32 protein-coding genes are annotated in these 42371 nt (G+C 66.3%); 12 read left to right on the top strand and 20 right to left on the bottom strand.

The annotated features are described in order from the left end of the window. The first annotated feature begins 100 nt into the window (after positions 1-100). Complete coding sequence (locus tag Q0743_RS02465; RefSeq protein ID WP_298240008.1) at positions 101-1069, top strand: NAD regulator; 969 nt, start codon at positions 101-103, stop codon at positions 1067-1069. A gap of 50 nt (positions 1070-1119) precedes the next feature. Next, the gene (locus tag Q0743_RS02460) at positions 1120-3849 is read left to right on the top strand and encodes a DUF2339 domain-containing protein (protein WP_298240007.1); all 2730 of its coding nucleotides are present in this window, start codon (positions 1120-1122) and stop codon (positions 3847-3849) included. A 3-nt stretch (positions 3850-3852) separates the two neighbouring features. Here the strand turns inward: Q0743_RS02460 and Q0743_RS02455 are convergent, their stop codons facing one another. The 7 genes from Q0743_RS02455 to Q0743_RS02425 all read right to left on the bottom strand — a co-directional run bounded on the left by Q0743_RS02455 (position 3853) and on the right by Q0743_RS02425 (position 13351). Further along, positions 3853-5541 carry a methyl-accepting chemotaxis protein gene (locus Q0743_RS02455; protein WP_298240006.1) on the bottom strand — a complete coding sequence of 563 codons (1689 nt, stop codon included), beginning with the start codon at positions 5539-5541 and terminating at the stop codon, positions 3853-3855. A 279-nt stretch (positions 5542-5820) separates the two neighbouring features. Beyond that, positions 5821-7791: a methyl-accepting chemotaxis protein gene (locus Q0743_RS02450; RefSeq protein WP_298240005.1), complete on the bottom strand. Its 1971-nt coding sequence runs from the start codon at positions 7789-7791 to the stop codon at positions 5821-5823. Between the two features lie 195 nt (positions 7792-7986). Then, entirely contained in the window at positions 7987-9729 is a 1743-nt protein-coding gene (locus Q0743_RS02445; protein WP_298240004.1) for a methyl-accepting chemotaxis protein, read from the bottom strand. Positions 9730-9959: 230 nt separating this feature from the next. Next, positions 9960-10193 carry a hypothetical protein gene (locus tag Q0743_RS02440; protein ID WP_298240003.1) on the bottom strand — a complete coding sequence of 78 codons (234 nt, stop codon included), beginning with the start codon at positions 10191-10193 and terminating at the stop codon, positions 9960-9962. A 163-nt stretch (positions 10194-10356) separates the two neighbouring features. Continuing rightward, entirely contained in the window at positions 10357-10956 is a 600-nt protein-coding gene (locus tag Q0743_RS02435; RefSeq protein WP_298240002.1) for a hypothetical protein, read from the bottom strand. Positions 10957-11069: 113 nt separating this feature from the next. Beyond that, complete coding sequence (locus Q0743_RS02430) at positions 11070-12056, bottom strand: MDR family oxidoreductase (RefSeq protein ID WP_298240001.1); 987 nt, start codon at positions 12054-12056, stop codon at positions 11070-11072. Positions 12057-12097: 41 nt separating this feature from the next. After that, positions 12098-13351, bottom strand: coding sequence for an MFS transporter (locus Q0743_RS02425; RefSeq protein ID WP_298240000.1), 1254 nt, complete (start codon positions 13349-13351; stop codon positions 12098-12100). 339 nt (positions 13352-13690) lie between these two features. Between Q0743_RS02425 and nadA the strand changes: the two genes are divergently transcribed. The 3 genes from nadA (at position 13691) to nadC (ending at position 17465) form a co-directional block, all read left to right on the top strand. Further along, positions 13691-14797, top strand: coding sequence for a quinolinate synthase NadA (gene nadA, locus Q0743_RS02420; RefSeq protein ID WP_298239999.1), 1107 nt, complete (start codon positions 13691-13693; stop codon positions 14795-14797). Between the two features lie 176 nt (positions 14798-14973). Then, positions 14974-16575 (top strand): L-aspartate oxidase, encoded by a 1602-nt coding sequence (locus Q0743_RS02415; RefSeq protein WP_298239998.1) that lies wholly within the window; start codon positions 14974-14976, stop codon positions 16573-16575. Positions 16576-16586: 11 nt separating this feature from the next. After that, positions 16587-17465 (top strand): carboxylating nicotinate-nucleotide diphosphorylase, encoded by an 879-nt coding sequence (nadC, locus tag Q0743_RS02410; protein WP_298239997.1) that lies wholly within the window; start codon positions 16587-16589, stop codon positions 17463-17465. Between the two features lie 162 nt (positions 17466-17627). On the opposite strand, the gene Q0743_RS02405 is transcribed toward nadC, so the two are convergent. The 3 genes from Q0743_RS02405 to Q0743_RS02395 all read right to left on the bottom strand — a co-directional run bounded on the left by Q0743_RS02405 (position 17628) and on the right by Q0743_RS02395 (position 22887). Continuing rightward, complete coding sequence (locus Q0743_RS02405; RefSeq protein WP_298239996.1) at positions 17628-19082, bottom strand: cell wall hydrolase; 1455 nt, start codon at positions 19080-19082, stop codon at positions 17628-17630. Between the two features lie 613 nt (positions 19083-19695). Beyond that, the gene (gene ppdK / locus Q0743_RS02400) at positions 19696-22635 is read right to left on the bottom strand and encodes a pyruvate, phosphate dikinase (protein ID WP_298239995.1); all 2940 of its coding nucleotides are present in this window, start codon (positions 22633-22635) and stop codon (positions 19696-19698) included. 96 nt (positions 22636-22731) lie between these two features. Next, positions 22732-22887 carry a DUF3096 domain-containing protein gene (locus Q0743_RS02395; protein WP_298239994.1) on the bottom strand — a complete coding sequence of 52 codons (156 nt, stop codon included), beginning with the start codon at positions 22885-22887 and terminating at the stop codon, positions 22732-22734. Positions 22888-23118: 231 nt separating this feature from the next. Here Q0743_RS02395 and Q0743_RS02390 point away from each other — a divergent pair, with 231 nt between their 5' ends. Beyond that, positions 23119-23472, top strand: a complete 354-nt coding sequence (locus Q0743_RS02390; RefSeq protein WP_298239993.1) for a DUF1236 domain-containing protein — start codon at positions 23119-23121, stop codon at positions 23470-23472. Between the two features lie 302 nt (positions 23473-23774). On the opposite strand, the gene glyS is transcribed toward Q0743_RS02390, so the two are convergent. The 6 genes from glyS to Q0743_RS02360 form a co-directional block, all read right to left on the bottom strand. Beyond that, a complete protein-coding gene (gene glyS / locus Q0743_RS02385) occupies positions 23775-25874 on the bottom strand; it encodes a glycine--tRNA ligase subunit beta (RefSeq protein ID WP_298239992.1) in 2100 nt (699 codons plus the stop codon). Further along, complete coding sequence (locus Q0743_RS02380) at positions 25874-26809, bottom strand: glycine--tRNA ligase subunit alpha (protein ID WP_298239991.1); 936 nt, start codon at positions 26807-26809, stop codon at positions 25874-25876. The genes glyS and Q0743_RS02380 overlap by 1 nt, the downstream gene beginning before the upstream one ends. A 234-nt stretch (positions 26810-27043) precedes the next feature. After that, the gene (locus Q0743_RS02375; RefSeq protein ID WP_298240009.1) at positions 27044-27235 is read right to left on the bottom strand and encodes a hypothetical protein; all 192 of its coding nucleotides are present in this window, start codon (positions 27233-27235) and stop codon (positions 27044-27046) included. A gap of 104 nt (positions 27236-27339) precedes the next feature. Further along, complete coding sequence (locus tag Q0743_RS02370) at positions 27340-28248, bottom strand: S49 family peptidase (protein WP_298239990.1); 909 nt, start codon at positions 28246-28248, stop codon at positions 27340-27342. A 214-nt stretch (positions 28249-28462) separates the two neighbouring features. Next, positions 28463-29227: a methyltransferase gene (locus Q0743_RS02365; protein WP_298239989.1), complete on the bottom strand. Its 765-nt coding sequence runs from the start codon at positions 29225-29227 to the stop codon at positions 28463-28465. Next, positions 29220-29447 carry a DUF2007 domain-containing protein gene (locus tag Q0743_RS02360; protein ID WP_298239988.1) on the bottom strand — a complete coding sequence of 76 codons (228 nt, stop codon included), beginning with the start codon at positions 29445-29447 and terminating at the stop codon, positions 29220-29222. The genes Q0743_RS02365 and Q0743_RS02360 overlap by 8 nt, the downstream gene beginning before the upstream one ends. A gap of 133 nt (positions 29448-29580) precedes the next feature. Between Q0743_RS02360 and Q0743_RS02355 the strand changes: the two genes are divergently transcribed. The 5 genes from Q0743_RS02355 to Q0743_RS02335 all read left to right on the top strand — a co-directional run bounded on the left by Q0743_RS02355 (position 29581) and on the right by Q0743_RS02335 (position 34587). Further along, on the top strand, positions 29581-30588 hold the full coding sequence (locus Q0743_RS02355) for a polyprenyl synthetase family protein (RefSeq protein WP_298239987.1): 1008 nt from the start codon (positions 29581-29583) through the stop codon (positions 30586-30588). Positions 30589-31216: 628 nt separating this feature from the next. Beyond that, positions 31217-31732: a helix-turn-helix domain-containing protein gene (locus tag Q0743_RS02350; RefSeq protein ID WP_298239986.1), complete on the top strand. Its 516-nt coding sequence runs from the start codon at positions 31217-31219 to the stop codon at positions 31730-31732. A 2-nt stretch (positions 31733-31734) separates the two neighbouring features. Next, positions 31735-32997 carry a beta-ketoacyl-ACP synthase II gene (gene fabF / locus Q0743_RS02345; RefSeq protein WP_298239985.1) on the top strand — a complete coding sequence of 421 codons (1263 nt, stop codon included), beginning with the start codon at positions 31735-31737 and terminating at the stop codon, positions 32995-32997. Positions 32998-33071: 74 nt separating this feature from the next. After that, positions 33072-33704, top strand: coding sequence for a LysE family translocator (locus tag Q0743_RS02340; protein ID WP_298239984.1), 633 nt, complete (start codon positions 33072-33074; stop codon positions 33702-33704). Positions 33705-33711: 7 nt separating this feature from the next. Beyond that, positions 33712-34587, top strand: a complete 876-nt coding sequence (locus Q0743_RS02335) for an alpha/beta hydrolase (RefSeq protein ID WP_298239983.1) — start codon at positions 33712-33714, stop codon at positions 34585-34587. Between the two features lie 123 nt (positions 34588-34710). Here the strand turns inward: Q0743_RS02335 and Q0743_RS02330 are convergent, their stop codons facing one another. The 3 genes from Q0743_RS02330 to Q0743_RS02320 form a co-directional block, all read right to left on the bottom strand. Further along, positions 34711-35595 carry a 4-(cytidine 5'-diphospho)-2-C-methyl-D-erythritol kinase gene (locus Q0743_RS02330; RefSeq protein ID WP_298239982.1) on the bottom strand — a complete coding sequence of 295 codons (885 nt, stop codon included), beginning with the start codon at positions 35593-35595 and terminating at the stop codon, positions 34711-34713. Between the two features lie 29 nt (positions 35596-35624). Further along, the gene (locus Q0743_RS02325; protein WP_298239981.1) at positions 35625-37421 is read right to left on the bottom strand and encodes a tetratricopeptide repeat protein; all 1797 of its coding nucleotides are present in this window, start codon (positions 37419-37421) and stop codon (positions 35625-35627) included. A gap of 310 nt (positions 37422-37731) precedes the next feature. Next, on the bottom strand, positions 37732-39393 hold the full coding sequence (locus Q0743_RS02320) for an electron transfer flavoprotein-ubiquinone oxidoreductase (protein ID WP_298239980.1): 1662 nt from the start codon (positions 39391-39393) through the stop codon (positions 37732-37734). A 135-nt stretch (positions 39394-39528) separates the two neighbouring features. Between Q0743_RS02320 and Q0743_RS02315 the strand changes: the two genes are divergently transcribed. Continuing rightward, positions 39529-40332 carry a uracil-DNA glycosylase gene (locus Q0743_RS02315; RefSeq protein ID WP_298239979.1) on the top strand — a complete coding sequence of 268 codons (804 nt, stop codon included), beginning with the start codon at positions 39529-39531 and terminating at the stop codon, positions 40330-40332. 324 nt (positions 40333-40656) lie between these two features. Here Q0743_RS02315 and Q0743_RS02310 read toward each other — a convergent pair whose 3' ends face one another. Continuing rightward, positions 40657-42165, bottom strand: coding sequence for a glycosyltransferase family 39 protein (locus Q0743_RS02310; RefSeq protein ID WP_298239978.1), 1509 nt, complete (start codon positions 42163-42165; stop codon positions 40657-40659). Positions 42166-42371 lie beyond the last annotated feature (206 nt).

Genomic DNA, 42371 nt, shown 5'->3' with positions numbered 1-42371 from the left:
GCGCTCTTCGAGCGCGTCGGCCTCCCCCGCAAGCGGGAGAGGTGCACCGAGCCCGCGGAGAAGTTTGCTCAATCAATTCTGCAACGGCGATCGTCATCGCATGAGCGAGACTCTGCTGACCCCGATCGAGATCGGCCTCACCGCGGCGATCGTTGCGATCGAGGGCCACGAGCCGCTGATCCTGACCGCGCGCGGCAGCGACGGGCTGGCCGGCCTGCCGTTCGGCCCGTTCGACGCGCTCGCGCACCGCACCTTCGAGATCGGCCTCCGCGCCTGGGTCGAGGAACAGGCCGGCTTGCGGCTCGGCTATGTCGAGCAGCTCTATACGTTCGGCGATCGCGGCCGTCATGCCGAGGCCGGCGACACCGGCGCGCATATGGTGTCGATCGGCTATCTCGCACTGACGCGCGCGGTGGACGGCGAGCTTGCGGCCAACGCGGCGAGCTTCGCGCCATGGTACCGCTTCCTGCCCTGGGAAGACTGGCGCGAGGAGCCGCCGGCGATCATCGCCCGCGACATCATTCCCGCGCTGGCCGAATGGGCCGCCGAGGAGACGCCGGAGACAACGCGCGCGCTGCCGCGCAAGGATCGCGTGCGGTTCTATTTCGGCCTCGACGGGGCGGCTTGGGACGAGGAGCGCGTGCTCGACCGCTACGAGCTCTTGTACGAGGCCGGCCTGGTCGAGGAAGCGCGGCGCGACGGCCGTCCTGCGGCATTAGCGCGCAAGACGCTGCCCCCGCTCGGGACCTCGATGCGGTTCGATCATCGCCGGATTCTCGCCACAGCGATCGCCCGGCTCCGGGCAAAACTGAAGTATCGTCCTGTGGTGTTTGAACTTTTGCCGCCCGAGTTCACACTCACAGAACTGCAGCATACGGTTGAGGCGATCTCCGGCCGGCATCTGCACAAGCAGAATTTCCGCCGCCTGGTTGAAATGGAAGCCCTGGTCGAACCGACCGGGGTGATGTCGACACAGACGGGCGGACGGCCGGCGGCGCTTTACCGCTTCCGCCGCGACGTGCTCCAGGAGCGGCCCGCACCGGGATTGCGCGTCCGCTCCCGGCGCTAACTCAAGATTTTCCGTGATCGGTCCCTGCCCGCCGGTCGCCTGGAGGCTTCATGTTCGACGGCCCGTTTGACGTCTTCGCGCTGATCATCGCGATCATCGCCATCCTGATCGCCATCAAGGCCTCCAGCCAGGCAGCCGACCTGCGGCGTCGATTCAACACGCTCGAAGAAATGTTCTACGCGCAACGGCGGCAGGTGCAGCTGCCGCCGCCGCTGCCCGTGCAGACGCAGGCCGAAGCGCCCGCGGCAGCTACAACCGCCGAGCCGCCGCCGCTTGCACCTGAGGTCGAAGCCGAAGCGGCCATGCCGCCGCCCGTCACCGAAGCGCTCTTGCCGCCCCCGCTCGCAAGCGGGCCGCAGGCCGATGCTCCGCCGCCATTGCCGGCGCGCGCACCCGATGTTCGAGAACCCGGCTTCGAGGAGCGGCTCGGCACGCGCTGGGTGGTGTGGATCGGTGGCCTTGCGCTCGCGCTCGGCGGCTTCTTCATGGTGCGCTATTCGATCGAGGCCGGCCTGCTCGGCCCCGGCGTGCGCGTGTTCCTCGGCGGCCTGTTCGCGACCGCGCTGCTGGCGGCCGGCGAATGGACACGGCGCAAGGAGAGCATCTCCAACATCGCCGCGCTGCCGATCGCCAACATCCCCGCGATTCTCACCGCGGCCGGAACGGCGGTGGCGTTCGCAACCATCTATGCCGCTTACGCGCTCTACGGCTTCCTGGTGCCCGCCACGGCCTTCGTGCTGCTCGGCATCGTGGCGATGTGCACGCTCGCCGCGGCGCTGCTGCACGGACCCGCGCTCGCGGGCCTCGGCGTGGTCGGCGCCTTCGTGACGCCGGTTCTGGTCTCCAGCGGCAAGCCGGACTATTGGGCGCTCTACATCTATCTTGCCGTGGTCACCGCCGCGAGCTTCGGCCTTGCCCGCATCCGGCTGTGGCGCTGGCTTGCGGTGACGACCATCGCGTTCGCGGTGCTCTGGCTGTTCCCGGGCCTCGACACCGAGCAGGTGCAGGTCGCGCCGCACGCTTTCCACGTCATCGCGGGCTTCGTGCTGGCCGCGCTCCTCGTCGTCTGCGGCTTCATGTTCGGGCCTGCCATCGAGGACGGCGAGATCGAGCCGATCTCCTCGGGCGCGCTCGGTGCCTATCTGTTCGGCGCGATGCTGATCGTGCTGTCGAGCGCACACGCCGATCTGGCGCTGATCGCGTTCGCGCTGCTCGTCGGCGGCACCCTGTTCGTCGCCTGGCGTTCGTCCGCTGCCACCGGCGCCATCGGCGCGGCCGCCGCGACGGTCTTCATCGTGTTCGCCGAATGGGCGGTGCGCGCCAATCCCGACATGCTGGTGCTGCCGGGCGGCCCGATTGCGGGCATCGGACCTGCCGCGACCGACAGCTCCGTCACGCTGCATCTGGTGACGGCCGCGATCTTCGCCGCAGGCTTCGGCATTGCCGGCTTCCTGGCGCAGGGCCGGTCGAACTCGGCGATCATTCCGGTGGTGTGGTCGGTGGCAGGCGTCGCGACGCCGATCGCGATCCTGGTTGCGCTCTACGCGCGGATCGCCCATCTCGACCGCTCGATCCCGTTCGCGATCCTCGCGGTGCTGCTCGCAGCAAGCTTTGGCGCCGCGACCGAGGCGCTGACGCGCCGCGAGACCCGGCCGGGCACCATGATCTCCGCCGCCTTGTTCGCCACCGGCACGCTCGGCGCGCTGGCGCTGGCGCTGACTTTCGCACTGGAGAAGGGCTGGCTGACGATCGCGCTGGCGCTGATGTCGCTCGGCACCGCCTGGATCTCGCTGCAGCGGCCGATCCCGTTCCTGCGCTGGCTCGCAGCGATCTTCGCCGCCCTCGTCACCGCGCGCATCGCCTACGATCCGCGCATCGTCGGCGATGCCGTCGGCACCACGCCGATCTTCAACTGGCTGCTCTGGGGCTACGGCCTGCCGGCGGCATCGTTCTGGACCGCGAGCCTGTTCCTGCGCCGCCGCGCCGACGACGCGCCGCTGCGCATGGTGGAGACCGCGGCGATCCTGTTCACCGCACTGCTTGCCTTCATGGAGATCCGGCACTTCGCGACCGGCGGCGACATGATCTCACCGCCGTCGCTGCTCGAATTCGCGCTGCAGGTTTGCGTCACGCTGGCGATGGCGATCGGGCTGGAGCGCTTGGCGCTGCGCAGCCACAGCGTCGTGCACGATGTCGGCGCCATCGTGCTCACGGCGATCGGCGGACTCATCAGCGTGGGCGGCCTCCTGATCCTGGAAAATCCGCTGATCTGGCGCATCGACGTCGGCGGCGCGGTGTTCAACCTGCTGCTGCTCGGCTATGCGCTGCCGGCCGTCCTGATGCTGCTGTTGTCCTATGCGGTGGCCGGCGCGCGCGGCAAGGCCTACGCCAACACCATCGCCGGCGGCGCGCTCGTGTTCGCGCTCGCCTATGTCACGCTGGAGATCCGCCGCTTCTATCACGGCCCGATCCTCTCGACCGGTCCGACGACGGGCGCCGAGCAATACACCTATTCGATCGGCTGGCTCGGCTTCGGCGTGGTGTTGCTGGGGGTCGGCCTCCTCGTCAACTCCGAGCGCGCGCGGCTGGCTTCGGCTGCCGTCATCGCGCTGACGATCCTCAAGGCCTTCGTCATCGACATGTCGACGCTGACCGGCGTCTACAGGGCGCTGTCGTTCATGGGGCTCGGCATCGTGCTGGTCGCGATCGGCTGGCTGTACCAGCGCATCCTGTTCCGGCGGCAGGTGACGCCGCCGCCGGCCCCGCAATCGGGAAGTTGAAGATCAGGCCGCGCGGACCGATTCCAGGAACTGCGCGACCTCGACCTTGAGGCGCGTGCTGTCGGTCGCCAGCGATTTCGCCGCCGACAGCACCTCGACCGAGGCTTCGCCGGTCTCGATCGCGCCGCGCTGCACGTCGGTGATGTTCGCCGAAACCTCCTGCGTGCCGACCGAGGCCTGCTGGACGTTGCGCGAGATCTCCTGCGTCGCCGCGCCCTGCTCCTCGACGGCGGCGGCAATCGCCGCGGACACTTCGGACAGCCGCTCGATGGTGCCGCCGATCTCCTGAATGGCGCTGACGGATTCCTGCGTCGCGGCCTGGATGCCCGACACCTGCGCACCGATCTCGCCGGTCGCCTTCGCGGTCTGCTCGGCCAGCGCCTTGACTTCGGAGGCGACGACGGCGAAGCCGCGGCCGGCTTCGCCCGCGCGCGCCGCCTCGATCGTGGCGTTGAGCGCCAGCAGATTGGTCTGGCCTGCAATGGTGTTGATGAGCTCGACGACGTCGCCGATGCGGGACGCGGCCTGCGACAGCGCATTGACGCGCTCGTTGGTCCGCGCTGCCTGCTCGACGGCTTCCGCCGCCATCCGCGCCGAATCCTGCACGCGGCGGCTGATCTCGGTGATGGAGGACGACAGCTCCTCGGATGCGGAGGCGACTGCCTGGACGTTGGTGGAGGCTTCCTCGGAGGCCGCCGCAACCACGGTCGCGAGCTCCTGGCCGCGTTGCGCGGTGCCGGTCAGCGTCGAGGCCGACGCCTCGAGCTCGGTCGAGGCCGAGGAGACGGTGCCGACGACCTCGCCGATCATGGCTTCGAACTTGCGGGTGATGGCATCGACGCGGCGGCCGCGCTCGATCTTGGCTTCGGCATCAATCCGGGCCGCCTCGTCCGCCGCCCGCTTGGCGATCAGCGCGTCCTTGAAGATCTGCAGCGCATCCGCCATCGCGCCGATCTCGGTCTTCTCACCGCGATGCGGCACCTCGGCGGAGAGGTCGCCTTCACCGAGCGACTGCATCGGCTTGATGATCGAGGCGATACCGCGCGACACGTCGCGCACGAGATAATAGGCGGCGGCGATCGCGATCACGACGGCGGCAACGATGATGCCGACCAGCACGCGGAAGATCAACGCGTAGCTGTCGGCCGCCTGCTTCGTCTCCAGCTCGGCGCCGCTGTTGTTGAGCTCGATGCCCTTCTGGAGCAGCGGGTCGGCCGCCTGGGCCATCTTCGCCACCTTGGTCTGCAATAGCTCGTTGGCGTCGACCGGGAACTTGCCGACGCTCTTGCGCGACAGCGCCATCGTATCCTGCACGCCGTTCAGATATTCGGTCCACGCCTTGGTCCACTGCTCATAGAGAGAGCGCTCTTCGGGCACGGTGATCAGGCGCTCGTAGACCTTGCGGGTCTTCTCGATCCGGTCGCGCAAGCCTGCCAGCCGCTTCTCGGCGGCTTCCTTGCCCTCGGCACTGTCCTGCATCAGGTGCAGACGCAGCGCGACGCGCAGCTCGTTGATGTCGGCGCGCATGGAGCCCAGCGCACGCACGCTCGGCAGCCAGCTCTCGGCAATCTCGACGGTGTGGGAGTTGATGTTCTGCATCGTGCCGATCGCCATCACGCCGACACCGGCGAGCGAGAGCACGAGGACTGACAACACGGTCAGCAGCTTGAAGACGATCGACAACTTCGACATCACGCAAATCCCGGTGAAACCTACAACGCACAAATCATCTGCGCCGCAATCGTCACGACTGACGGCAGGGCGGAGGTCATTCCAACAATGATGGCTGGTTCTTATCTCGTAAGATTACGCACATACTTGCAAACAGGCGTTAACAGGAAGCTACGTTGAATTACGGAATTCGGCAGCTGCACCGTTAAATGCTTGGCAACGATCTGCTGCGGCGCGGCCGGCATGGCGCGCCACACCAGCGCACCGCTTCCCGCCGCACCCGACGGGATGGCTCGCCACTCAGGCCGCTCGCACCGTTTCCAGGAAGCGCGAGACCTCGCTCTTGAGGCGGTTGCTGTCCTGCGACAGCGACTGCGCGGCCGAATGCACCTGCGCCGAGGCGGCGCCGGTCTCGCCCGCGCCGCGCTGGACGTCGCCGATATTCGCCGAGACGTCGGAGGTGCCCTGCGCGGCGTGCTGGATGTTGCGCGAGATCTCCTGGGTGGCGGCGCCCTGCTCTTCCACCGCCGCGGCGATGGTCGAGGAGATTTCCGACATCTTGGCGATGGTGTCCCCGATCTCCTTGATCGCACCGACCGAATCCTCCGTCGCGGCCTGGATCGCGCCGATGTGCTGGCCGATCTCGCCGGTGGCTTTCGCGGTCTGCTCGGCGAGCGCCTTCACTTCGGTCGCGACGACGGCAAAGCCCTTGCCGGCTTCGCCTGCACGCGCCGCCTCGATCGTCGCGTTGAGCGCCAGCAGGTTGGTTTGCGCCGCAATGGTGTTGATCAACTCGACCACGTCGCCGATGCGGGAGGCGGCCTTCGTCAGCTCGGCGACGCGTGCATTGGTGCGCTCGGCCTGCCCGACCGCGACGTCGGCGACGCGTGCGGATTCCTGCACCTGGCGGCTGATCTCGGAGACCGAGGAGGTCAGCTCCTCGCTCGCTGACGACACCGACTGCACGTTGGCGGACGCCTCCTCCGAGGCCGCCGCCACGGCCGTGGCGAGACTGTTGCCGCGCTCGGCGGCCTGCGTCAGCGTGTTGGAAGACGCCTCGAGCTCGGTCGCCGCCGACGACACGGTCTCGATGATCTCGCCGACCGCGCCTTCGAAACGGTCGGCGAGCCGCTGCATGTCCGCCTTGCGCTGCTGCCTGGCGCGCGCCTCCGCTTCGGCCTGCTCGGCGCGCAGCCGATCGGCCTCCGCCATGTTGGTCTTGAAGACCGCAACCGCGCCGGCCATCTCGCCGATCTCATCCTTGCGGCCGAGGCCGGGAATCACGACGGAGGTATCGCCGTTTGCGAGGCCCGTCATCGACCGTACCATGGCGATCAGCGCGGACGAGATCGAGCGGCCGATGAAGAAGGACACGCCTCCCACCAGCAGGATGGAGCATGCAAGCGCAACCCACATCCACAGCTTGATCGAGGCCCGCGTCGATGCTTCGGCGGCCTGCGCCGCATCGTAGCGCTGCGTCACGTTCTTTTCGATGTCTTCGAGCACCGGTTCGATCACCCGGAATTCCCTGGACATGGCCGCACCGTGCGCGGTCAGATCCTGCGCGCCGGCCGCCCAGGCCGAGAAGTCACCCTCATACTTGGCGAGCAGCTTGCCGATGTCCGCCTTGACGGCCGGCGGAATCGTCGACGTCTCGATCTGCCGGGAGAATTCGGTCGCCGTCTTCTTCAGTGCGTCGACGTATTTCTGGTCGCGGCGCAGCATGAAGTCCTTCTCGTGGCGACGCATCATCAGCATGCCGCTGGTGAGCCTGGGGTCGTCGACCTCCTTGAGCTTGGTCTCGATGGCGTGGACTGCCGTGCGCAGCGAGCCCGACAGGCCGAGGGTCTCGTTCAAGCCAAGCTTGACCTCGGCCTTCTCGACGGCCGCAAACTCGCTCACATATCTATCGAACCCGGCGCGGGCCTGCGACGTCTTCTCGCCGATCGTCGCATATCCCGCCGCACGCGCCGCGCTGCCGAGGCGATCAAGGTTGCCAACGATGTCGGACGCGAGCTCGCCGTGACGCTTCGCATAAGACTGGTCGCGACGGAGCTGGAAATCCTTCTCGGCCCGGCGCGCTTCGAGCAATTGCTGGGAAGCCCGCTGGTTCAGATCGGACATCTTGCGCGCGTTCTCGGCGGCATCGCGAGACGTGTCCTGTGAGAGGCTGCCGATCTGGTAGATCGAACCGAAGGCGACGAGCCCAATGAGACCGAACAATCCGATCGCCATGACCTTGTGAGTAAGACGAAGGGAAATGCCGCCCATGAACCTGCTCCAACGATTGAGACGCAATACGCGATAGGCGACTCGGCGCCCGGGAAATTACGGCAATCATGCCCGCATCGCTTTTCCGGAAGGTTAACCCTGCGCATTGAAATCGCGGCGATGGACCGCCAATGCGCGCAACCGCCGCGCAGTCACGCGCGGCGGTTGCAGATTCCTTGTCGGGAGACGTCGCCGTCAGGCGGCGCGCACGGTTCCGAGGAATTTTCCGACCTCGAGCTTGAGGCGATTGCTGTCACCGGACAGCGATTGCGCCGCCGCCAGCACCTGCGAGGACGCCGAACCGGTCTCGCTCGCGCCCTGCTGCACGTCGGTGATGTTGGAGGACACCTGATGGGTGCCTTTCGCAGCCTGTTGCACGTTGCGGGAAATTTCCTGCGTGGCCGCGCCCTGCTCTTCGACGGCCGCGGCGATGGTCGATGAGATCTCCGACAGCTTCTCGATGGTGTCGCTGATGTCCCTGATGGCGCCGACCGAATGCTCGGTCGCGGTCTGGATGCTGGCGATCTGCTGGCCGATCTCGCCGGTCGCCTTCGCCGTCTGCTCCGCGAGCGCCTTGACCTCGGACGCGACCACGGCAAAGCCGCGGCCCGCCTCGCCGGCGCGCGCGGCCTCGATGGTTGCGTTGAGCGCCAGAAGATTGGTCTGGCCGGCGATGGTGTTGATGAGTTCGACGACGTCGCCGATCCGCGCCGCCGCCTTCGACAGTTCGCCGACACGCTCGGTCGTGGTGCGGGCCTGGCCGACCGCCTCGCTTGCGACGCGCGCGGATTCCTGCACCTGCCGGCTGATCTCGTTGATCGAGGACGACAGCTCCTCGGTCGCCGAAGCCACCGACTGCACGTTGGTGGAAGCTTCTTCGGACGCGGCCGCGACCAGAGCGGTGAGCTCCTGCGTGTGCTCAGCGGTCGAGGTCAACGTGGTGGCGGAGGCCTCGAGCTCGGTCGAGGCCGAGGACACCGTGCCGACGATCTCGCCGACCGCGGACTCGAACGTGTCCGCGAGCTTGCGCATTTCGGCCTTGCGCTGCTCGGCCGCGATCGCGTCCTGCCGTACCTTGGCTTCCGCTTCCTCGCGTGCCTTCTGCTCGGACACGACCTTGAATTTCTCCACGGCACCTGCGACCTCGCCGACTTCGTCCTTGCGGCCAAGGCCGGGGAGCACGACCGAGAAGTCGCCGCCGGCAAGCTTTTCCATCGCCAATGTCAGCGCACGCATGGGCCGCGCGATGCTGAAGACGGAGAAGATGCACGTCGCGATCAGGACGAGCGCGACCAGCGCGCCTGTTATCAATGATGTCCGGGCAACCGATGCAGCCTCGGTTTCCGCTGCCGCGCGGGCCTCGACGCTCCTCTGCTTGGCGAAATCGGTGATCTGGTTGGCGAGATCGGAAATCTCTGTGTTGATCGGCGCCAGCGTTCCCTTGCGGATGTGATCGATATCACTCGTAAGCTTGGCAAACTGCTCCGCCGTTTCCGCATCCCTCTTCCCTTCCAGCGCGAGCTCCTGCTTGCGGATGGCCTCGATCTGCTTCTGGCCCTTGCCGAACTCGCCGATCAACACGGTGAGGCGATCGATCCGCTTGCGATTCTCCGGCGAGCGCGACAGCTTTGCCATTTCGCTCGCGAATTTCGTGGCTGCGGTCTGCCGGTCGTTGAAATAGGCGACCGCCTTCTGCATCTCGGCCGGCGAGGCAGAGGTCATGATGTCGCGAATGCCGATCTGCATGCCCCGGACCGATGCCTTCGCTTCCGCGGCGTTTTGCGCGATCGCCTGCTGTCCCGAAGCGGCATTGCCGAGCTTCTGAACCTCGGCATCTCCGTTCATCTGGAGAAAGATCATCAGCGCGACGAGCCCGATGGTCAGCGCGGAGGTGATCGCCAGCTTGGTGCCAATTCGCAGGTTCTGAATGAACATCATCGAAGTATCCTTGGAGGTACGCATTTGCCGCGACGAAGCGCGCGCACAACCCGGAAATGCTAACAACGAGGTTCCTCATTAACGTTAAGCGGAGCCTCGGCGAGTCTAAGTAGAAATACTGAAAGGCAGCCCAGCCGCCTGACCCTTCGCAGCTTTTGCGTGTGGCGAAACGGATTTCGCGGATTTGCACGCATAGGCGTCGTTGCCGCCGGTCGCACCGACTGCAATCGTCAGCGTACGCTCTCGCCGACGAGACTGATGCGAAACACCGGCTGCTTGTTCTCGTCGAGCAGCTCCATACACCATTCGGCGTTCGGCTTCAGGCTGCGCGCGATGCCACCGAGCAGGTTGGCGCAGACCTCCGTCATCTCGGTCCAGGCGGCAGCGCGATCCTCGAACTCGTACGGCTGGTCGGCGGCGCCGGAATAGCGGCCGGTACTGATGCGGAAAAAGTACAGCGACATCGTTGAACCCTTTATCGGGCCGCGCCCCCCGGCCGTACGCAAACTGGAGCGCGAACCGCTACCAACGCATGAAAGCCGCCGTCCGTATGACTACGGCGCGGCGGCTTCGTGTTCGATGAGGGTCTTCAACGACAAGGGGCGCGGACTGTCCCGCAGGGCCGCCTCACTGGGTCGAACGGCGCAGCTCCAGCGGAGCCTCGTTCTTGGCCGGCTCGGACCTGACTTCAGCCTTCACCGGCTCCAACCGGCTGCTCTCGACACGCGGCGTCTCCACGCGCGCGGCGACTTCGGTGTTGGACGAGCCGACCGAACCGGTGTGCTCCGCCCTGTGCAGCGAGCGCGGCCGCGCCGCGGCGCGCGCCATCAGCATCTGGTTGCCGCCCTGATGGTGGAAGTCGCAATAGGCGAAGCCCATGCCGGAGACCGAGCCGCGGAAGCTGCGATCATCGGTCTTTTCAAGGTTGAAACAGGGCTCGAACGGAATGCCCTTGATCGAGGCGCAGACGTTCTGGCCGCGGATCTGGAGCGTGTTGCCGGGGAGCCTGAGATGCTTGACCGGGCCTGCACCCGAGAACTGCACCGCACCGGCGGCACCGAGATCGTCGAGAATGCGGCCTGCACCGCGGGTGCCGTCGAAACAGGTGAAGGCAAACACTTTGCCGGCCACGAAGCGACGCGCCTCGTCGGCGTTCATGCTTCCGGCAATGGCCGGCGCAATCGTCGCCGCCGCCGTGACAGCCCCCAACACAATACGCGCAAGCATGCTCAACTCCGAACCAACCCCCGCAGCGGGCGATGCCTTATCTCTTTACCCGCTGCTTACCATACTAACCAAGGCGACATTGAAGCAGCTTGGTTGGTAAAGTCTGAACGCGGTTAAACAATTTTTACCACGATTCGACCGCGGACCTGGCCCGCCAGGATTTTCGCGCCCCATTCCGGAACCGCATCGAGCTGAATTTCTTTAGTGATTTCAGATAGTTTTGTCCGATCAAGGTCCGAGGCCAGGCGTTGCCAGGCAGCCTTTCGCGGCTCGATCGGGCACATCACGGAATCGATGCCCAGAAGGCACACCCCGCGCAAAATGAAGGGTGCGACAGACGACGGCAGGTCCATGCCGGCCGCCAGGCCGCAGGCCGCGATCGCCCCGCCGTATTTCGTCATCGACAGCAGATTCGCCAGCGTGGTCGAGCCGACGCTGTCGACGCCGCCCGCCCAGCGCTCCTTCGCCAGGGGCTTTGCCGGGGCCGATAGCTCGTTGCGATCGATGATTTCGGCAGCGCCGATGTGCTTCAGATAGTCGGCCTCCGCGGCGCGGCCGGTCGAGGCGATGACGTGGTAGCCGAGCTTCGAGAGCACGGCGATCGCGACCGAGCCGACGCCGCCGGCGGCACCCGTCACCACCACCGGACCACTCTTCGGCGACAGGCCGTGCTTCTCCAGCGCCAGCACCGAGAGCATGGCGGTGAAGCCGGCGGTGCCGATCGCCATGGCATCGCGCGCCGACAGGCCCTGCGGCAGCGCGACCAGCCAGTCGCCCTTCACCCGCGCCTTCTCGGCATAGGCGCCGAGATGGGTCTCGCCCATGCCCCAGCCGGTGCAGACGACCTTGTCGCCGGCTTTCCACTGCGGATGCGAGGACGCCTCGACCGTGCCGGCGAAATCGATGCCCGCAATCATCGGGAAGCGGCGCACCACCGGCGCCTTGCCGGTGAGCGCAAGGCCGTCCTTGTAGTTCAGCGTCGACCATTCGACACGGACGGTGACGTCGCCGTCCATCAGCTCGGCTTCATCGAACTGCGTCAGCGCGGCGGTGGTGCCCTTGTCCGCCTTGTCGATCCTGATCGCCTTGAATGTGGCCACGACTGAACTCCCTGACTTGTTTGTCGGGGATGTTTAGCCGATCAGGCCGGCTGCGCAACCGCTCGCTCGACGGGTTTCTCCACGATCGGAAGATTGATCAGCGCCGAGAGCACGCCGAACAGGATCGAGAGCCACCAGATCGGCGTGTAGGAACCGAACTTCTCGAACACGATGCCCCCGAGCCAGACACCGAGGAAGCCGCCGACCTGATGGCTGACGAAGGCGAAGCCGTAGAGCGTCGCAAGCCAGCGCGTGCCGAACATCAGCGCCACCAGCGCCGAGGTCGGCGGCACCGTGGACAGCCAGGTCAGGCCGGAGACCGCGCCGAACGCGATCGCCGAGAACGGCGTGATCGGGAACGAGATGAAGGCGAGCGTCGCAAGCGCACGCGTGAAATAGATGACGGAGAGGATGTAGCGCTTGGGCACGCTGTTCTGGAGATAGCCGACGCTGAGCGAGCCGATGATGTTGAACAGGCCGATCGCCGCGATCACCCAGCCGCCGGTCTGCGCGGTGATGCCGCGATCGACCAGGAAGGCCGGCAGATGCACGGTGATGAAGGCGAGCTGGAAGCCGCAGGTGAAGAAGCCGAGCACCAGCAGCACATAGGAGCGGTGGCCGAAGGCTTCGGCAAGCGCCCGGGTGAAGGTCTGCTCGTCCGCCGGCGCAGCGTTCGCCGCATGCGCGACCGGCGGCGTCGAGAGCGCCATCGACAGTGGGATGATCAGCAGCATCAGGAAGCCGAACACGGAGAGCGCCTGCTGCCAGCCGAAATTGTCGATCAGCGCGACACCGATCGGCGCGAACAGGAACTGACCGAACGAGCCTGCCGCGGTGCCCGCACCGAGCGCGAGACCGCGCTTCTCGGCCGGCAGCAGCTTGGTGAACGCCGACAGCACCAGATTGAAGGAGCAGCCGGCAAGACCAAAGCCGACCATGACGCCCGCACCGATGTCGAGCGACAGCGGCGTCGTGGAGTAGCGCATCAGCAAGAGGCCGCCGGCATAGAGCAGCGCGCCGACGCACATCACCCGAAACAGGCCGAAACGATCGGCGACCGCGCCGGCGAACGGCTGGCCCAGGCCCCACAACAAATTCTGCACGGCAATCGCCAGACCGAACACGTCGCGGCCCCAGGAGAATTCGTGGCTCATCGGCTGCACGAAGAAGCCGAGCGCCGAGCGCGGACCGAAACCCAGCATGCCGATCGCGCAACCACAGAGGATGATGACGGCCGGCGTGCGCCAGTTCGAGGAACGCGAGGCCGGAGCAAGTTCGCCCACTGATGTCGACATGGTGTTCCTCGTCTGTCATTGGCGGATTCGGCAAGCGGCGGCCGCGAACGTGCCATTTAATGCACTTGCATGAAAACCCCAAGCCAAAAGCGATTGCAATCCACGGGGAGCTTTCGCGGGAGCATTGCATTTCAGTGTGGACTCGCCCGGCACGCCAATCCGGGGTTGACGAAAATGTGTGCGACCGGATCTGGCGGTCCTCAGCCGAGCGTGTTAGGTTCGATTTGCTCATATTGAGTATATTTGGACATCCATGAGATCCGCACCGGCCATCTCGGCCGGATGATTCAGGCCCCTAATATACTCAAATGGAGCACAACAGATGCAAGGGAGGCTTCAATGCCGATCGCTGGAATTTACGGCCCCGACGACTTCGCCAACCGGCCGCAGGGCCACGCCACCGCCTCCTCCCGAGCTGCAGCGGCGCGCACCGAGCCGGCCCTGCCGATGCCCTCGCTGGAGTGGACGCCGGAGGTCGAACGCGCCACCGCCCCGCTCTATGAGCGCGTGGACCACGTGATCCCCCCGATCGAATGGCCGCTGATGGCGCCGACGATCCAGGCGATCAACGAACTGAAGCGCGCGCGCGGCGCGGTGATCCTCGCGCACAATTACCAGGCGCCGGAGATCTTCCACTGCGTCGCCGATATCGGCGGCGATTCGCTTCAGCTCGCCGTCGAAGCCACCAAGGTGAAATCAGGCATCATCGTGCAATGCGGCGTGCATTTCATGGCCGAGACCTCGAAGCTGCTCAATCCGGACAAGACGGTGCTGATCCCGGATTCGCGCGCCGGCTGTTCGCTGGCCGCCAGCATCACCGGCGCCGACGTCCGCCTGCTTCGCGAAAAATTTCCCGGCGTTCCGGTCGTCGCTTATGTCAACACCTCGGCGGAGGTGAAGGCCGAGGTCGACATCTGCTGCACCTCGTCGAACGCGGTGCAGGTGGTCGAGAGCCTCGGCGCTGAAAGCGTGATCTTCCTGCCCGATCGCTATCTCGCGGCTTACGTGGCCTCGAAGACGGATGTGAAGATCATCGCCTGGAAAGGCGCCTGCGAGGTGCACGAGCGCTTCACGGGCGCGGAGCTGCGCGAATTTCGCGAGGCCGATCCGTCCGTGCAGATCATCGCGCATCCGGAATGCCCGCCGGACGTGCTGGCGGAAGCCGACTTCACCGGCTCGACCGCGCACATGATCAACTGGGTGCGCGACAAGCGGCCGCGGCGCCTCGTGATGATCACGGAATGCTCGATGGCCGACAACGTCCGCGCCGAGCTGCCTGATGTGGAGATGCTGCGCCCCTGCAATCTCTGCCCGCACATGAAGCGCATCACGCTCACGAACATTCTGGAGAGCCTGTTGACGCTGCGCGAGGAGGTCACGATCGATCCCGCGCTCGCGGATCGTGCACGACGCTCGGTCGAGCGGATGATCAATCTGAAGAACTAGCAACACATGCAACTGTCGTCCCGGACAAGCGCAGCGAAGCGGAGCGCAGATCCGGGACCCATAACCACAGGAAGATGTATGGCGAAGAAAGGCAACACGCAGCTTCGCACCACAATTTCCGCCGCAGCGTATGGGTCCCTGCGTTCGCAGGGACGACGGCGGAGTGAAAGGAAAGCATGATAAGCAACGACATCCACGACCTCACCTGCACCGACGACGTCGTCATCGTCGGCGGCGGCCTTGCCGGATTGTTCTGCGCGCTGAAGCTGGCGCCGCGGCCGGTGACCTTGATCTCGGCCGCGCCGCTCGGACAGGGCGCGTCATCCGCCTGGGCGCAAGGCGGCATTGCCGCGGCCGTGGCCGAAGGCGACACGCCGGAAGCGCATGCTGCCGACACCATCGCCGTCGGCGGCGGCCTCGTCGACGAAACGGTCGCGCTCGGCATCGCGCGCGAGGCGGCACCGCGCATCCACGATCTCCTGAGCTATGGCGCTCCTTTCGATCGCGATCTCGAAGGCAGGCTCGCCGTCGGGCGCGAAGCTGCACACTCGGCCCGGCGCATCGTGCATGTACAGGGCGATGGCGCGGGCGCTGCGATCATCGCGGCGCTGAGCGATGCCGTGCGCCGCACGCCGTCGATCCGCGTCATCGAAGGTCTCGTCGCCGAGGCGCTGTTGACCGGGGATGGCGTGGTCACCGGGCTTCAGTTGCGCGAAGCCGGCAATCCCTCTGCCCGGCCCATCCTGCTCGCCGCGCGTGCGGTGGTGCTGGCCACCGGCGGCATCGGCCATCTCTATGCCGTCACGACCAATCCGGTCGAGGCCAGCGGCTCGGGCCTTGCGATCGCGGCGCGCGCGGGTGCCGTGATTGCCGACCCCGAATTCGTCCAGTTCCACCCGACCGCCATCATGACCGGCGGCGATCCGGCACCGCTCGCGACCGAAGCGCTGCGCGGCGAAGGCGCGACACTGATCAACGGCAACGGCGAACGCTTCATGGCGGCGCGCCACCCGCTCGCCGAGCTCGCACCACGCGACATCGTGGCGCGCGGCGTGTTCGCCGAGATCGCGGCCGGACGTGGCGCCTTCCTCGACGCGCGCCAGGCGCTGGGCGCACGCTTCGCCGACAAGTTTCCGACGGTGCATGCAAGCTGCATCGCGGCCGGCATCGATCCCGCGACGCAGGCCATCCCGATTGCGCCCGCCGCACACTATCACATGGGCGGCGTCGCGGTGGATGCGCGCGGCAGAAGCTCGATCGACGGGCTCTGGGCTGGCGGTGAAGTGTCATCGACCGGCGCGCATGGTGCCAACCGGCTCGCCTCGAACTCGCTGCTGGAAGCCGTGGTCTATGCCGCGCGGATCGCCGACGACATCGCCGGCCGTGCGCTCCCCTCGCCGGCCCGGCTTCCCGACGCACCGGTCGCTTCGCGCGGCGGCACGCCGGATGCTGCGGCCGTGAAGCGGCTGCGGGCGATGATGAGCGCGCATGTCGGCGTGGTCCGCGAAGGCGACGGTCTCGGTGAAGCCGTGAACCACTTCGCCGCGCTCGAACGCGAGGCCACGAGCATCGCGCTCCGCAACATGGCGGCATCGGCCCTGCTCATTGCAGCCTCGGCCTGGAGCCGGCGCGAAAGCCGCGGCGCGCATTTCCGCTCCGATCAACCCGCCGACATGCCGGCGCTGGCGCAGAGAACGATGACGACGCTCGCCGCAGCGCGCGAGATTGCGGAGCGCCTGGGCTCTCCGTCGCGCATGAAGCAACCCATGATCGCCTGATGGAGTTCCCCATGATCAATCCGACCTCATTGCTCAACCCCGACGCCTTCCTCTCGCCGCTCACGATTGACGAGGCCGTGCTGCGCGCGCTCGACGAGGATCTCGGCCGCGCCGGCGACATCACCTCGCTGGCCACGATCCCGGAAGCGACCAGGGCGGAGGCCGTCCTGGTCGCGCGCCAGTCCGGCGTCGTCGCCGGCTTGCCGCTGGCGATCGCAACGCTGCAAAAGCTCTCGACCGATATCGAGCTGCGCGCCCATGTCCGTGACGCCGCACACGCTACCCGTGGACAGCAGCTGCTGACGATCTCGGGGTCTGCGCGCGCCATCCTCACCGCCGAGCGGACCGCGCTGAATTTCGTCGGCCGTCTGTCGGGCGTTGCGACGCTCACGGCGGACTACGTCGCGCGCACCGAAGGCACGAAGATGCGCATCTGCTGCACACGCAAGACCACGCCGGGGTTGCGCGCACTGGAGAAATACGCCGTGCGCTGCGGCGGCGGCTTCAACCACCGCTACGGCCTCGACGATGCGATCCTGATCAAGGACAACCACATCGCGGTCGCCGGCGGCATCCGCCCGGTGCTGGAGCGCGCCCGCAGCCATGCCGGCCACCTCGTCAAGATCGAGATCGAGGTGGACACGCTGGCGCAGCTGCGCGAGGTGCTGGACACGGCGATCGCTGATGCCGTGCTGCTCGACAACATGGACGTTGCGACGCTGCGCGAGGCCGTGCGGATGACGGAGGGCCGGCTCGAGCTGGAGGCGTCAGGCGGCGTCACGCCGGACTCGATCGCCGCGATTGCAGCGACCGGCGTCGACTACGCGTCAGCGGGTGCATTGACGCATTCGGCGCCGAATTTCGACTGTGCGCTGGATATCGAGATGTGATGGCGTCTTCGCCTCTCCCCGCTTGCGGGGAGAGGCCGGAATGCGCGCGTAGCGCGGATTCCGGGTGAGGGGGAGTCTCCACGAGTCCAACTCTCACCGTCCGCGCGGAGAGTCCCCCTCACCCCAACCCTCTCCCCGCAAGCGGGGCGAGGTGAAGAACAATTACCTGCGCTCGCTCACGCCCATCTCGGCGGAGCTCTTGGCTTCCTGCGCCAGCTCGGCTGAGAGCGCGGCGGTCTGGGCCGGCGTGCCCCAGCTCGGCTCCTCGCTGCCGTCGCCCCAGGCGCGCGGACGGTAGAAGGTGTGCACGCCGGTCTTGTACATCTTCTTCATCTCGGCCACCCAGGACGGGCGCACCCAATAGGCATGGTAATGCGTGGACTTGCCGACCTCGGGCAGCCAGATCTGACCGTCGAGCATGGCCTTCGCGATCTTCTTGGCGCGGTCCCACATCTCGGGCTCGCGGATCACGTCGGCATTGTTGTCGCAGGCGAAGGTGAACTGGCAGGCGAGATGGCGGTGCTTGTTCTGATAGACCGCCCCGCACACGGTGTCCGGATATTTGCCGGAGAACACGCGGTTCATCACGACCTGGGCCACCGCGATCTGGCCGCGTACGGCCTCGCCGCGCGATTCGAAATAGACGGCCTCGGCGAGACACTTTTCCGACTTGGCGCGCGATTTATCGTCGAGTGCGAGCCGCTCCGCCGGCGATCGGGTGCGCTGGTTGTCGGCGTTGACCTCGCCCTTCGGCGCGACGCTCTCGCCGCTCTCGATATCCTTGGCGATCTCCGCCGTCGGCGGCATCAGCGAGGCCGTCACCTTCATATCGGGATCGGCCATCACGATCAGCGGCTCGGCGCCGGGCTGCCAGCTCTCGATGCTCTCCAGATTGCCGCCGAGTGAGGAGCTGCCGAAGAAGAGATTGGAGGTCTTGACGCTGAAGGGATCGCGCACCGGCGTCGTCGGCGCCGTGGTCCGCTTGAGCGCCTCGAGGGGTGCGGTCGCGAGCGCGCGTGCGGCGTCGCTGGCGCGCGGGGCATTGGTGTATTGCGGCAGCGGCGGCGCGCGGAGCGCTTCCTGCAGCTCGGGATCGAGCGCGGCCGCGGACTCCGGCGACATCGCCTGCGGTAATGCGGCCGTCTTGGCGCCGAACACCGAGCTGTTCGAAGTCGCGGGATCTTGCTGCGCCGGGGTCGCTGCGGGTGCGCTCGTCTCGGGAGCCTCGGTCGGCGTGGCGATTGCGAGGCGATCGCCCTTCATGGAGCGATCGACCTTGGGAAAGTCTGAAGCCTGGTAGCGCGGCGGCGCCTGCAGCGCCGGATTGCGGCTGATCGCGCCGGTGACGTCGCGGCCGTCGAGGCTCGCCAGGCGAACCATCGCGCTCTGCGGAACCGAGGTGCCGATCGGGCGGGAGAAACTGTAGGTGGCGAGCTGGATCGAGGACGCCGCCGAGAACACCTGCTTCTGCCAACGCTCGGCAACGCCGGGTTGGCGCGCCAGCAAGGAAGCAATGTCCTGATAGCCGGTCTCTCTCGGCATCAATGCGAAGATGCAGAGACCGATGCCGAAGGACGCGAACCGCGCGCCCTTCGGATGGTTACGCAACACTGACATCAACACGCTCACGCTACGCTTACGCCAGAAAAATCGAAACGCAGTACATCCGTGCAATTCGACCTTTCTCGTAAGTATCCAATTTAGGTTGCCGGGGCGTTAATCGGCGTTGCGCGCGCGGCACACTCAAGCGAACACAGGTGTTTTCACGGGGTGATCGCGCACGGTGGTAAATGCGTCGTCACGCGAAGCGGTAAACAAGAGGTCAACGCGAATGGTGAAGGAACTCTTGCGCACACGTATCAATACGGGACGTGCGATGGTTCCACCGTGGGCGTTTGCACGATGTGTTTCGTCATCGCCGGTGTCATGCTCCGCGAAGGCGGGAGCATCCAGTACGCTGCGGCTTCTCGATTCAATCACTAACGCTGGTGGAATACTGGATCAGCCGCCTTCGCGCGTGATGACAGCGCGTGTGTGGCGCGCGCTTTCCACGATCTCGTCATTGCGAGCGCAGCGAAGAATCCAGAGTCTTTCCGCGGAGACAGTCTGGATTGCTTCGTCGCAAAGGCTCCTCGCAATGACGGCGTGAAGAGAGCGCAAAATGAAAGAGGCGGAGCTTTCGCCCCGCCCCTTCCGGAGTTCTAGTTCAGCCTACGCTCGTCAGCCTTGCTTACGCCTGGCTGGCGATCTCCTTGCCGAGCGCGGCCTGTGCCGCCGCGAGGCGGGCGATCGGCACGCGGTAGGGCGAGCAGGAAACGTAGTCGAGGCCGATATTGTGGCAGAAGGCGACGGAGGCGGGATCGCCGCCGTGCTCGCCGCAGATGCCGACCTTGAGCTTCGCCCGCGTCTTGCGGCCGCGCGCAACGCCGATCTTGACGAGCTCGCCGACGCCTTCCTGGTCGAGCGCGATGAAGGGATCGACAGAGAGGATGCCCTTCGCCACGTACGGACCGAGGAAGCTCGCCGCGTCGTCGCGGCTGATGCCGTAGGTCGTCTGCGTCAGATCGTTGGTGCCGAACGAGAAGAACTCGGCCGACTGCGCGATCTCGCCCGCGAGCAGACAGGCGCGCGGCAGCTCGATCATGGTGCCGACCTGATAGGCCAGCTTGGTGTTGGTCTCGCGCATCACCGACTGGGCGGTTGCATCGATCCGCGCCTTGACGAGATCGAGCTCCATCTTGGTCGCGATCAGCGGCACCATCACCTCGAGGCCGACGGCCTTGCCGGTGCGCTTCTCGGCCTCGACCGCAGCCTCGAAAATGGCCCTCGCCTGCATCTCGGCGATTTCAGGATAGGCGATCGCGATACGGCAGCCGCGGAAGCCGAGCATCGGATTGAACTCGGAGAGCTCGCGCGCGCGATCGGCGAGGCGGCGCGGATCGGTGTTCATGGCGCGCGCCACTTCCTCGACCTCGGCGTGGGTGTGCGGCAGGAACTCGTGCAGCGGCGGATCGAGCAAGCGGATCGTGACCGGCAGGCCCTTCATGATCTCGAACAGCTCGACGAAGTCGGCACGCTGCATCGGCAAAAGCTTTGCCAGCGCGGCGCGGCGCGACTGCTCGTCCTCGGAGAGGATCATCTCGCGCACCGTGCGGATGCGCGTCTCCTCGAAGAACATGTGCTCGGTGCGGCACAGACCAATGCCTTCGGCGCCGAACTTGATCGCGGTGCGGGCGTCGTCGGGCGTGTCGCCGTTGACGCGGACGCCGATCTTGCGGACCTGGTCGGCCCAGTTCATCAGCGTGCCGAACTCGCCGGAGAGCTCCGGCTCGATCATCGGCATGCGGCCGGCGAGCACCTGGCCGAGCGAGCCGTCGATGGTGATGACGTCACCGGTCTTGAAGGTGCGCGAGCCGATGCTCATGGTGCCGCGGCCGTAGTCGACGCGGATGGTGCCGCAGCCGGAGACGCAGGGCTTGCCCATGCCGCGCGCGACCACCGCCGCGTGCGAGGTCATGCCGCCACGGGTGGTGAGGATGCCTTCCGCGGCGTGCATGCCGTGGATGTCTTCCGGGCTGGTCTCGATGCGGACCAGGATCACCTTGCGCCCGTCGCCCTGGAGCTTGGCCGCCTCATCCGAGGAGAACACGATCTCGCCGGAGGCCGCGCCGGGCGAAGCCGGCAGGCCGGTTGCGATCACGTCGCGCTTGGCGTTGGGATCGATGGTCGGGTGCAGCAGCTGATCGAGCGAAGCCGGATCGATGCGGGTGACCGCCTCCTTCTTCGAGATCAGGCCTTCATTGGCGAGCTCGACCGCGATGCGCAGCGCCGCCTTGGCGGTGCGCTTGCCGCCGCGGGTCTGCAGCATCCAGAGCTTGCCGCGCTCGACGGTGAACTCCATGTCCTGCATGTCGCGGTAGTGCTTCTCGAGCTGCGTGTAGATTCGCGTCAGCTCCTTGAAGGCTTCCGGCATCGCCGCTTCCATCGACGCCTTGTCGGAGCCGGATTCCTGGCGCGCCTCCTCGGTGATGTCCTGCGGCGTGCGGATGCCCGCCACCACGTCCTCGCCTTGCGCGTTGATCAGGAACTCGCCGTAGAGCTTGCTCTCGCCGGTCGAGGGGTTGCGGGTGAAGGCAACGCCGGTCGCCGAGGTCTCGCCCATGTTGCCGAACACCATGGCCTGCACGTTGACCGCGGTGCCCCAGGATTCCGGAATGTCGTGCAGCTTGCGGTACGTCACCGCGCGCGCGTTCATCCAGGATGAGAACACGGCACCGATCGCGCCCCAGAGCTGGTCGTGCGGATCCTGCGGGAAATCCTTGCCGGTCTCGCGCGCGACGGCGTCCTTGTACTTGCCGACCAGTTCGACCCAGTCGTCGGCGGACAGGTCGGTGTCGAGCGTGTAGCCCTGGCTGTCCTTGAAGGTGTCGAGGATTTCCTCGAAGTGATGATGCTCGAAGCCGAGCACCACGTCCGAATACATCGTGATGAAGCGGCGATAGCTGTCATAGGCGAAGCGACGATCGCCCGACAGTTCCGACAGCGCTTCCACGGTCCGGTCGTTGAGGCCGAGGTTGAGCACCGTGTCCATCATGCCCGGCATCGAGGCGCGGGCGCCGGAGCGCACGGAGACCAGCAGCGGGTTCTTGGTGTCGCCGAACACCTTGCCGGTCAACTTGCCGACATGGTCGAGCGCCTTCTCAACCTGCGACTGCAATTCCTTCGGATAGGATTTGTCGTGAGCGTAGAAATAGGTGCAGACCGAGGTCGGGATGGTGAAGCCGGGAGGCACCGGCAGGCCAAGATTGGCCATCTCGGCGAGGTTGGCGCCCTTGCCGCCGAGCAGGTCGCGCATCTCCGTCCGGCCCTCGGCCTTGCCGTCGCCGAACGTGTAGACCCATTTCCCGGCCTTGCCCGCGGCCAACGCAGCCTTGGCGGGCGTGGCCTTCTTCGGCGCAGGCTTCGCAGCAACCTTCGGCGCAGCCGCCTTGGTCACAGCCTTTGCCGCCGGCTTTACAGCGGGCTTGGCAGCGGATTTGGCGACCGGCTTCGGCGCGCTCTTGGCCAGCGCCTTGCGCGCCGGCGGCGCGGCTTTCGCGGCGGCGGAGGACTTTGATTTCGCTGGGATTTTCGCGAGGGTCTTCTTCGGCTTCGAGGCGGCTTTGGCCATAGCTTGCACACAACCTGCGAGAGGAATGGGAATTCGCGGGCCTTACACCATTTTGGGCGGGCCCGCGCAAGACGGACAGTTCCGAAAAGTGAACGCCTAGAAGTGGAGCCACTTCAGGAGCCCGAGCCCGATCGCGCCATTGACGATGAGGAAGATCGCGACAATGAGGTTGAGGAGCCGCGGCATGATCAGGATGAGCACGCCCGCAATCAACGACAGGATCGGCGAAATGTGGGCGACGGTGATGTGCATGAACTATCTTTCTGTGGAGGTGGGGCGAATCGCGGGCGGATCATACCGGTCCCGGTTCCGCGAGTAGAGACGCTCGAAGGGCGCTGCGAGTTCCGGCACCCACGAAAACTGCCTGAAATTGCCGCTGATGCGGCGGGCCTTTTCCCGGAACATTGCCAAGGGGGCATGCATTGGCCAACCGGTCGCGTCATTGACGCGTCCGAAAATAAAATCACGTCGAAGGAGTTGTCCATGCGGAACAGGATTCTTGCTCTTGCAGCGCTCGCGGCCGCGATCGGCTCGCCCCTTGCGGCGCAGGCGCAAAGCGGTGTCACCGTCGGACGCGCGCCTACCGTGGTCGACAGCGCACCGAGCATTGCGGTCGACCAGCGGCCGGCCTTCCGCGAATATGTCGTCGAGCAGCGTGTGCCGGCCTTCCGGATTCCGGATCGCGTCGTGGTCGGCTCGACCTTACCGGAGACCGGCATCACCTATTATGACGTGCCGCAACGCTTCGGCGCCACCACCTACCGCTACACCGTCGTGAACGGCGAGACCGTTCTGGTCGAGCCGCGCTCGCGCCGCATCGTCGAGGTGCTGGACTAGCGCTGATCGGCGATCGGCATTGATCGACTAGATGTCCGGCGCGTCACTTCAATCAGGCTGGCGCGAGCAGCGTAAATCGGACATCAGGCCCCGCCCGGTCTTCCCCCCGCCGGGTGGGGCATTTTTTTGTGCCGCTCTCGTGTCCCGGACAAGGCGCAACGCGCAAGCGTTGCGACGCAGAGCCGGGACCCCGAGACCTTCGTGCACGCAGCCGCCATGGGCCCCGGCTTAGCAGTGCATCACGCCGCGAAGGCGCGGCGCGCTGCACAGCATCCGGGGCACGAGAGCCCCGTCAGCGCGCCTCAATCCTGGATCTTCGAGAAATCCGCCACCGCGCGCGTGGCGCTGCGGATCTCGTTCAGGAGCTTCAGGCGGTTCTCGCGCACCTTCGCATCGTCGTCGTTGACGCGAACCTTGTCGAAGAACGCATCGACCGGCGGACGCAGCTTTGCCATCGCGCTCATGGCGGCGGCAAAGTCTTCCTTCGCAACGGCAGCACTCGCCTCCGCCTTGACCTCGCCGATCGCCTTGGCCAGCGCCTTCTCCTCGGCGAGGCCATAGAGCGCAGCATCCGGCGCGCCATCGAAGCTGCGCTTGTCCTTCTTCTCCTCGATGGAGAGGATGTTGCTGGCGCGCTTGGTACCGGCGAGCAGGTTCTTGCCGTCGTCGCTCTCGAGGAACTTTCCGAGCGCCTCGACGCGGCGGACGATCATCAGGAGGTCATCCTGGCCGCCGAGCGCAAACACGGCATCGACGAGATCGTGCCGCGCGCCCTGCTCCCGGAGTTGAACCTTGAGGCGATCGGCGAAGAAGGCGAGCAGGTCGCTCGGAAGTTTCTGGGCATCGGCGGGCTTCACCGACAGGCCAGCGAGTGCAGACGCCGCCACCTTCATCAGCGACAGCCGCAACGCGTTCTCGGCGATCAACCTGATCACACCGAGCGCGGCACGACGCAGCGCATACGGATCCTTGCTGCCCGTCGGTTTCTCGTCGATGGCCCAGAAGCCCACGAGCGTATCGATCTTGTCGGCGAGCGCGACCGCAACGCTGACCGGATCGGTCGGCACGCGATCCGTCGGCCCCTGCGGCTTGTAGTGCTCCTCGCAGGCGGCGGCGACGGAGGCATCCTCACCTTGCGCCAGGGCGTAATACTTGCCCATCAGGCCCTGCACTTCCGGGAATTCGCCGACGACCTCGGTCAGCAAATCCGCCTTGACGAGATGCGCAGCGCGCGTGGCCTTGGCGACATCGGCACCGACAGGCGGCGCAATCTCGGCCGCGAGACGCTCGATGCGTTTGATGCGGGCCGCCTGCGTGCCGAGCTTCTCGTGGAACACGATCTGCTCGAACTTCGGCAGCCGCTCCTCGAGCCTGGTCTTGAGATCGGTCTCGTAGAAGAACTTGGCATCCGACAACCGCGCGCGGATCACGCGCTCGTTGCCGGCGATAATGGTCGCACCTCCGTCGGTCGCCTCGATGTTGGCGACCAGGATGAACTTGCTGGCGAGCTTGCCCGTCTTGGGATCGCGCACCACGAAGCACTTCTGGTTGTTGCGGATGGTGGCGCGGATCACTTCCGCGGGCGTCGCCAAAAATTCCGGCTCGAACGAGCCCATCAGCACGACCGGCCATTCGACGAGGCCGGCGACCTCGTCGAGCAGGTTCTGGTCCTCGACCAGCTCAAAACCCTGCGCGAAGGCGAGCTGCTTGGCATCGGTGAGGATCGCGTCCTTGCGCCTGTCTGGGTCGAGCACGACCTTGGCGTCGAGCAGCTTTGCCTCATAGTCCTCGAAGCGGCGCACTTGAATGGCACCGGGTGCGAGGAAGCGATGGCCATACGTCGTCTGGCCGGTCGCGATGCCGTCGACCTCGAACTTCACGACATCCGGCTCTTCGGTCTCGAGCCCGAAGGTCGCGGTGATCGCGTGCAGCGGCCGCACCCAGTTGAGCGCGCCCGGCTTGCCGGAGCGCGCGCCCCAGCGCATCGATTTCGGCCAAGGGAAGGTGCGGATGATCACCGGCAGTATTTCCGCGAGCACGTCGATCGCATCGCGGCCGGGCTTCTCGATCAGGCCGATGTAGAAATCACCCTTGGGATCGCGCTGGATTTTTGCTTCATCCAGCGACTTCAATCCCGTCGCCTTCAGGAAGCCCTGCACGGCCGCATCAGGCGCGCCGACTTTCGGTCCGCGGCGTTCAGTCTTGAGATCAGGCTGGCGCGCGGGAATGCCGTGCACGGTGAGCGCGAGGCGGCGCGGCGTCGCGAACGCCTTGGCGCCCTCATAGACGAGGCCTTCGGCGACGAGCTTGTCGGTGACCAGGCGGCGCAGATCGTCGGCCGCCTTGGCTTGCATGCGTGCGGGGATTTCTTCGGAGAACAGTTCAAGCAAAAGATCGGGCATCAGGCCGCTCCGCCCGCTTCAGTATGGATCCACGCTTCGCCGCAGGCTTTCGCCAGCTCGCGCACGCGCAGAATGTAGCTCTGCCGCTCGGTCACGGAGATCACGCCGCGCGCGTCGAGCAGGTTGAAGACATGGCTCGCCTTGATGCACTGGTCGTAGGCCGGCAGCGCCATCAGGTGCGCTTCGCGCTTGTCGTCCTTCCAGCCGGCGTCGAGGTATTTCCGGCAGGCCGCTTCCGCCATCTTGAACTGCTCGAACAGCATCGCGGTGTCGGCGACTTCGAAGTTGTGCTTCGAATATTCCCGCTCGGCCTGCAGGAAGACGTCGCCATAGGTGACCTTGGCATCGCCGTCGCGACCGTTGAAGTTGAGGTCGTAGACGCGGTCGACGCCCTGCACATACATCGCGAGGCGCTCGAGCCCGTAGGTGAGCTCGCCCGCAACCGGCGAACATTCAAAGCCGGCGACCTGCTGGAAGTACGTGAACTGGCTGACTTCCATGCCGTCGCACCAGCACTCCCAGCCGAGCCCCCAGGCGCCCAGCGTCGGGCTCTCCCAATCGTCCTCGACGAAGCGGATGTCGTGCACGGCGGAATCGATGCCGATCGCGGCGAGCGACTTCAGGTACAGCTCCTGAAGGTTCGGCGGCGACGGCTTCATGATCACCTGGAACTGGTAATAGTGCTGCATCCGGTTCGGATTCTCGCCGTAGCGGCCGTCCTTGGGCCGGCGCGAGGGCTGCACATAGGCGGCGTTCCAGGGCTTTGGCCCGAGCGCGCGCAGCGTGGTCGCCGGATGGAAGGTGCCCGCGCCCATCTCCATGTCGTAGGGCTGCAGGATCACGCAGCCCTGCTCGGCCCAGAATCGCTGGAGCGCGAGGATGAAGCCCTGGAACGAGCGTTCCGGGCGCATATGGGCGGGCAATGAGGCGTCCATCGTCAGATCAGGCTCTCGCGGGGGGTGTTGAATCGCGCGGGACCGTATCGACGGCGGGGGTGGGAATCAAGGCAAAGGGGGTTTTCTTACCTCTCCCGCTTGCGGGAGAGGTCGCGCCGCAGGCGCGGGTGAGGGCTCTCTCCTCTTGGGGGTTCTCGCTGGCGGAGAGACCCCCTCCCCAACCCTCCCCCGCAAGCGGGAGAGGGAGCGCACCGTCCGTACGGAATCAGGCAACTACCCCGGCCGGTAAGCTCCGGTCACGGGGTCACGCTTCAGTGTCTGAATATTCCCCATATGGGCGGCCTCGGCGACGCGCGACAGGCGCATCTCCTCCAGCTCCTCATTGATCCTGACAGCGGTCTTGTAGGCCCAGCGGACCACGGCAAGCCCGCCCAGGACGCCCGCGAAAGCGACGAACGGCGGCATCTGTCGATCCTTGTTCAATGCTCAGCCCCCACGATTATTCTCGCGCACTCCGCCCTGCGCCGCAATCGGCGTCGCAAGGACCAAATGGCGCGGGAGGGCTCGGCCTAGAACCCGAATTTCGCCCAAATCGCCCGCGTCTCGACCGCCGAGATCAGATCGTCCGGCAGGCCGGCCATTGATTCCATGGCCGAAAGTTGCCCCGCGCCGGGGGATTTCCGGCCCAAAAGGCCGGAGAGCAGCCCGGTCGGCTGCGCGATCACGGGGGTGAGAACCTTCTCGCCATAGCGGGCACGAAGAGTTGAGCGGAGATCGCCGATGCTGTCGGCAAGCCCGAGCGCGACCGAGCTCTCGCCGGCCCAGTATTCTCCCGTGAACAGGGTGTCGTCAGAGCCCTTGAGGCGCGCACCGCGACTGTCCTTCACCAGCGAAATGAAGATCTGGTGGATCTCGCGCTGGATCGCCTTCAGCTTGGCGACGTCGTCGGGGTTTTCGGGGAGGAAGGGATCGAGCATCGCCTTGTGCGCGCCGGCGGTATAGAGCCGCCGCTCGATGCCAAGCCGCTTGATCGCGTCCTGGAAACCGAAGCTGCCGCCGACCACGCCGATCGAGCCGAGGATCGAGGAGGGATCGCAGATGATCTCGTCGCCCGCGCAGGCGATCATGTAGCCGCCGGAGGCTGCGACGTCCTCGACGAACACGAGCACCGGCAGCTTCTTCTCCGCCGCGAGCTGCTTGATGCGCAGATAGATCTGGCGGGATTGCACCGGCGAGCCGCCTGGCGAATTGATCACCAGCGCCACCGCCTTGGCGTGACGATACGAGAACGCACGCTCCAGCACCTTGGCGACACCTGCGAGCGTCATGCCCGGACGCAGCGGCGTCACCGCGCCGATCACGCCCGACAGCCGCACCACCGGCACCACCGCGGTGCCGGGACGGAAGCGCGCCGGCAAATATTGCATGAGCTTGTCGGCCAGGCCGGAACTCTCACGATCGTTCAATTGTTCGGCCATGCCGTTACCTCTGATTAACCATTTCTTATCACGCGACTGTCATTGGAAGTGCCTGGAACGTGTTTTGCAGATTTTCCGCCTGGAGGCTGCAATGAGGCAGCGGAGAACACCATGAAAATCTACCTGCTGATGCTGCTGATCGGTGCGCTGTTCATGGCGATCCGCCTGACGACCCCGCAAGAGCAGCAGTCGGAATCGCTTCCCCAGTAGGCCGTCACGGTTCCACCAGCGGCAAGGCCGCTCTCCCCTCCAAGATCTCCGTCATCTCTTTTTTTGACACGCCTGACTCGTCGTTGAGCATGAGGCCCGGCAGCAACCGCGTCGGGGCCCGACTGCCTTTGATCGCACGCACCAGCACGCGGATCGCGGGCCGCCCCGCCTCGCCGTGCACCGGCAGGATCGCAAGGCTCCCGAAGCCGCGCGACAGCGCCGCGAGGACGTCGGCGATTCCGTCGGCACGCCAGATCAATGTCAGCGCGCCGTTTGATCGGAGGACGCGCCGCGCTGCATGCACCCACGCATTCAGCGTCTCCGCTGTCGCCACATGCGCGGTGTGACGCGCCTGATCCGGCGAACCGCGATGCCGAACGGAATCGTTGAACGGCGGATTCATCAGCACCGCGTCGACGCTGTCGGGCGACAGCCCATGTGAGGCAAAGGCCTCGGCATCGGCCGTGACGTCGAGCACGATGGTCTCGGCGGCGATCGCATTCGCCGCCGCGTTGTCGCGCGCAAGCCCCGCCAGCTCCGGATCGATCTCGACCAGGCCGAGCCTGATACCGGGAATGCGGCGGGCCAGCGCCAGCCCGGCCGTGCCGATACCGGCGCCGAAATCGACCACGCGGTCCCCTGCCCGGGCCTCGGTCGCGGCTGCAAGCAGGATGGCATCATGCCCGGCGCGATGGCCGCTCCGCTTCTGCCTCAGGCGCAGCTGCCCGCCGAGAAAGGCGTCCTCGGTCAAATTTGCGGCTTCACTCATCGCCGCGCAGTTCGTGGCTGAGGCCGGCTTCGGCGAGGAGCGCCCGCGCCTCCTGGGCGTCGTCCTCGTGAACCAGGATCCGCCGCGGTAAAATGCCGAGCGATCCCTCGATGATGCTCATGTTCTGATCCAGCACCAGATGATGGATGTTGGCGCCGTCGAGCAGCGCGCCGATCGCCGACACCAGCACCATGTCGTTGGTCCGAACCAGTTCGCGCAAAACGGGAGGTCTCCTGCCTGAAAGGGGTTAAGAGGCAAATGTCAATGGTTCCACAGCACTTGCCGCATCCGCCGCCAGTTTCTATTGTCTTTCCGTCAGAATAGCCCTTCCGGGGCAAATATTGGAGACCGGCGTGGCCGTCATCGTACCTTTCGAAACTCCCGGCGCGTCGATCGAAGAGCTGGTGGCCCTTGTCGCCCCTGACATGGAGCGCGTCAACGCCACGATCCTGTCGCGGACCGGTTCGGACGTGACCATGATCCCGGAAGTGGCCAACCATCTGATTTCCTCGGGCGGCAAGCGCCTGCGCCCGATGCTGACGCTCGCCATGGCCAACCTCGCCGGCTACACCGGCGACGGCCACATCAAGCTCGCCGCCAGCGTCGAGTTCATGCATACCGCCACGCTCCTGCACGACGACGTCGTCGACGAGAGCGAGATGCGGCGCGGCAAGCTGTCAGCCCGCATGCTCTGGGGCAACGAGGCGAGCGTCTTGGTCGGCGACTTCCTGCTCGGACAGGCGTTCCGCATGATGGTCGAGGTCGGCTCGCTGCGCGCGCTCGACATCCTCTCCGCGGCCGCCGCCACCATCGCCGAGGGCGAGGTGATGCAGCTCGCCGCCGCCAAGAACACCGCCACCACCGAGGACGAATATCTCGCCGTGATCCGCGGCAAGACCGCGGAGCTGTTCGCAGCTGCCTGCGAGGTCGGCCCCGTCATCGCCAACCGCCCGAAGGCCGAGCAGACATCCTGCCGCTCGTTCGGCATGAATCTCGGCATCGCCTTCCAGCTCGTCGATGACGTGCTCGACTACGGCGGCAAGAGCGCCAAGCTCGGCAAGAACACCGGCGACGATTTCCGCGAGGGCAAGATCACGCTCCCCGTGGTGCTCGCCTTCCGCCGCGGCAACGACACCGAGCGCGCGTTCTGGATTCGCGCGCTCGAGCGCGGCGAGATCGGCGACAGCGACCTCGACCACGCCATCGGGCTGATGAACAAGCACCGTGCACTCGAGGACACGCTGAGCCGCGCCCAGCATTACGGCGCCATGGCCGTCGACGCGCTGGCGCTGTTCCCGTCCTCGCCGATGAAGAGCGCGCTGGAGCAGGTCGTGGCGTTCTGCCTGGCACGGTCGCATTGAACGACTGACAACCGAGCACGCGCTGTCGTCGCTGCGAAAGCAGGGACCCATACCGCGTGATCCATCGAGAGAGCCCGGCGTCAGTACCGACAACGAGCGGTCTTCGCCAAACTCCTTCCCGTGGTTATGGGTCCCCGCTTTCGCAGGGACGACAGCGGTGAGTTAGGCGCCGACTGTCCCCTCATCGTCATTGCGAGCCACCGGGTCCGCGCAAAGCGCGGCCCGATGACAGGCTCCACGAAGCAATCCAGAAACCCTCTGCGGACACAGTCTGGATTGCTTCGCTGCGCTCGCAATGACGGAGCAAAGTGCAGCGCTCCCTTCCTCGTGTCCCGAACGCGCTGCAGCGTGCGACGCTCCTGCGAGCCGGGACCCACGCGGTACCCAGAGATCGGCACGATGGGCCCCGGCTCTGCAGCGCACCGCTCCGGACGATGCTCCGCATCGCCGGGAGCGCTGCGCTGCGTCCGGGGCACGAGAGCGGTTCCGCACGCGCTTCCGTCGCGCATCCGCCTGCCAGCTTTATCTCCATATCCTCACCGCGGGATTCTCGCTGCAGGCTCCACCCGTACGACTGCTGTCCATCCAGTGACTTGCATTTTGCAAGTTACTATCCTAGCTTCCCGCCATGCAGCCGAAATCCCCCTCGATCCTGGAATGCCCGGTCGGCCGCGCCGTCGAGACGGTCGGCGAATGGTGGAGCATCCTGATCCTGCGCGATGCGTTTCAGGGCGCGACCAGGTTCGACGAGTTCTCGCAAAATCTCGGCATCGCGCCGAACATCCTATCGCGGCGTCTGGCCCATCTCACGGCATCGGGCATGTTCGTGCGCTGCCGCTATCATGAGCGGCCGCCGCGTTACGAATATGTGCTGACGGACAAGGCGCGGGATTTCTTTCCCGTCATTGCGGCGCTGCTGGCCTGGGGCAACAGGCATCTCGCCCCTCGGGGCGAATCCATTCTGCTGGCGAGCCGCGACGGCGTCCGCCCGCTCGATCCCGTGGTCGTCGACGCCGGCAGCAAGCAGCCCATCACGCTCGCCAACACGGTCGCGATTGCAGGGCCGCGCGCCAGCCGCGGAATGCGCAAGCGCATCGCTTCGCTCAAGGCCATGAACCCGGCCGTCGCGCCGGCGGGAGACTAGACATGCGTCGTATCGTCGTGACGGGAATGGGCGCGGTGTCGCCGCTGGCATGCGGTGTCGAGCTGTCCTGGCGCCGGCTTCTGGCCGGTCAGAGCGGGCTGCGCCCGTTGCCGGAATGGGCGCAGGCGCTGCCGGCACGCATTGCCGGCCGCGTGCCCAACAAGGCCGATGATGCCGACGGCGGCTTCGATCCCGCGCAAGCGGCCGCGCCAAAAGACCAGCGCAAGATGGACCGCTTCATCCTGTTCGCCCTGCTCGCGACGGCCGAAGCGGTCGCACAGGCCGGATGGACGCCGGAGGATGCAAGCGCGCTGGAGCGCACGGCAACGATCATCGGCTCGGGCGTCGGCGGTTTCCCGGCGATGGCGGAGGCGGTGCGCATCACCGAGCAGCGCGGCGCGCGCCGGCTCTCGCCGTTCACGATTCCCTCCTTCCTCGCCAATCTCGCCGCCGGCCACGTCTCGATCAAATACGGCTACAAGGGCGCGCTGGGTACGCCGGTCACCGCCTGCGCCGCCGGCGTGCAGGCGATCGGTGATGCCGCGCGCATGATCCGCAGCGGCGAAGCCGATGTCGCGATCTGCGGCGGCGCGGAGGCCTGCATCGATATCGTCAGCCTCGGCGGCTTTGCCGCGGCGCGTGCGCTGTCGAGCGGATTCAACGAGGAGCCCGCGCGCGCCTCGCGCCCGTTCGATCGCAAGCGCGACGGTTTTGTGATGGGCGAAGGTGCCGGCATCCTGGTGGTCGAAGAGCGCGAGCACGCCCTGGCGCGCGGCGCGACGCCGCTCGCGGAGATCGTCGGCTACGGCACCACCGCGGATGCCTATCACATGACGTCGGGCCCGCCCGATGGCGAGGGCGCCCGCCGCGCCATGGAGATCGCGCTCCGGCAGGCCAAGCTTGCACCCGCTGATCTGCAGCATCTCAACGCGCATGCGACCTCGACGCCGGCCGGCGACGAGAGCGAGCTCGGCGCGATCGCCGCGCTGTTCGGCCGCGATCGCGGCATCGCCGTGAGCGCGACCAAATCCGCCACCGGCCATCTGCTCGGCGCCGCCGGGGGCCTCGAGGCGATCTTCACCGTGCTCGCCCTGCGCGACCAGATCGCGCCGCCGACACTCAACCTGGAAGACCCCGATGCGGGCGCTGACGGCATCGACATCGTCGCAGGCAGCGCGCGGCCGATGCCGATGCAACACGCCATCTCCAACGGTTTCGGCTTCGGCGGCGTGAATGCCAGCGTGATCTTCCGCCGTACGGGCTAAACGAGAGCGCTTTGCGCCAGCGGCCTTTGAGCGAGAGCCCTTGCAATCGCGGCCCGCTCCGCTACGAAAACAGGATGATCGAAACCAATTTCTGGCTGTTCCTGGCCGCCGCCTGTGTCATTGCCGCCGTTCCCGGCCCCGGCATCTTCTATGTCGCCGCGCGGACCTTGTCGGAGGGGCGGGCGAGCGGTTTTGCATCAACCGCGGGCACGGCGCTGGGCGGGCTGGTTCATGTCGTCGCCGGCAGCCTCGGCATCTCCGCGATCATCTTGGCGAGCGCCGAGTTGTTCGCCGCCGTGAAGTTCGTCGGCGCGCTCTATCTGGTCTGGCTCGGCATCAGGACGTTTCGCAGCGCCGGCCGCGCGCTGTCGCTGGAGAGCGAAAGCACCGGCGACAAACGCGCGTTCCGCGACGGCGTGCTGGTCGAGGCACTGAACCCGAAGACCGCCGCATTCTTCCTCGCCTTCATCCCGCAGTTCCTCGATCCCGCGGGAGCGAGCCCCACGCTGCAATTCATCATGCTGGGTGCGATCTCGGTCGCGCTGAACACGCTCGCCGACATCGTCGTGGTGCTGATGGCCTCCGCAACACGCACGCAGCTGATCGGACGGCCGCAGCTGATGCGGCGGCTCACCCAGGGCTCCGGCGTCTTCATCGCGGGTCTCGGCCTGTCGCTCGCACTGGTCCGGCGGCCCGCGAATGGATAGCGCCGCGATGCCCGCCCCGAAAAGCTGCTTTTACGAGTCCCATGGCCTCAAGCTGCATTACGCCGATTGGGGCAATGAGAGCGCGCCTCCTCTCATCCTGGTTCATGGCGGCCGCGATCATTGCCGAAGCTGGGACGTCATCGCCCGGTCGCTGCAACCGCATTTCCACGTGGTCGCACCGGATCTGCGCGGCCACGGCGATTCCGACTGGACCCGCGGCGGCAGCTACGCCCTGACCGAATATGTCTACGATCTCACCCAGCTCCTCCGCGTCATCGCAGCGCCGGAGGTCGCTCTGATCGGCCATTCGATGGGCGGCATGGTGAGCCTGATCTTTTCAGGGTCGTTTCCCGAGCAGGTCAGGAAGCTGGTCGTGCTCGACGGCGTCACCATGCTGCCGGATACGCCGAAACCGCCGGCGCATGAGCGCATCGGCAAATGGGTCACTCAGCTCGACAAGCTTCACGACCGCACGCCGCGCCGTTATGCGACCCTCGAAGCCGCCGCCGCGCAGATGGTGCTTCACAACAAGCGCCTCGCCCGCGACCTTGCGCTGCATCTTGCGACGCACGGCGCGCGACGGAACGAGGACGGTACCTATAGCTGGAAGTTCGATCCCTATCAGCGCGCCTCGGCGCCGCACCGGCTCTGGCCGGACGATCACGTCGCGCTGTGGTCCCGCATCGCCTGCCCGACGCTGCTGCTCAATGCCGGCGAAAGCTTTCTCGCCGGCGCCAGGACGGCAGGCCTGGAGCGCTATTTCCAGAACGCGCGCATCGAGACCATCGCCGGCGCCGGCCACTGGCTGCAGCACGACAAGCCGGACGAGGTGCTGGGCGAGATCCGGCGGTTTCTGGGGCTCGACGAGGAAAGCGCGGGTTAGCTCTGCTGCCGTAGGGTGGGCAAAGCGAAGCGTGCCCACGACTTTCTTGCGACCATGAACAGATCGTGGGCACGGCGCAAGAGCGCCTTTGCCCACCCTACGGCACCGTGATCGCGAAGCCAGCTAGCTCAACGTCCCAGCATGCACCCACCAGCCGTGGTGATCGCGGCGGATCTTTTCGGCGGCAGCATGCGCTTCGTTGGCCGCGCCATAGATCGCAAAGCAGGTCGCACCCGAGCCGGACATGCGGGCGAGCTTGACGCCGGCGGAGTCGCGAAGGGCATCCAGCACCTCGCCGATCACCGGCTCGATCCGCAATGCAGGCGCTTCGAGATCGTTGGGAACGCTTTCGAGAACATCGACCCAATCGACGATTGATCCGCCCTCTTCCGGCCAGGCCGGAGCCTGGAGCACCGAGGTGGCACCGACCAGGAGCTCCCCGTTACGCAGGCCGAGCTCCTTGAATACGTCCTTGGTGGCGACCGGCACGCGGGGATTGACCATCACGCAGGGCATGCTCGGCAGCTTGAGCGGCAACAGCTGCTCGCCAACGCCGGTCATGTCGCAAGCGCGCGAGAACAGGCACACCGGCACGTCGGCGCCGGTGGCGAGCGCGACCTTCTGCAGGCGGGGATCATCGAGCGACAGATCGTTGAGACGCGCCAGGAGCCGCAGCGCCGCCGCGGCGTCGGCCGAGCCACCGCCGATGCCGGCTGCCACGGGGAGCACCTTGTCGAGCGCGAACGCGCCGAGCTTCAGGTTCGGCACCGCCTCGGCCAGCAGCCTGGCGGCCTTGAACACGAGATTGTCGGAGGCATCGCCGCAGGCCGCGGCCAGCGGCCCGGTGGTGGTGAGCTTCAGCTCGCCACCCGGCTCCAGCGTCAGCCGGTCGGCGCAGTCGGCAAACGCAACAACGCTTTCGAGATCATGATAGCCGTCGGCACGACGGCCGACGACGCGAAGGCTCAAATTGACCTTCGCCCGTCCTTCTTCAATCAACGCCGGCATCGGCGAAACGCCCCCAACTTCACTTAAGACTAGCCGCCCTTGCCGTCGTCCTTCTTCTTTTCCGCCTGCGCGGCCGAAGAGTTCGAATTGTCGTCAGCGAGCCCGTTGGCAATCTTGGCCTCGATCTTCGGAAGCTCCTCCGGCTCGGGCTTGAGATCGCGGGCGTGCGCCCACTGGAATTTGGCTTCCAGCGTGCGGCCGACGCGCCAATAGGCATCGCCAAGGTGATCGTTGATGGTCGGATCTTCCGGCTTGAGGTCGATCGCACGCTCGAGGTTCTTCACCGCCTCTTCGTAATTGCCGATGCGGTAATAGGCCCAGCCGAGGGAGTCGACGATATAGCCGTCGTCGGGACGCTGCTCGACGGCGCGCTTGATCATCTTCATGCCTTCGTCGAGGTTCACGCCCTGGTCGATCCAGGAATAGCCGAGATAGTTGAGCACATGCGGCTGGTCGGGCTGCAGCTCGAGCGCCTTCTTCATGTCGGCCTCGGCCTTGGCCCACTCCTTGGAGCGCTCCTCGCAGATGCCCCGATAATAGTACCAGACGCTGTTGGCCTTGTCGTTGCCGGGTGTCAGCGCGTCGATGCCGCGCGAGTAGGTCGCGCCGCAATCGCCGAATTTCTTGCGGCCGCGCTCGATGTTGCCGAGCGCCATGATGGCTTCGAGGTCCTTGCCATCCTCCGCGGTGACGCCCTTGAGGATCTTGATCGCCTCGTCGGTCCGGTCGGCGGAATCGAGGTCGATGGCGAGCTGGATCTGCGCGTTGCGCTTCAGCGGCGAGCTCGCCGGCACGCGCTCATAGACCTTGATCGCCATCTGCGGCCGCTTCACCGACTCGTAGAGATCGGCGAGCGAAAGCAGCGCGAGCGGATGCGTCGGCTGCAGGTAGAGCGAGAGCTGGAGATAGACCAGCGCCAGGTCCTCGCCGCCGCGGCGGGTCAGCGTCGCGCCGATGCCGTAGAGCGCTTCGGCAGCGCCTCCTTGCGCGGAATCGACCAGCGGCGGCATTTTCTTGCCGGCCTTGGTCTCACGCAGGCCCTCCTGGATCAGCGGATGGCGCGCGAGCTTCTTGTCGAAGGCCTGATAGACATTGGTTGCGGCGGCGGAATCCTTGTTACGCGACAGCCAGCGCGCATAGGCCTCGGTCACGCGCAGCATGGAATCGTCGAGCTTGTAGGCGCGCTCGAAGCGGGCGCCGGCGTCCTTCTCCTTGCCGGAGAGCTCGAGGATCATGCCGGCGTGGAGGTCCTTGAACAGCGGATACCATTCGGGTCCCGCCAGCTTGTCGATGGTGGCAACACCGCCCTTGGCATCGCCCGCACCGTAGGCGGCCCACCCCGACAGCAGGGTGGCGACGAGGTCGGTGATCGGACCGCGGATCGACTGGTTGATGTTGGTCTGCGCGGCCGCGTACTTCTTCACCTTGAGGTCATGGACGCCGACGACGAGACGCGCGACGCGATTGGTCTTGTCGATGGTGAGGATGCGCTCGGCGAGCTTGACGGCTTCCTCGATGTCGCCATCGGCGACCGAGGAGATGAAGGCGCGGTCGAGCAGCTCGTTGTTCTTCGGATCGGTGCGCAGCGCCGAGCGGTAGAACGCGGCGGCGGAAGCCGCGTCGCGCTCGACGCTGGCATGGCGGGCGGCCAGATAGCTGCCGGCGGTGGTGAGCGACTTCAGATCGTTCCGGGTCGGAAACTGCGCCGCCGTATCGGAGGGATGATCCGGCGTCTGCGCCAGGACCCTGCCGGGGACGGTTGCCATCGCTGTGCCCATGAGGGCGATGGCGGCAACAGTCCAGCGGTTGAAACGATTTGAAAACATCAGGGCTCGCCTTGAGTTGGTAGTGCCTGGGTTTGCAGCAGAGGGCCGTATCGCATGCGAACGCGGCCGGAGGCATCCGGACCCGGAACCGTCAGGCCGACAATGCCGCTTTTGGCGCGTCGCCGCAAGGATTCGGACCGGACGTCCCCCTCCGCACGCCCCAAATCGGCCGGTTACAGGTCAAGAGCAGCCCCAAGACGCCGCCACTATGGCCTTATCGTGGCCGCGACCGGTGGCCGCGCCCCACTCCTCACGCGAACGTGCGCCGGACCACCTTTGTGTGATCGGGGCCCGCCCGTCCGGCCGGTTCTTACATCGCCTCGTAGTTCGGGCCGCCGCCGCCCTCCGGCGGAACCCAGGTGATGTTACCGTTGGGGTCCTTCACATCGCAGGTTTTGCAGTGGACGCAGTTCTGGGCGTTGATCTGGAAACGCGGGCTCGATCCTTCCTCGACCCACTCGTAGACGCCGGCGGGGCAATAGCGATTCGAAGGACCGGCGAAGACGTCGTGCTCGGAGGTCTTTTGCAGGCTCATGTCCGTGACCTTGAGATGGACCGGCTGGTCCTCCTCATGGTTGGTATTGGACAGGAAGACCGAGGACAGCTTGTCGAAGGAGATCTTGCCGTCCGGCTTCGGGTAGTTCTTCGGAGCGTGGCTCTTCGCCGCGTCGAGCGTGGCGCGGTCGGCCTTGGCATGGGACTGGGTGCCGAACAGCGAGGCGCCGAACAGCGTGTTGCACCACATGTCGAAGATGCCGAGCCCGGCGCCGATAAAGGTGCCGAACTTCGACAGGAGCGGCTTGGCGTTGCGGACGGGGTAAAGGTCCTTGCCGACGACGGAGTCGCGCCAGGCATTTTCGTATTCGACGAGCTCGTCGTTGGCGCGGCCCGCAGCCAGCGCGGCGCTCACATGCTCGGCGGCGAGCATTCCGGTGCCCATCGCGTTGTGCACGCCCTTGATGCGCGGCACGTTGACGAAGCCGGCAGCGCAGCCGATCAGCGCGCCACCGGGGAAGCTCAGCCGCGGCACCGACTGGTAGCCGCCTTCGGTGATGGCGCGCGCGCCATAGGCCAGCCGCTTGCCGCCTTCGAGCGTCGAGCGCACGGCCGGATGGTTCTTGACGCGCTGGAACTCGTCGAACGGCGACAGATAGGGGTCGTTGTAGTTGAGGTGGACGACGAAGCCGATCGACACCAGGTTCTCGTCGTAATGGTAGAAGAACAGGCCACCGCCGGTGTCGTTGCCCAGCGGCCAGCCGACTGCGTGCTGGACGAGACCCTTCTGGTGCTTGGCGGGATCGATCTGCCAGACTTCCTTGAGGCCGATACCGAATTTCGGCGGCTCGCTCTTGGCGTCGAGCGCGTATTTCGCGATGAGCTGCTTGGTCAGGCTGCCGCGCGCGCCTTCCGCGAACAGCGTGTACTTGCCGAGCAATTCCATGCCGCGGGTGAAGGAGTCCTTCGGCTTGCCGTCACGGCCGATACCCATGTCGCCGGTGGCGATACCCCTGACGTTGCCCGCCTCGTCATAGAGCACCTCGGCGGCGGCAAAGCCCGGATAGATCTCGACGCCGAGCGCCTCGGCCTTCCGCGCCAGCCAACGGCAGACATTGCCGAGCGAGCCGATGTAGCAATGATGATTGTTCATCAGCGGCGGCATGATGAAGTTCGGCAGCTTGATCGCGCCAGTCTCGGTGAACCAGAAGAAGCGGTCGTCCTTCACCTGGGTCTTGAGCGAGCAATCGGGATCGTCGCGCCAGTCCGGGACCAGTTTGTCGAGACCTGCGGGATCGATCACCGCGCCGGAGAGAATATGCGCGCCGACCTCGGAGCCCTTCTCGACCACGACGACATTGAGATCGGCATTGAGCTGCTTCAGCCGGATCGCGGCGGACAGGCCGGAGGGGCCGGCGCCGACGATGACGACGTCGAATTCCATGGATTCGCGCGGGGGAAGTTCTTCGGTGCTCATCTGATCTCAGCCCTTGAGACGGTCCTCGGTCGTTTGCGGCCCCCTTGTTTCCGATTTTTCCGGGCAGGACAACAGCGGAAATGCGTTTCGCTGGGATGCAAGGCGCCCCAAAGTGATATAAAAGTCTGACTTTCCATGACCCCCGAACCCGCCCCCACTGTCCGCGAGCTGCTTGCCTTCTATCTGGAGGCGGGAGTCGACTGCGCGCTCGCGGAGGAACCGATAGACCGCCTGGCGGAAATCGATGCGCCACCGCCGGCCCCGCGCGTCGCGCCAGCCGAGGCGCCTCGGCCGGTGGCCGCGCCGGCGGTGATGCGCGGCGAGGCCGCTCCTGCACCCGACATCGCCATCGCTTCGGCGCGCGAGGCGGCGCGCACCGCGCCGACGCTGGAGGCGCTGCGCGAGCTGATGCAGAATTTCGAGGGCTGCGCGCTGAAGCACACCGCGACGCGGCTGGTTTTCGCCGACGGCAATCCGCAGGCGCGCATCATGTTCGTCGGCGAGGCGCCGGGCCGCGACGAGGATATCGAAGGCCTGCCCTTCGTCGGACGCAGCGGCAAGCTACTCGATCTCATGATCGGCGCGATCGGCCTCAACCGCAGCACCGCCTACATCGCCAACGTGATACCCTGGCGGCCGCCCGGCAACCGCACACCGACGCCGCAGGAAACGCAAGTGTGCCTGCCCTTCATCCAGCGCCAGATCGAGCTGGTGAATCCCGACGTGCTGGTGACGCTCGGCAATCCCTCGACCCAGACCTTGCTCGGAACGCGCGAGGGCATCATGCGCACCCGCGGGCGCTGGTTCGACTACGAGACGGGCGGGCGCACCATCCGCGCGCTGCCGACGTTCCATCCGGCCTATCTGCTCCGCTCGCCGTCCTACAAGCGGCTGGCCTGGCAGGATCTGCGCGCGATCGCGAAGGTGCTGGCGGGATAGCGCGCTGCAGTAGGGTAGCGGGTTGGTGAGGGGCGGAATACTCCCTCCCCGTCATTGCGAGCGAAGCGAAGCAATCCAGAATCTCTCCGGGGAAAGATTCTGGATTGCTTCGTCGCAAGGGCTCCTCGCAATGACGGCGGAGAGACCGCGTCAGGCTCTCGTAGGGCTAACAGGCTCTCGCGTCCCGGACGCGGTACGGCACGTAGTGACGCGCCGCAGAGCCGGGACCCAGAAAGCAACACAGCGTCATGTGGGGGGATGGGCCCCGGCTCTGCAGCGCACCGCCGAAAAGGCGTTGCGCAGCGTCCGGGGCACGAGACCTGCCTACGTCCCCTTCGGCCGCACGATGGCCCAGCCGATGCGCAGGAGCTGCTGGCGCCCGGTCACCAGCCATTCGAAGGCGCGCGGCACTTCCGGCACGATGCCGGGGAAACGCGCGAGGATGTCGGGCGGCGGCGTGCCGGCGGTATCGGAGGCGCGCCAGACCACGACGCCGCCGGTCTCGCTGAACTTGGTCTGATTCATCCATGGCGTCCGCGCAGGGTTCGCGTCGATGAAGAGATGCGGTCGCCCCGAATGCAGCGTGATCAGGCTCGCCAGCTGGGTCTCGCCGGCGACCGCGCGCAGGCGGTGGTTGGTTCGGCGGGCGAAGCTCTCGTCGAAGAAATCCGAGATCGCGCGCGCGGGCATCGAGGTCGCGATTTCGTTGGCCCCGGTCCAGGGCAGGAACAGCACGGCGAGCACCACGCCGGCGGCCGGCGCGACGACGGCGGCAGCCCACACCATGCGCAGCATGCGCGCGCGGCGCATCGCGATGAGGTCGCCGGCCGCGACGACCACGGCAAGCCCGGACAGGACCAGCACGGCACCGGCTCCGCCCACGACGGAATCGAGACCCAGCAGGCCCGAGATCAGGACCGCACCGAGCGCCGGCGCCAGCGCGAAGAAGTAGACGAAATTGCGCGCGAGCGGCTCGACCGGCGGACGATAGATGATCGGCGCCTCCTCGCCCTTGGCGACGAACAGGCCGGTGTTGAGGAAGGTCAGCGCCGGAATCGCGGCGGCCCCGAGCACGAGGCCGCCGAGCAGCCAGGCCGCGTGAACCGCGCGCGCCTTCAGCTCGGCGACCTCAGGCAGGGTCGGCAGAACCAGTGTCTCGGCCCGCATCAGCCAGACCGCATAGGGCAGCGCCAGCACCGCCACGACGATCAAAGCGAACAGCGGATCGAGCGCGCGCAGCGTGCGGCGGCCGCCGGCGGTCGAGAGCGCGAAGACGACGAGCAGGAGCAGCAGGAAGATCGCCGCGGGCGTCGTCAGCAGCAACAGGCCGGCCTCGATCGACCAGGCGAACCAGGCATTGCCGCGGCGCTGGCCGATGATCTGCCAGGAGTGCAGCAGCAGCAGCGCCCAGAGCGGCCGGGCCAGGACGAGAGGGCCGAAGTCGAGCGCCGATGAGGAGAAGGCGAGCACCGTCATGGTCAGGAGCACGGCGAGCACCGCCTGCTGCGAGCCGACCACGGCGCGGGACAGATGATAGAGCGCGATGAAGGTGGCGATCTCGCAGAGCTGGGCGAGCACATAGACGCCGAACATGTGGCCGCCCGCGGCGCGATAGGCGATGTCGGCGAGCCAGACCGGCAAGGGCGGACCGAGATCGGTGCCGACCTGATATTCGCGTCCAAAGGCGAGGAGCGTTGCGAGGGTGCCGGGCGGGCTGCGGTAGAACACCACGGCCACGAACAGCCACATTGCGGCCTGGAGCAGCACGGCGATCCACACGATCAGCCGCGGCCGGGCGCGAATGAGCTCGATGACCAGGGAGGTAAACCGCATGCAACGCCCGAAAGATGCAGCCAACCCGTCCAGCCGGCCCTATTCGCTCACATCTGTTTTGATAAAGGGCGCCATGCGTCGTGGCAACTGGACTTGCGAGGGAGCCACGCGATCGGTGCTTGTTCTCCCTCTCCCCGTTCTCACGGGGAGAGGGTTGGGGTGAGGGGCTGCTTCCGCAATCACGGTGAGAGACGGACTCGCGGAAG

The organism is uncultured Bradyrhizobium sp., from assembly GCF_936943645.1.
GTDB lineage: Bacteria > Pseudomonadota > Alphaproteobacteria > Rhizobiales > Xanthobacteraceae > Bradyrhizobium.
Note: the sequence above shows the minus strand (reverse complement) of the source record. Positions and strands in the feature narration are given on the sequence as shown.

Excerpts from the sequence above, each read along its gene's own strand:
- Q0743_RS02465 (WP_298240008.1), top strand. The coding sequence starts at position 101 with ATGAGCGAGACTCTGCTGACCCCGATCGAGATCGGCCTCACCGCGGCG.
- Q0743_RS02460 (WP_298240007.1), top strand. The coding sequence starts at position 1,120 with ATGTTCGACGGCCCGTTTGACGTCTTCGCGCTGATCATCGCGATCATC.
- Q0743_RS02455 (WP_298240006.1), bottom strand. The coding sequence starts at position 5,541 with ATGTCGAAGTTGTCGATCGTCTTCAAGCTGCTGACCGTGTTGTCAGTC.
- Q0743_RS02450 (WP_298240005.1), bottom strand. The coding sequence starts at position 7,791 with ATGGGCGGCATTTCCCTTCGTCTTACTCACAAGGTCATGGCGATCGGA.
- Q0743_RS02445 (WP_298240004.1), bottom strand. The coding sequence starts at position 9,729 with ATGATGTTCATTCAGAACCTGCGAATTGGCACCAAGCTGGCGATCACC.
- Q0743_RS02440 (WP_298240003.1), bottom strand. The coding sequence starts at position 10,193 with ATGTCGCTGTACTTTTTCCGCATCAGTACCGGCCGCTATTCCGGCGCC.
- Q0743_RS02435 (WP_298240002.1), bottom strand. The coding sequence starts at position 10,956 with ATGCTTGCGCGTATTGTGTTGGGGGCTGTCACGGCGGCGGCGACGATT.
- Q0743_RS02425 (WP_298240000.1), bottom strand. The coding sequence starts at position 13,351 with ATGTCGACATCAGTGGGCGAACTTGCTCCGGCCTCGCGTTCCTCGAAC.
- nadA (WP_298239999.1), top strand. The coding sequence starts at position 13,691 with ATGCCGATCGCTGGAATTTACGGCCCCGACGACTTCGCCAACCGGCCG.
- Q0743_RS02415 (WP_298239998.1), top strand. The coding sequence starts at position 14,974 with ATGATAAGCAACGACATCCACGACCTCACCTGCACCGACGACGTCGTC.
- nadC (WP_298239997.1), top strand. The coding sequence starts at position 16,587 with ATGATCAATCCGACCTCATTGCTCAACCCCGACGCCTTCCTCTCGCCG.
- Q0743_RS02405 (WP_298239996.1), bottom strand. The coding sequence starts at position 19,082 with ATGTCAGTGTTGCGTAACCATCCGAAGGGCGCGCGGTTCGCGTCCTTC.
- ppdK (WP_298239995.1), bottom strand. The coding sequence starts at position 22,635 with ATGGCCAAAGCCGCCTCGAAGCCGAAGAAGACCCTCGCGAAAATCCCA.
- Q0743_RS02395 (WP_298239994.1), bottom strand. The coding sequence starts at position 22,887 with ATGCACATCACCGTCGCCCACATTTCGCCGATCCTGTCGTTGATTGCG.
- Q0743_RS02390 (WP_298239993.1), top strand. The coding sequence starts at position 23,119 with ATGCGGAACAGGATTCTTGCTCTTGCAGCGCTCGCGGCCGCGATCGGC.
- glyS (WP_298239992.1), bottom strand. The coding sequence starts at position 25,874 with ATGCCCGATCTTTTGCTTGAACTGTTCTCCGAAGAAATCCCCGCACGC.
- Q0743_RS02380 (WP_298239991.1), bottom strand. The coding sequence starts at position 26,809 with ATGGACGCCTCATTGCCCGCCCATATGCGCCCGGAACGCTCGTTCCAG.
- Q0743_RS02375 (WP_298240009.1), bottom strand. The coding sequence starts at position 27,235 with ATGCCGCCGTTCGTCGCTTTCGCGGGCGTCCTGGGCGGGCTTGCCGTG.
- Q0743_RS02370 (WP_298239990.1), bottom strand. The coding sequence starts at position 28,248 with ATGGCCGAACAATTGAACGATCGTGAGAGTTCCGGCCTGGCCGACAAG.
- Q0743_RS02365 (WP_298239989.1), bottom strand. The coding sequence starts at position 29,227 with ATGAGTGAAGCCGCAAATTTGACCGAGGACGCCTTTCTCGGCGGGCAG.
- Q0743_RS02350 (WP_298239986.1), top strand. The coding sequence starts at position 31,217 with ATGCAGCCGAAATCCCCCTCGATCCTGGAATGCCCGGTCGGCCGCGCC.
- fabF (WP_298239985.1), top strand. The coding sequence starts at position 31,735 with ATGCGTCGTATCGTCGTGACGGGAATGGGCGCGGTGTCGCCGCTGGCA.
- Q0743_RS02340 (WP_298239984.1), top strand. The coding sequence starts at position 33,072 with ATGATCGAAACCAATTTCTGGCTGTTCCTGGCCGCCGCCTGTGTCATT.
- Q0743_RS02335 (WP_298239983.1), top strand. The coding sequence starts at position 33,712 with ATGCCCGCCCCGAAAAGCTGCTTTTACGAGTCCCATGGCCTCAAGCTG.
- Q0743_RS02330 (WP_298239982.1), bottom strand. The coding sequence starts at position 35,595 with ATGCCGGCGTTGATTGAAGAAGGACGGGCGAAGGTCAATTTGAGCCTT.
- Q0743_RS02325 (WP_298239981.1), bottom strand. The coding sequence starts at position 37,421 with ATGTTTTCAAATCGTTTCAACCGCTGGACTGTTGCCGCCATCGCCCTC.
- Q0743_RS02320 (WP_298239980.1), bottom strand. The coding sequence starts at position 39,393 with ATGAGCACCGAAGAACTTCCCCCGCGCGAATCCATGGAATTCGACGTC.
- Q0743_RS02315 (WP_298239979.1), top strand. The coding sequence starts at position 39,529 with ATGACCCCCGAACCCGCCCCCACTGTCCGCGAGCTGCTTGCCTTCTAT.
- Q0743_RS02310 (WP_298239978.1), bottom strand. The coding sequence starts at position 42,165 with ATGCGGTTTACCTCCCTGGTCATCGAGCTCATTCGCGCCCGGCCGCGG.